This is a genomic window from Streptomyces sp. NPDC102462 (assembly GCF_044765425.1).
GTDB lineage: Bacteria > Actinomycetota > Actinomycetes > Streptomycetales > Streptomycetaceae > Streptomyces.
This window is the reverse complement of the sequence record NZ_JBIWKB010000015.1, coordinates 115343-162173: the sequence shown is the minus strand read 5'-3', so window position 1 is coordinate 162173 and position 46831 is coordinate 115343. Positions and strand designations below refer to the sequence as shown.

The 46831-nt window shown below is 70.0% G+C and carries 44 protein-coding genes and 2 pseudogenes; 16 read left to right on the top strand and 30 right to left on the bottom strand.

What is annotated here, in order from left to right:
- The first annotated feature begins 212 nt into the window (after positions 1-212).
- Together ACIRFL_RS15970 and ACIRFL_RS15965 are read left to right on the top strand one after the other, a co-directional pair.
- Positions 213-650 carry a hypothetical protein gene (locus tag ACIRFL_RS15970; RefSeq protein WP_404028652.1) on the top strand — a complete coding sequence of 146 codons (438 nt, stop codon included), beginning with the start codon at positions 213-215 and terminating at the stop codon, positions 648-650.
- Positions 647-1477 carry an alpha/beta fold hydrolase gene (locus ACIRFL_RS15965; RefSeq protein WP_404028650.1) on the top strand — a complete coding sequence of 277 codons (831 nt, stop codon included), beginning with the start codon at positions 647-649 and terminating at the stop codon, positions 1475-1477. Before ACIRFL_RS15970 ends, ACIRFL_RS15965 begins: the two co-directional genes overlap by 4 nt.
- A 337-nt stretch (positions 1478-1814) precedes the next feature.
- On the opposite strand, the gene ACIRFL_RS15960 is transcribed toward ACIRFL_RS15965, so the two are convergent.
- From ACIRFL_RS15960 to ACIRFL_RS15950, 3 genes are read right to left on the bottom strand one after another with little or no spacing between them, the layout of a single operon-like run.
- The gene (locus ACIRFL_RS15960; protein WP_404028648.1) at positions 1815-2030 is read right to left on the bottom strand and encodes a hypothetical protein; all 216 of its coding nucleotides are present in this window, start codon (positions 2028-2030) and stop codon (positions 1815-1817) included.
- A gap of 52 nt (positions 2031-2082) precedes the next feature.
- Entirely contained in the window at positions 2083-2451 is a 369-nt protein-coding gene (locus ACIRFL_RS15955; protein WP_404028645.1) for a VOC family protein, read from the bottom strand.
- A gap of 20 nt (positions 2452-2471) precedes the next feature.
- On the bottom strand, positions 2472-3245 hold the full coding sequence (locus ACIRFL_RS15950; RefSeq protein WP_404028643.1) for an oxidoreductase: 774 nt from the start codon (positions 3243-3245) through the stop codon (positions 2472-2474).
- Positions 3246-3324: 79 nt separating this feature from the next.
- Here ACIRFL_RS15950 and ACIRFL_RS15945 point away from each other — a divergent pair, with 79 nt between their 5' ends.
- Positions 3325-3903, top strand: coding sequence for a TetR/AcrR family transcriptional regulator (locus tag ACIRFL_RS15945; RefSeq protein WP_404028640.1), 579 nt, complete (start codon positions 3325-3327; stop codon positions 3901-3903).
- Positions 3904-4291: 388 nt separating this feature from the next.
- On the opposite strand, the gene ACIRFL_RS15940 is transcribed toward ACIRFL_RS15945, so the two are convergent.
- Positions 4292-5341 carry a zinc-binding dehydrogenase gene (locus ACIRFL_RS15940; protein WP_404028637.1) on the bottom strand — a complete coding sequence of 350 codons (1050 nt, stop codon included), beginning with the start codon at positions 5339-5341 and terminating at the stop codon, positions 4292-4294.
- Between the two features lie 80 nt (positions 5342-5421).
- Here ACIRFL_RS15940 and ACIRFL_RS15935 point away from each other — a divergent pair, with 80 nt between their 5' ends.
- The gene (locus tag ACIRFL_RS15935) at positions 5422-5985 is read left to right on the top strand and encodes a TetR/AcrR family transcriptional regulator (protein WP_404028678.1); all 564 of its coding nucleotides are present in this window, start codon (positions 5422-5424) and stop codon (positions 5983-5985) included.
- 9 nt (positions 5986-5994) lie between these two features.
- On the opposite strand, the pseudogene ACIRFL_RS15930 reads toward ACIRFL_RS15935, so the two are convergent.
- From ACIRFL_RS15930 to ACIRFL_RS15900, 7 genes and pseudogenes are all read right to left on the bottom strand, one after another.
- Positions 5995-6833, bottom strand: a pseudogene (locus ACIRFL_RS15930) (FAD-dependent oxidoreductase).
- 1 nt (position 6834) lies between these two features.
- Positions 6835-7395, bottom strand: coding sequence for a hypothetical protein (locus ACIRFL_RS15925; protein WP_404028634.1), 561 nt, complete (start codon positions 7393-7395; stop codon positions 6835-6837).
- A gap of 210 nt (positions 7396-7605) precedes the next feature.
- A complete protein-coding gene (locus ACIRFL_RS15920) occupies positions 7606-8475 on the bottom strand; it encodes a VOC family protein (RefSeq protein ID WP_404028631.1) in 870 nt (289 codons plus the stop codon).
- A 4-nt stretch (positions 8476-8479) separates the two neighbouring features.
- Positions 8480-9295, bottom strand: coding sequence for an alpha/beta fold hydrolase (locus ACIRFL_RS15915; protein ID WP_404028629.1), 816 nt, complete (start codon positions 9293-9295; stop codon positions 8480-8482).
- Positions 9296-9313: 18 nt separating this feature from the next.
- Positions 9314-10753 (bottom strand): aldehyde dehydrogenase, encoded by a 1440-nt coding sequence (locus ACIRFL_RS15910; protein ID WP_404028626.1) that lies wholly within the window; start codon positions 10751-10753, stop codon positions 9314-9316.
- Positions 10750-13101 (bottom strand): hydantoinase B/oxoprolinase family protein, encoded by a 2352-nt coding sequence (locus tag ACIRFL_RS15905; protein WP_404028623.1) that lies wholly within the window; start codon positions 13099-13101, stop codon positions 10750-10752. Before ACIRFL_RS15905 ends, ACIRFL_RS15910 begins: the two co-directional genes overlap by 4 nt.
- A gap of 11 nt (positions 13102-13112) precedes the next feature.
- Positions 13113-15209 (bottom strand): hydantoinase/oxoprolinase family protein, encoded by a 2097-nt coding sequence (locus ACIRFL_RS15900; RefSeq protein WP_404028621.1) that lies wholly within the window; start codon positions 15207-15209, stop codon positions 13113-13115.
- 39 nt (positions 15210-15248) lie between these two features.
- Here ACIRFL_RS15900 and ACIRFL_RS15895 point away from each other — a divergent pair, with 39 nt between their 5' ends.
- A complete protein-coding gene (locus ACIRFL_RS15895; protein ID WP_404028619.1) occupies positions 15249-15872 on the top strand; it encodes a TetR/AcrR family transcriptional regulator in 624 nt (207 codons plus the stop codon).
- 131 nt (positions 15873-16003) lie between these two features.
- Here ACIRFL_RS15895 and ACIRFL_RS15890 read toward each other — a convergent pair whose 3' ends face one another.
- Entirely contained in the window at positions 16004-16663 is a 660-nt protein-coding gene (locus ACIRFL_RS15890; RefSeq protein ID WP_404028616.1) for a TetR/AcrR family transcriptional regulator, read from the bottom strand.
- 207 nt (positions 16664-16870) lie between these two features.
- On the opposite strand from ACIRFL_RS15890, the gene ACIRFL_RS15885 reads away from it, so the two are divergent.
- Both ACIRFL_RS15885 and ACIRFL_RS15880 read left to right on the top strand, forming a co-directional pair.
- Entirely contained in the window at positions 16871-17719 is an 849-nt protein-coding gene (locus ACIRFL_RS15885; RefSeq protein WP_404028614.1) for an oxidoreductase, read from the top strand.
- Complete coding sequence (locus ACIRFL_RS15880) at positions 17719-18333, top strand: TetR/AcrR family transcriptional regulator (RefSeq protein ID WP_404028611.1); 615 nt, start codon at positions 17719-17721, stop codon at positions 18331-18333. The genes ACIRFL_RS15885 and ACIRFL_RS15880 overlap by 1 nt, the downstream gene beginning before the upstream one ends.
- 109 nt (positions 18334-18442) lie before the next feature.
- Here the strand turns inward: ACIRFL_RS15880 and ACIRFL_RS15875 are convergent, their stop codons facing one another.
- The 6 genes from ACIRFL_RS15875 to ACIRFL_RS15850 form a co-directional block, all read right to left on the bottom strand.
- The gene (locus tag ACIRFL_RS15875; protein WP_404028608.1) at positions 18443-19786 is read right to left on the bottom strand and encodes an alpha-L-fucosidase; all 1344 of its coding nucleotides are present in this window, start codon (positions 19784-19786) and stop codon (positions 18443-18445) included.
- A gap of 40 nt (positions 19787-19826) precedes the next feature.
- The gene (locus tag ACIRFL_RS15870) at positions 19827-20681 is read right to left on the bottom strand and encodes a carbohydrate ABC transporter permease (protein WP_404028606.1); all 855 of its coding nucleotides are present in this window, start codon (positions 20679-20681) and stop codon (positions 19827-19829) included.
- Positions 20674-21612, bottom strand: coding sequence for a carbohydrate ABC transporter permease (locus tag ACIRFL_RS15865; RefSeq protein ID WP_404028603.1), 939 nt, complete (start codon positions 21610-21612; stop codon positions 20674-20676). The genes ACIRFL_RS15870 and ACIRFL_RS15865 overlap by 8 nt, the downstream gene beginning before the upstream one ends.
- A gap of 12 nt (positions 21613-21624) precedes the next feature.
- On the bottom strand, positions 21625-22848 hold the full coding sequence (locus tag ACIRFL_RS15860; RefSeq protein WP_404028601.1) for an ABC transporter substrate-binding protein: 1224 nt from the start codon (positions 22846-22848) through the stop codon (positions 21625-21627).
- Positions 22849-23000: 152 nt separating this feature from the next.
- Complete coding sequence (locus tag ACIRFL_RS15855) at positions 23001-23741, bottom strand: SDR family NAD(P)-dependent oxidoreductase (protein ID WP_404028598.1); 741 nt, start codon at positions 23739-23741, stop codon at positions 23001-23003.
- Positions 23738-24574, bottom strand: coding sequence for a fumarylacetoacetate hydrolase family protein (locus tag ACIRFL_RS15850; protein ID WP_404028596.1), 837 nt, complete (start codon positions 24572-24574; stop codon positions 23738-23740). Before ACIRFL_RS15850 ends, ACIRFL_RS15855 begins: the two co-directional genes overlap by 4 nt.
- A gap of 112 nt (positions 24575-24686) precedes the next feature.
- Between ACIRFL_RS15850 and ACIRFL_RS15845 the strand changes: the two genes are divergently transcribed.
- Positions 24687-25985: an enolase C-terminal domain-like protein gene (locus ACIRFL_RS15845; protein ID WP_404028593.1), complete on the top strand. Its 1299-nt coding sequence runs from the start codon at positions 24687-24689 to the stop codon at positions 25983-25985.
- Positions 25982-26920, top strand: a complete 939-nt coding sequence (locus tag ACIRFL_RS15840) for an aldo/keto reductase (protein ID WP_404028592.1) — start codon at positions 25982-25984, stop codon at positions 26918-26920. Before ACIRFL_RS15845 ends, ACIRFL_RS15840 begins: the two co-directional genes overlap by 4 nt.
- A 116-nt stretch (positions 26921-27036) precedes the next feature.
- Here the strand turns inward: ACIRFL_RS15840 and ACIRFL_RS15835 are convergent, their stop codons facing one another.
- From ACIRFL_RS15835 to ACIRFL_RS15825, 3 genes are read right to left on the bottom strand one after another with little or no spacing between them, the layout of a single operon-like run.
- Positions 27037-27966: an amidohydrolase family protein gene (locus ACIRFL_RS15835; RefSeq protein ID WP_404028589.1), complete on the bottom strand. Its 930-nt coding sequence runs from the start codon at positions 27964-27966 to the stop codon at positions 27037-27039.
- The gene (locus ACIRFL_RS15830; protein WP_404028587.1) at positions 27963-28298 is read right to left on the bottom strand and encodes an L-rhamnose mutarotase; all 336 of its coding nucleotides are present in this window, start codon (positions 28296-28298) and stop codon (positions 27963-27965) included. The genes ACIRFL_RS15835 and ACIRFL_RS15830 overlap by 4 nt, the downstream gene beginning before the upstream one ends.
- Positions 28298-28969 (bottom strand): FadR/GntR family transcriptional regulator, encoded by a 672-nt coding sequence (locus tag ACIRFL_RS15825; RefSeq protein ID WP_404028584.1) that lies wholly within the window; start codon positions 28967-28969, stop codon positions 28298-28300. Before ACIRFL_RS15825 ends, ACIRFL_RS15830 begins: the two co-directional genes overlap by 1 nt.
- Positions 28970-29356: 387 nt before the next feature.
- Between ACIRFL_RS15825 and ACIRFL_RS15820 the strand changes: the two genes are divergently transcribed.
- The 4 genes from ACIRFL_RS15820 (at position 29357) to ACIRFL_RS15805 (ending at position 34563) form a co-directional block, all read left to right on the top strand.
- Entirely contained in the window at positions 29357-31453 is a 2097-nt protein-coding gene (locus ACIRFL_RS15820; RefSeq protein WP_404028582.1) for a sensor histidine kinase, read from the top strand.
- Positions 31450-32094, top strand: a complete 645-nt coding sequence (locus ACIRFL_RS15815; RefSeq protein ID WP_404028579.1) for a response regulator — start codon at positions 31450-31452, stop codon at positions 32092-32094. The genes ACIRFL_RS15820 and ACIRFL_RS15815 overlap by 4 nt, the downstream gene beginning before the upstream one ends.
- Positions 32095-32319: 225 nt before the next feature.
- Positions 32320-33603, top strand: a complete 1284-nt coding sequence (locus tag ACIRFL_RS15810) for an alpha/beta fold hydrolase (protein ID WP_404028578.1) — start codon at positions 32320-32322, stop codon at positions 33601-33603.
- Between the two features lie 81 nt (positions 33604-33684).
- Positions 33685-34563 carry a universal stress protein gene (locus ACIRFL_RS15805; protein WP_404028577.1) on the top strand — a complete coding sequence of 293 codons (879 nt, stop codon included), beginning with the start codon at positions 33685-33687 and terminating at the stop codon, positions 34561-34563.
- Positions 34564-34606: 43 nt separating this feature from the next.
- On the opposite strand, the gene ACIRFL_RS15800 is transcribed toward ACIRFL_RS15805, so the two are convergent.
- On the bottom strand, positions 34607-35161 hold the full coding sequence (locus ACIRFL_RS15800) for a hypothetical protein (protein WP_404028574.1): 555 nt from the start codon (positions 35159-35161) through the stop codon (positions 34607-34609).
- 260 nt (positions 35162-35421) lie between these two features.
- Between ACIRFL_RS15800 and ACIRFL_RS15795 the strand changes: the two genes are divergently transcribed.
- Together ACIRFL_RS15795 and ACIRFL_RS15790 are read left to right on the top strand one after the other, a co-directional pair.
- Positions 35422-38859: a phosphocholine-specific phospholipase C gene (locus tag ACIRFL_RS15795; protein ID WP_404028571.1), complete on the top strand. Its 3438-nt coding sequence runs from the start codon at positions 35422-35424 to the stop codon at positions 38857-38859.
- A 158-nt stretch (positions 38860-39017) separates the two neighbouring features.
- Complete coding sequence (locus tag ACIRFL_RS15790) at positions 39018-39566, top strand: putative immunity protein (protein ID WP_404028568.1); 549 nt, start codon at positions 39018-39020, stop codon at positions 39564-39566.
- Between the two features lie 64 nt (positions 39567-39630).
- On the opposite strand, the gene ACIRFL_RS15785 is transcribed toward ACIRFL_RS15790, so the two are convergent.
- Complete coding sequence (locus ACIRFL_RS15785; protein WP_404028566.1) at positions 39631-40083, bottom strand: DUF5707 domain-containing protein; 453 nt, start codon at positions 40081-40083, stop codon at positions 39631-39633.
- Positions 40084-40462: 379 nt separating this feature from the next.
- Here ACIRFL_RS15785 and ACIRFL_RS15780 point away from each other — a divergent pair, with 379 nt between their 5' ends.
- Positions 40463-40915 carry a Rid family hydrolase gene (locus ACIRFL_RS15780; RefSeq protein ID WP_404028563.1) on the top strand — a complete coding sequence of 151 codons (453 nt, stop codon included), beginning with the start codon at positions 40463-40465 and terminating at the stop codon, positions 40913-40915.
- A 94-nt stretch (positions 40916-41009) separates the two neighbouring features.
- Here ACIRFL_RS15780 and ACIRFL_RS15775 read toward each other — a convergent pair whose 3' ends face one another.
- From ACIRFL_RS15775 to ACIRFL_RS15745, 7 genes and pseudogenes are all read right to left on the bottom strand, one after another.
- Positions 41010-41390: an antibiotic biosynthesis monooxygenase family protein gene (locus ACIRFL_RS15775; RefSeq protein WP_404028560.1), complete on the bottom strand. Its 381-nt coding sequence runs from the start codon at positions 41388-41390 to the stop codon at positions 41010-41012.
- A gap of 107 nt (positions 41391-41497) precedes the next feature.
- Positions 41498-42660 (bottom strand): annotated as a pseudogene (locus tag ACIRFL_RS15770) (PP2C family protein-serine/threonine phosphatase).
- A 306-nt stretch (positions 42661-42966) separates the two neighbouring features.
- Positions 42967-43527, bottom strand: coding sequence for a GNAT family N-acetyltransferase (locus ACIRFL_RS15765; protein ID WP_404028557.1), 561 nt, complete (start codon positions 43525-43527; stop codon positions 42967-42969).
- A gap of 94 nt (positions 43528-43621) precedes the next feature.
- Positions 43622-45010: a PTS ascorbate transporter subunit IIC gene (locus ACIRFL_RS15760; RefSeq protein WP_404028554.1), complete on the bottom strand. Its 1389-nt coding sequence runs from the start codon at positions 45008-45010 to the stop codon at positions 43622-43624.
- A 260-nt stretch (positions 45011-45270) separates the two neighbouring features.
- Complete coding sequence (locus ACIRFL_RS15755; RefSeq protein ID WP_404028552.1) at positions 45271-45552, bottom strand: PTS sugar transporter subunit IIB; 282 nt, start codon at positions 45550-45552, stop codon at positions 45271-45273.
- Positions 45549-46004 (bottom strand): PTS sugar transporter subunit IIA, encoded by a 456-nt coding sequence (locus tag ACIRFL_RS15750; RefSeq protein WP_404028549.1) that lies wholly within the window; start codon positions 46002-46004, stop codon positions 45549-45551. The genes ACIRFL_RS15755 and ACIRFL_RS15750 overlap by 4 nt, the downstream gene beginning before the upstream one ends.
- Positions 46005-46047: 43 nt before the next feature.
- Entirely contained in the window at positions 46048-46776 is a 729-nt protein-coding gene (locus ACIRFL_RS15745) for a GntR family transcriptional regulator (RefSeq protein ID WP_404028546.1), read from the bottom strand.
- Positions 46777-46831: the final 55 nt, after the last annotated feature.

The window sequence follows — 46831 nt, the reverse complement described above, 5'->3', positions numbered from 1 at the left end:
CCGCAGTTCTGCCATCTGTTCAGAGGAGAGATCCATACCTGACTCAACGATCACAGAAGCCTCAGGTTCCATGAACAGGATCACGAGACACTAGAGACCGCCCGGGGCGCTCGCGTCCGCCTGCGGGCGGACATCGCATCCGCCCGCACGGGGACCCGGACGGTCCGCGACGGCGGACGCCACCGACCGGCCGACGACCGCAGCATCGCCGTATGACGACAACTCAACTCCCCTCCACAGAACACCAGATCGGGCGGCGCCACCGATGTGCCCTGCGCCTCATCGGCCGTTCCCTGCTCGTCCTGCTGGGCGTCCTCATCGCGCCCGTCGCCGCGACGGCGGCCGTATGGGCGACCGCCACGGTCACCGCCGACCTCGCGCTGCTCGCCGCGGCCGCGATCGCCGCGCTGGTCATGAGCTGCGCGCCGCTGGTGTACGCGGGTGTACGACGGCCGGCCGTCACCGCCCTGACCACGACGGCCGTCCTCGTGGCCACCTCGGCCGCGGCCTACGTGACGGTGCTCCAGCCCCTCGGTGAGACTCCCCCGCAGCCCCGCTCCCGGCCCACCGGCCACTGGAGCCTGCCGACCGGATCACGCCTGGCCTACACCCTGCTCCGCGCCCACGGCACCCACGCCCGACCCCGGTGATCGTGCTGCACGGCGGCCCCGGCACCCCCGGCGACGGACCGGCTCCGCTGGAGAAGCAACTCGCCGCCCGCGGTTACGACGTCTACTCCTACGACCAGTTGGGCTCAGGCCGCTCCGGCCGACTCGCCGATCCGACCGGCTACACGGTGGCCCGGCAGGTCGCCGATCTCGATGCCGTACGCGCCCGCATCGGCGCCGACCGCGTGGTGCTCCTTGGCGCCTCCTGGGGTGCCACGCTGGCCACGGAATACCTCGCCGCCCACCCCGCCCGGGTGGCCCGGATGGTGCTCACCTCGCCCGGGGCGCTGTGGGCTCCGGCGTGGAAGGACCGGGCCGAGGGCGACATCTGGGACCGGCTCACCGCCGATCAGCAGCGCCGTCTCGACTCGCTCCAGGCGAAGCCCCGGCTGCTGGCATGGTCCCTGCTGATGGAGGCAAGCCCGCGCGCCGCACACGCCCTGGTCTCCGACGCCGAACTCGACGCCGTCTTCGCCCGGCTCCTTGCGATCACGGCCCCGGCGGCCACCTGCCACCCCAGCCGGCCACTGCACGATCTTCCGGCATCCGTACCGGGCTTCTACGCCAACCAGCTCACCACAGCCGACCAACTCACCGTGCCCGACCCGCGCCCCGCGCTGCGCCACATCCGCGTGCCGGTGCTCATCCTGCGCGGCACCTGCGACTACAAGAACCCGGGCATCGCCGGCGAGTACGACGAAGTGCTCCCCGACTCCACGCTGGTGACCGTCGACGGTGCGGGCCACCTCATCGACGCCGAACAACCGCAACGCTACCGTCAGTCCGTCATCCGCTTCCTGGAACAGTGACGCCTCTTCCCCCTACCTCCGCCCCCTCCTACCGATGCCGGGCAGCGAAGAACAGCCCCGCCCGCGCGGCCCGCAGAATCCCTCACACCCGGACTCCCGCACGGTCGCGGGAGCCGGGTCCTTCCCCGACACCCTGCTCCGTCACGGGTGCCGGGGCGATCAGTCGTCAGCCATGGAGGGGGCAGCAGACAGCCGACGTCGTGGACGTCACGGGCGATCACGCTGAAGCGCTCGTCCGCGAGGTCTGCCATGTCCAGACCCGCAGTCGAACGCGGGGCCGGTCGATGACGAACCGCGGTCGAGGGCACCGTGCCACAACTCGACGGGAACCGTGATGTCACCCCGCCGCGAGTGCGTGGTGCATGTGCACCGCGTTGTCCGCGCCGTAGGCATCGGTGATCTCGGTGGCATCCACCTCGGGGAGCAGACTCGCCATCCCGGCGACGAGGTCGGCGGGATAGCTGTTCCGGACAACCGCGGCCATCTGCGAGACGACCGCACGCTGTTCCTGCTCTCCCTGCGATGTGGTCCCGAACAGCACAGGGTTCTGCACCGCCGTACCCGGCGCATGAGTACCTGCCACAGCGCAGGTGGGTGTCCGGTGCTCAGGCTGACCTCAGGCAGAACGGGTGTCCGGCGGGGCTGGCGTAGACCCTGCTGCCCTTCTCTGATCCCGGATGGACGTCGCCGGTGGGCCGCAGCCGGATGGCGCCGGCTTCTGTGGCCACGCGGTCAGCGGTGGCGAGCTCGTCGACAGAGAAGTCCAGATGCATCTGCTGGGGGGTGCCGTCCGGCCAGTCCGGGGCGACATGGGCTGGGGCCGACTGGATCACGAGCACCGGGAAACCGGCGGCCTGAATGAAGTGGTGGGTCGGTGTCCGAGTGATCGAACCGCCGAGCAGCCGATGCCAGAAGGCGCTCTCTTCCTCCGGTTCGGCGGCATCGATGATCACGGAACTCAGAATGATGTTCACAGGCTGACCTCTCTGGGTGCTCAGACCGCCGGGATGATGCCGCCGTCGACGCGGAACTGCGCTCCCGTAAGCCACTTGGCGCGTCCCGAAGCGAGGAAGGCGATCATCTCGGCGACGTCCTCGGGATCACCGGGGCGGCCCATGGGCACCTTGAGGTGATCCACGATCTGTTGCTTCACCTCGTCGATGCCGATGCCCTGACGATCGGCGAGGTGCTGGAGGTGCGCGGTAGCACCTTCGGTGACGACGAAACCCGGAAGGACGCACACCACGCGCACCCCATGTTCGCCCACCTCCGTCGCCAGTTCCCGGCTGTAGGCGTTGAGTGCCGCCTTCGCGGCGGCGTAGGACGCCTCTGTGCGCTGCGGCAGGCGGCTCGCGATCGAGGACACATGCACGACGACACCGGACCCCCGCTCGACCATCCCAGGCACCAGGGCCCGGTCCAGGCGCACGGCGCTGAGGAGGTTCATCTCCAGGTCCGCGCGCCAGGACTCGTCCGACCGGCTCAGGGTCGGCGCTGGGGCGCTCGCCGCGGCCGCGTTGTTCACGAGCACGTCCACCCCGCCCACACGGTCGATGACCTGTCGGCCGAGTTCGGCCACACCCTGCTCCGTGGAGAGGTCGGCGGGGATGAACGTGGCCGGCAGGTCCTCCCGCGGCGTGCCCCGCGAGGTTGTCAGCACGGTCGCACCCGCCGCGGCGAAGCGGCGGGCCGTCGCTTCGCCCAGGCCCCGGCTGCCACCGGTGACCAGCACGCGAAGCCCATCCAGTCCTTCTGCCGGAACCGTCATGAGTCTGCTCCTCAGTAAGATGAGTCTGACTCCGGAAAGAGTACACAACCGGAGTCTGACTCACCTTAAGGAGGTTCTGTTGCCGTCATCACGTCCGCTGCGCGCCGATGCCCGACGTAACCGCGAGGCGCTTCTGTCCGCAGCACGGGAGGCCTTCCTCAGCGGCGACACCGACGCGCACGTCGAGCAGATCGCCCGCAGGGCGGGGGTGGCCATCGGGACGCTCTATCGCCACTTCGAGACACGGGAAGCCCTCGTCGAGGAGGTCTACCGAAAGGAAGTCGACGAACTGTGCACCGCACCGGCAAAGCTCCTGAGCCGGCACGCCCCGGACGAGGCCCTGCGGCGCTTCCTCCTGCTGCTCGTGGACCACGCAGCCGTGGGCAAGGGAATGGCCGTCGCCCTGGAGAGCATCATGGCGACCGACTCACCGGTCTTCGAGAACGCCCGCACCCACATGGCGAACGCGCTCGACCAACTGCTCGACGCAGGCGCTGCGGCCGGCACCGTCCGCGACGGCGTCTCCGGGCCCACCCTGCTGCGCGCCCTGGGCGGCATCTGCGGAATGCGTGCCACGGAAGGCTGGCAGGCCGAGGCCCGCCAGATCACCGCCCTCCTCTTCGACGGCCTGCGCTACGGCGCCCCACGGGCAACCTGAACGCCTCTCTGGCGGTACTCGGGCCGACACACTTGAGGCAGGAAACGTACTGTCTCCGTTGACATCGTCCGCCGTCAGATCTCCCGCATACGGATCGCGCCGGTCGCGGTCAACGGCAAGGAGTCGCGGAATTCCAGATGCGGGACACCGAGCGCCGGCGACCAGCGAAACCGCCGGGTGCGTCATCAGCAGTTCCTCGATGTCGCGCGGGTAGGCGGCATCGGCGGCTGCCGCTCGAGGATCCGGCGCTACACCTGAACGGGATCCCAGGTGGAGTCCCGTTCCCGAACTGCCGCACTCGCGTCAAGAAGCACCGGTGTCCGTGACCGCTCAGGCACCTGTCGCTTCGGCGCGCCGTACTTCCCACCGTGGCGCGTCGAAGACACGGTCAGGGGTGCATGACGATCTTCCCCACGTGGCACCGGCGGGCCAGCTCCTCCTGCGCCTGAGCGGCCTGGTCGAGGGGGAACGTTGCGGCAATGACGGGCTGGATGTCGGCCCGGCGGGCCAGGTCCATGAGGAGGCGGAAGTGCGTGGGCGTGTGCATCGTGGAGCCGATCAGCTGGACGTTGTGCAGGTAGAGACGGCGTACATCGAAGGCCACGTCGTATCCGCCGAGAGCGCCGGCGATGACCCATCGGCCGCCTTCGCGCAGCAGCGGCAGGCCTTCGCTCACCAGATCTCCGGCGACGACGTCGAGCGCGACGTCGATACCGTCCGGGGCGGCGGTGCGGATCTGCTCGCCGATGTCCCGGGCACGGTCGAGGACTTCGTGCGCGCCTGCGTCGCGCACCGTGTCGAGCTTCGATCCGCTGCTGAGGGCGAGCACCCTCGCGCCGCGTGCCCGGGCGATCTGTACCAGTGCGAGGCCCACGCCGCCCGACGCTCCCGACACCAGGACGGTCTCTCCCCCGCGCAGCCGGCCCCGCTCGATCATGCCCAGCGCCGTGCCGTAGGCGGTCGGCAACGACGCGAGCTGATCGTCCGTGAGCGGGGATTCCGTCACGTCGTGCACACGTTCCGCCGGCGCGGTCACGTACTCGGCGTACCCGCCGTCGCGTTCGCTTCCCATCAGGCCCACGGGGTTCGCGTCCGGCCCATCGGTGTCGTAGACGGCGGGGTCGACGACCACACGGCGACCGACGAGGCTCCCGTCCACGTCGGCGCCGACCGCCACCACCCGGCCGGCCACGTCGGCGCCCTGGATACGCGGGAAGTCGATCGGGCCCCGCCAGCCCGACCGTGCCTCCGGGTCTCCCGGGCGGCCGTAGGCACCCTCCCGCGTCCATAGGTCGGTGTTGTTCAACGCCACCGCGGCGACCCGGACCAGCGCCTCCCCCGCCCGCGGGGCAGGCACCGTCACCTCCGCCATCTCAAGGGCCTCTGGCCCTCCGTGCTCCACGATCCGTACCGCTCGCATGGTCTCGGGTACACCCATCACCAGAACTCCCCAGAGGTATACTGATCTGTGAACATCGACCACGGTACACCGATCAGTGAAGGAGGCCGATGCGGCCCATGACACCGGCCGGCCGCCGCATCGTGGCGGCCGCCGAGGAGCTGTTCTACAACCGCGGCATCACAGCGGTCGGCGTGGATCTGATCGCCGAGCACTCGGGCGTGACCAAGCGCACTCTGTACAACCAGTTCGGGTCGAAGGACTGCCTCGTGGCGGCCTACCTGACGGAACGCGACCGGCGCTGGCGGTCGCTCGTCCGCGCCGCAGTCGACGCGTGCGACGACCCCGTCGAGGCCGTCACCTCGCCCTTCGACACGCTACGGATCTGGAGCGAGACAAACACCCGCGGATGCGCGTTCATCAACGCACTGGCCGAACTCCCCGATCCCTCGCACCCCGCGCACCAGGTCGCCGCGGAGCAGAAACTCTGGCTGTTGCAGCTGTTCCAGGAACTCGCCGCCAGGGCGGGCTGCCCGGACCCCGCCGCCCTCGCCGCCCAGCTCCTCGTGCTGCACGAGGGCGCCCTGGCCATGCGTCCGCTCCCGCTCGACGCTCTTCCGCAGAGCACCGACCTCGCACGGGCCCTCGTACGAGCGGGTGTGCCGCGCCGTCCGAGCCCGTGACCCGGGCGGTCAGCGGCCGTACGCTTCCAGCAGCCTTAGCCACACCTCGCTGACCGGGGGGTACGCCGGAACCGCGTGCCACAGCCGGTCCAGCGGAACCTCTCCGACGATCGCGATCGTCGCGGCGTACAGCCGGCCGCCGGCGCCCCGTCGTCTGCGACCACGCGCAGCGTGTCGTCCACCGTGAGCCACGTACCCGGTGTCAGGCCGACGGTGTCGAGGCCGATGTCCTGGGTGTTGGGCGTACGTCCGATGGCGACGAGAAGTTCGCCTCCGCGCCGAGGAGCACCGAGACACCGGCCTTCCGCAGCGACTCGGTGACCCGTTCACCGGTGAACGGCTCCGCAAGCGGCAGGACACGGTCACGGGCCAGCATCGTCACCGACGACCCCAGGGCGGCGAACGCCGTCGCCATCTCCGACGCCACCACGCCGCCACCGCGTGCCGCGCGGTCAGGGATGTCGTGGCGCCGTCCTCGCCAGTCACCTCGACGGCCCGGTCGGAACTGATCCGTCCCTGGCCCCGGTACAACGTGATTCCGGCCGAGTCGAGCCAGGACACCTGACCGTCGTCCTTCCAGTGCGAGGCGAAGGAGTCACGGCGGCGCAGCACGGCTGCCACGTCCAGGTCCCCGGTCACCGCCTCACGGGATCCGGGCACCTGCCGGGCCGCCCGGAGTGCGGACGTGTTCCGCAGCAGTGCCTTGGTCGGCATGCTGGCCCAGTAGGAGCACTCACCGCCGACCAGTTCCCGCTCGACCATGGCCGCGCTCAGCCCGCCCCGCACCACCCGGTCGGCGACGTTCTCACCGACCGGCCCGCGCCGATCACAATGACGTCATAACTCATGTCAGTCGCCCTTTGCGGCGTGGCCCAGGCGCAGGGCCGAGATGAGGAAGAAGATGGCGCCGGGGATGGCGTAGCCGAACGCACTGGTGAGGGTGGGCTCGTCCGCGCCGGCCGACGCGATGAACGACGCCCCGGCCAGGACCGAGATGCCACCGCTGAGGATCATCGGCCACTGGCCGCCCATCGCACGACGGGGAACAGCCACGATCAACTGGACCAGACCGGCCACGACCGCCCAGGCCCCCCACACCCGCAGCACCGCCGGGATACCGGACGCACAGGCGACACCCACACCGACGGCCGTGACCAGGCTGACGGCCACATTCACATACAGCAGCACAGGCGATCCCGTACGACGCGAAGCCCTGGCGTCGACGACGGCCGCACCCACGTCGAACAGCGGATACAGCACCAGCAGCACGGCCGCGACCGGACTGATCTCCGAGGCCATCGTGAACATCACAAGGGCCCAGACGATGGCGAACGCGAACCGGACGAAGTACAGCCGCCGCAGAGCAGAGGCGGTGCCGGCGATGCCGGACGGAGCAGCAAGAGTGCTCACGGTGATCCTTTCGATGGACAAGGAGGGATGCGCCCGGCACGTCCCGCCGAGCCCCGGGGACGGGGGGTCCGCACGGGGCGGTGGCACCGGCCTCGCATCAGGTCCCGGTCGGCTTGGACGGCCGGAAGAACGACCGTTCTGTCACAACAGCATGGCGGCAGCGCGCCCGACTGTCAAGACAGAACGTTCTCCCTCCCATAGGAGCGCTCGTCACGGCCTCGGGGAGGCGAACGGGTTCGCGCCGGCGTGATGGTGTCCCCACACGTCCGAGACACCGAAGTCGTGCGGCACCCAGTCTTCGCCGACCTCGATTCCGCCGCAGCCGATCTCCAGGTGGAACCCACTGGGGTTCCGCACATAGAACGAGATCGCCTTGTCGTTCATGTGCCGGCCGAGGCTGATCGAGATCGGCGCTCCGTTGACCCGGGCCCGGTCGTACGCTCGTCCGACGTCGTCGAGCGAGCCGTACTCGAACTCAAGGTGGTGAATCGACGGCGTGTCCGCGTTCGCGAGCGCGATGCTGTGGTGGGTCGTATTGCAGCGGAAGAAGAACAGCCCGGGAGCGCGGTAGTCGGTCAGCCTGAACTCCAGTACCGACTCGTAGAGTTCGCGCAGTTCGGCGAGGTTGGGACTGGCCAGCACGACGTGGCCGAGGCCGGTGGCACCAGGATTCGTCCCGTCCGGCCGAGTGACGCTGGTGCGCGTCCTGGCTTCGCCGACCGCCAACTCGACCCGGTACCCGACCGGGTCGGTGAACCAGCGCAGGCGGGTGGCTCCGCGCAGCCGCATCTCCTCCGCCGTACCGTCCTTGACGGTGAAACCCGCGTCGGTGAGCCGCTGGGTGAGCCGGTCGAGTTCGCCCGGCGTGTCGACGATCCAGCCCATCTCTCGCGGGCTGTCCTCAGTGGAGGGGTAGAGGGCCAGGCGGTACTTGAACTCGTCGAGTTCGGCCAGAGCGACGTCGTCGGTGCCGGACTTCGCCGTGGTGACTCCGATTCCCAGCGTACGACCGAGCAGTTCGGTCCAGGCGTCGAGGTCGGTGACGTGGAGTCCGACGTAACCCAGTTTGCGGATACCCACGGTTTCATCCCTCCGCCACGGCGGCTGCTCCGCCCTGCAGAAACTCGCGAACGATGTGATTGAACTCGGGTGCACGCTCGTACTGCACCCAGTGCCGGCAGTGCGGCAGCACGCGGAGTTCCGCATGGGGGATGCCCTCAAGGATCTTCGGTGCCCAGGCCAGCGGAACGGTCTGGTCCTCCCGCCCCCAGACGAGCAGGGTGGGTGCGGCGACAAGCGGCAGGTCGGGAGTCAGGTCGCCGAAGTTCGGGGGGATCGGCAATTCCGGGTGAGCCCTCAGACTCGCCTCATATCGCTCATCGATGAGGGACTCGGTGGCCAGGCCCTCGTCGAACACCATCAGCCGTACGAACTCGGCCATGGCTTCACGCGAAGGTTCCTCGGCCGCCATATAGGAGAAGAGGCGGTCGAGGCCGACGGGCCACGGCGGTGCGTCCGCCGGGAGAACCCCGCCGGGAGCCATCAGGACGAGCCGGTCCACCCGGTCGGGGTGGCGCATCGCGATGCGCATCGCGACCGCTCCACCGTAGGAGTTGCCCACCAGGTGGGCGCGCTCGATTCCCAGCGCTGTCATCGCGCGGCAGACACGTTCCGCGGCGTGAAAGATCAGGGGCTCGTCCGTCGCGGGCCGCGGGGAGCTCCCCCAGCCGGGGAGGTCCACCACGATGTTCCGGTAGTCCTCGAAGGCCGCCAGGTTGCCGCCGAAGTTGCTCATGCCCGTGGCCCCCGGGCCCGAGCCGTGCAGCCACACGACCGGGCTGCCCGAACCGACGTCGGTGTACGACAACCGCGCGTCTCCGGCGTCCAGCGTACTCGTCACTGCGAACCACCTTCTCCTCTATGTGTAAATCGACTTGACCTGCTGGTAGTTGAGCAGCGCCTCCGGCCCGAACTCCCGGCCCAGCCCACTGGACTTGACCCCGCCGAACGGCGCCGCCGGATCGACCGTGTAGTGGTTCAGTCCGACTGTTCCGGTGTGCATTCGCCGTGCAACTCGCATGCCGCGCTCGTCGTCGTTCGTCCACACGGTGCCGCCGAGGCCGTATTCCGAGTCGTTGGCGATGCGTACGGCATCGTCCTCGTCGGTGTAGGGGATGACCGACAGCACCGGGCCGAAGATCTCCTCACGGGCGATGGTCTGTGCGTTGTCGACGTCGGCGAACACGGTCGGCGTGACGTAGTAGCCCTTCTCCGCATCCGGACGGGAGCCGCCCACGACCAGCCGGGCGCCTTCGGCCCTGCCCTTCTCGATGTATCCCTCGACCCGTTCACGCTGACGCGCGCTCGCCATCGGGCCGATCTGCGTCGTGGGGTCCAGGGGGTCTCCGACCGTCAGATCACCGACCAAGGACGACACCGCGTCGACGACCTCGTCGTACCGGCTGCGCGGAGCCAGGATGCGGGTGCTGGCGAAGCATGCCTGGCCGTTCGCCAGCAGCGTCGCCTGGACGAACGGCTCGCCGATCGCCGTACCGAGGTCGACGTCGTCGAGGATGACGGCCGCCGACTTGCCACCGAGCTCCAGTGTGACCGGGCGCAGGAGGGTGCCGCAGGTCGCGGCGATCTGCCGACCCGCCGCGGTGGAACCGGTGAAGGCCACCTTGTCGATGTGGGGATGGGAGACCAGGTAGGCGCCGACCTCGCGGCCCGCCGGGACGACGTTGACGACGCCGGGCGGCAGGCCTGCTTCCTCGACGGCCTCCGCGAAGAGAACCGAGTCGAGCACGGTCTCCGGGGACGGCTTCAGCACAAAGGTGCACCCCGCTGCCAGGCCGGGCGCGTACTTCGTCGCGGACAGCAGCTGCGGAGCGTTCCAGGGCACGATTGCCGCCACCACGCCCAGCGGTTCCCGCCGGACGTGGACGGGCGCTCCGAGCATGCCTTCGCGCACCGCCTCTCCCGGGTCGTTGCGGATCAGATCCGCGTAGTAGCGCAGCAGGATGGCCGGCAGAGCGCCCTCGACCTGCTGTGCCAGACCGATCGTCATGCCGTTCTGGGCGCTCACGACACGCGTGATGTCCTCGACCCGCCGCTCAAGCGCCTCGGCGAGACAGTAGAGGGCGTCCGCCCGTCGCGCCGGCTCCCAGGCGGCCCAGCCGTCGGGGTCGTCGAAGGCGGCTCGGGCAGCGGCCACGGCCGCGTCCATGTCCTTTTCACTGCCGTCCGGCACGCTGCCGAGTACCGCCTCGGTGCTCGCGCCGAGGACCGTGATCCTCCCGTCGGACGCGGGTGCCACCCACCGGCCCCCGATGAAAAGCGCGTGATGGTGCGGGTTCACATGGTCTCCTTCGGTTGCTGAGCTGACGCCCAGCTCCGGTAGTCGCCGTAGGGCAGAGGGTGATCGACCGGCACGACACGGGAATTGACCGCGGTCAGGCACCCCGGGCAGAACAGCTGCCGGAAGACGACTTCGGTGTCGACGTAGACGGACGGGCCGTGCCAGATGTGCGGGCCCGCCTCGGTCGGTGCCGCGTCGCGGCGGGCCAGGTGCTCGACGAAGGTGCCCCCGGCGAGCGGCCCGATCTCGGTGCCGCAGTGGACACACACCACCGTCCCGCCCTCGGACGACTCCATGAGCGCGAGGTTGTCGTCGAGACGGCGCGCCCCGCCCGGGCTCGGCATGCCGATCGGCGCGAGCCGGGTGCCGGACAGTCCGGCGTCTGCGGCGCGGCGCTGCCGCAGCTTCGTGCGCATCTCGTCCGTGGCGGTCACGTCCACGTCACCGTCCTCGGCGAGCACGACGCCATAGACATCGCGCGCGGCGTCTGCCGACACGCGTATCTGGAGTACGTCGTCGCGCACGCTGTCGGCCCGGCGGAGCAGGGGGTCGCCGTAGCCGCCGCCCGCCTGCCAGTGCAGGTAGAGCGCGTCACCGGAGCCGAGGTGCGACTCGCCCTCGCAGGGCAGCACCTCGCTGTCGCCACCGAGTTCGTGCAGGTCGGCAGGTATCGCCGTCGCACCGGCGAGCTGGGGCGCGTCGATGCCCCGCACGACCAGGTCGAGCTGGGAGTTGCCCGGGTGTCCCCCGGCCAGGCCGACGTTCTGGTTCGCGACCTTGCCCGTGCCGGAGACGACCAGGGACAGCGTCCCGGTCTGGTCCGGGTGCTGCACGTAGCAGACGGATCCGCTCATCCCGCCACGCTGCCGGCCCGGTCCGCCGGAGTCGGTCTGCTCCCGTCGCCACAGGGCGACCAGAGGGTAGAGGTATTCGGTCATCTCCACGTCAGGTGCCCGGGCAGAGGGGATGATGAGCCGGCCGCCGGTGTCGACGCCGTCGTGATGCACCTGGGCCCCGTAGCCGCCGGCCATGACGTCGAACACAGGTGAGACGAAGCCCTTGTGGCCGCCCCCTCGGACATCGACGCCGGACACCACGCACAGGTCCGTGGTGCCGTTGCAGATCGACTGCACGTCGGTGCGGTGGTCGGGCTCGGCGTCCAGCATCCTGGCGATGACCTCGGCGACCAGGTTGCCCGACCCCCACGCCGGGCCGAAGGGCCCCTTGCCCACGGCCGCCGGGAAAGAGGCGTTGGTGATGGTGTCCTCGTCGGTGACGATCTCGAAGCAGCGCATCAGTCCGCCCGCCGCCCAGGGGATGGTCCCGGCCAGCAGGGGGAGCATCGTGAAGACGATCCCGGCCCGCAGTCCGGGGTAGGGGCAGTTGATGACGCCGGTCTGCGTGGCCGTTCCCCGGAAGTCGAAGATCAGCCGGTCGTCCTCCTTGGTCATCGCGACCTTGATGGCGTGCAGGTCGCGGTCACCGGTCCGTGACTGCTCCTGGTAGCCGACCGCGCTCCACGTTCCGTCGGGGAGGGTCTTCAGCTTGGCCCGCAGCCGGCGTTCGGCGTCGTCCATCATGCGGCGCATCACGGCCTTGACGGTGTCGGCGCCGTACTTGGTGATGAGCCGGATGACCTGCTCCGCCGCGTTCTTGTTCGCGGCGATCTTGGCACGCAGGTCGAGGCCGACCAAGTGGGGAAGGCGTGATCTGCGGACCCAGGCGTCGGCGACGTCGCGCTGCAGCACCCCGCCCCGGACCACCTTCATCGGCGGCGTGGGCACCGCCTCACCGAACACGTCCTGCGCCGACGGGCTGAAGGAGCCCGGCCGCGGCCCGCCGAGGTCGATCTGGTGGGCGATGGCCGTGGTCCAGCCGAACAGCTTGCCCTCGTGGAAGATCGGGGCGAGGACGGCCGCGTCGTTCTGGTGCAGCCCGCCGCCGATCCACGGGTCGTTGCAGAGGAACATGTCGCCCTCTTCGATGCCCGGGTTGTCGCTGCGGTTGCGCAGTGTCCAGACGATCGCCAGGTCCATGGACCCGATGAGGCCGATGTTGTAGGCGCCCACCTGGACCTGCTCGCCGAGCTCGTCGCAGATGGAGAAGTTGAAGTCGTTGGACTCGGTGACGACGTGCGAACCTGACATCCGCCGCAGTGTCTCCCCCATCTCCTGGGTGATGGCCCACAGCCGGTGCCGAACGACTTCGTAGGTCAGGGCGTCGACCCGGTCGGCCTGCTCGTCGTCGACCTGGTGCAGCCGGAGGGAGGGTGAAATCTGCCGCAGCAGGTCCTCGCGCGGAACGGGCCGGCTGGTGAACTCGTCCGCCCCGGGGATCTTCGATGTCATGGGAGCTGTCCTCACTGGTAACTCAGTACGAGGTTGCCGAGACGGTCGACACGGCCGGTCACGCCGGCGGGAACCACGACCACGGTGGTCGGCACATCGACGATCGCCGGTCCGGTGATCTCGTGGCCCGCACGCAGCCGGGCGTAGTCGTAGACGGGGGTGGGTACGAAACCGATCTGCGAGTCGAGGCAGACGTGGCGTTTCTCAAGGAGTGCGTCGCCGGGGTCGGCGCCGGTGGCCAGCGCGATGTCCGGCAGGACGACGGGGAAGCCGAGGCCGGCCTTGGCCCGGGCACGGTAGGTGATCGCCTGCACGCCGGCTTCGCGGTAGCCGGCCCCCGACCCGTTGATGCGCTCGTACTGTTCCTCGAAACGCTCCAGGATCTCGTGCCCGGTGCGGTCGGTGAACTCCCCGTCCGGGACGGTGGTCGCGAGCTCGTTGACCTGCATCGAATAGCGCAGGTCGACCTCACGCTGCATGGTCACGTCCTTGAACTTCACCTTCTGCCGGTCGAGCGCGCGCCGCAGGTCGGCTTCCAGCCGGGCGTAGTGGGACTCCAGCACCGTGTGCTCGACCGGGAAGGAGGAGGGATCGGAGAGTTCGGCGCTCAGGACGATGTCCGAGGCCGCGAGCCCGTAGGCCGAGAACGCGGAGGCGACGGGGCCGAGGGGAACAACGACCTCCCTCACGCCGAGGTCCTGGCAGTAGCCGGCGCAGTGGGCGGGTCCGGCGCCGCCGAAGGCGTAGGCGACGAAGTCACGGGGGTCGTAGCCGGCCTGTACCACGGCCCGGCGCAGCAGGTCTCCCGCCTGCGCGTTCTGCACCTCGTGGATGGCGATGGCGGCCTCTTCGACGGTGAGGCCGAGTGGTTCGGCCACGTGTTCGCGGATCGCCTGGCGCGCCAGGTCCATGCGCAGGGGCTTTCTGCCGCCGAGCAGTCCGTGCGGGCTGAGGATGCCGAGGACGAGGTTGGCGTCGGTGTTGGTGGGACGAGTGCCGCCGTTGCCGTAGCAGGCGGGACCGGGGACGGCCTCAGCGCTCTGCGGGCCCAGCCGCAGATTGCCGCCGGCGTCGACGGAGGCGAGCGCCCCGCCCCCGGAACCAATGGTGTGCACACGGATGGTCGCCGCGTTGATCGGGAACTGGTTCACGATGGAACCCGGTGCCATCACCGGTTCCCCGTCGACGATGAGCCCCGCCAGGAAGGTCGTTCCGCCGACATCGGTGGTGATGACGTTGCGGTGGCCCAGCTGCTCGGCCATGCGCATTCCGCCGATGACGCCACCGGAGAGGACGGAACCGACGGTGGTGATGGCCTGCTCCGGTGCCCGGTCGGCCGTGATGGTCCCGCCCTCGCTCTGCATGACCAGCAGCGGGCCCTTGAGCCCGTTGTCCTCCAACTGCTTCTGCAACGGGGTCAGGTACATGCGCAGCCGCGGCCCGATCTGCGCGTTCATGATCGTCGTGGAGGTCCGTGAGAACTCGCGAATGCGCGGGCTGACGTCCGAGGAGAGCGTGACATACATGTCCGGGGCGATCTCGTGGATCAGTTCCCGGACGCGCTTTTCATGCGCGGCGTTCTTGAACGACCACAGCAGGCAGACGGCGATGGCCTCGACGCCCTGGTCCACGAGGGACTGCGCGACGCTGCGCACCTCGTCCTCGTCGAGGGGGATCAGCACCTTGCCGGCGTGGTCGATCCGCTCGGTGACCTCAAGCGCCCGGTGCTTCGGGATCAGCGGCGTGGGTTTGCGCTGTCTGAGGGTGTCCTGTATCTCGTGGGCCGCCCGGCCCAGGGTGCGCCCTTCGGCGTTCATGATGTAGATCGCGTCCCGATGGCCCTTGGTGGCGATGAGTCCGACGTCGGCCACCGTCCCCTGGACCAGGGCGTTGATCGACGCGGTCGTGCCGTGGGCGATGTAGTCGGTCCGCGAGAGCAGTTCGCCGACGCCGATGCCCAGTTCGCCGGCGATCTCCTCGATCGCGCGCATGACGCCGGCCTCGCGGTGCGGCGGGGTCGTCGGTGTCTTGGCCGAGACGATACGGCCGGCACCGTCCGAGGCCACGGCGTCGGTGAACGTGCCGCCCACGTCGGTACTCTTTGTCAATACCGAACGTTCTACCTTCCGGTTGTGTACCCTGTCGGCATGAGTCCGAGTACAGCAGGCGGCAGCACCTCCGAAGCGCGAGCGCGGCTGCTCAACACGGCAACCAGGATCTTCTACGCAGAGGGGATCCACTCCGTGGGTATCGACCGGATCGTCCTGGAGGCGAAGGTGACCCGGGCCACGTTGTACCGGCACTTCGCGGGCAAGGAAGACCTTGTCCTCGCGTATCTCGACCAGGCCGACAAGGGGATCCGAGAACAGGTGGCCGCCGCTCAGGCGAGCAGCCAGTCGGCCGTCGACAAGGTCAGAGCCGTCGCCAGATCCATCACCGAGGGCATCCTGTCCCCCGGTTTCCGCGGCTGCGCCTTCCTCAATGCGGTGGCCGAGTATCCCGATGCCGGCCACCCGGTCCACCAGGCCGTCCTGGCCCACCGCGCATGGTTTCTGAACACGGTCACGGAGCTGCTGGCACACATCAGCGACGCACCCGCCGACCCAGCCGCCCGGCACTTCGTCATGCTCAGGGACGGCGCCATGGCGGCCGGCTGCCTCTTCGACCCCGAACTGGTCTGCGAAACCTTCCTACGAGGCGTCGACGGACTTCTCCAGGCACGCGTCGACTCGGCGCCCGCGCCGGACGCAGCCGACACCAAGACCGTCTGAGCCGCCGCGCGTCGCTGATGGGCAGCGCGCCACTGCTCGAACGGCCTGGCGACAGCACGGGGTTGGAATGAGCCGGTCAGCCCCGGAAAGCCCGGGGCCACTGCCGCCTCGCCGAGTCCGCTCCCGGATCGTCACGCTCCGCCGACGTCGGACGTCACTCCCACCGCACGGCCGCCCTGGTCCGCGAGACCGCGAACCAGAGAGACGAACGGTGCGACGTGTGCGCTGTAGCTCATGCCGTCGAAGCTGTTGGCGACCGCGAGCCCGTCGGTCATGGCCCGCCCGAGGACAGCCAACTGCTGGACGAACGCCTCGTTCTCTTCGCCGCCGTGCGGAGCGAAGACCGGGGTGAGTGCGTCCACCCATGAAGCATGGGCGTAGTCGCGGATACGGCGCACGGTGTTCCGCACCACCTCGGTGTCCTTGTGCGGGCCGACACTGATGGCCAGCAGGAGCCGAAGGTAGTCGGGCCGCCGGTCGAGGGATGCGCACGCCGTCGTGAGCCATGTCTCGAAGCGCTCAAGCGGTTCGAGACCACGGAACGAGGACGGATTCGGGAATTGAGCGTGCAGTTCCTGGAAGGTGCGCTCGAGCAGTGCCGCGAGGACACCGAGCTTGTTGCCGAAGTGGTAGTAGATGGAGCTGGCCGGAAGCCCCGACTGCGCGCACAGGTCCGAAATGGCCATGCCGTCGTAGCCCTGGCTTGTGACAAGGCTACGCGCCGCATCGAGGATGACATCGCGGCTGCCCGAGCCGGCACCGGACAATGCGGAGTCGTTTCCCTTCACCATGGGCCCATGATAGGTCCGGCGCAGGCCGGACGAGGCGGCCTCGACCCCGCGGAGGCACCCGCGGGCCCCGACCGCGCCGAGGGCCGGACCGAACCACGGCCGTGCCGCGTGACGACAGAATCAACGTGGCGACGGTAAAAATCGACACTGTGTAGACTCTTCGGTGAGGAGCTGTCCAGCTCCATGAGAGACCTTCCTGGAGGAGCAGTGCAGAAGCGGAACTGGCTCATCACCGGCGTCAGCACGGGCCTTGGACGCGCCTTCGCCCAAGCCGCCCTGACCGCCGGGCACACCGTCGTGGGCACCACCCGCTCGGAGGAGGATCTGCGGGCCTTCGAAGCGCTCGAACCCGGATACGCCCACGGCCGCATCCTGGACGTGACCGACAGCGACGCCGTCTCCGGCGTGGTCGCAGAGGTGGAACGCAGCGTCGGCCCTCTGGACGTCGTCGTGGCCAACGCCGGCTACGGACTGGAGGGCACCTTCGAGGAGACCCCGCTGGCCGAAGTGCGCAAGCAGTTCGAGGTGAACGTGTTCGGGGCGGTGGCCACCCTGCAGGCGGCGCTGCCCCACATGCGCCGACGCCGCCGCGGTCACCTGATGGCCGTCACCTCCATGGGCGGGCTCATGGCCGTGCCCGGCATGTCCGCCTACTGCGGCAGCAAGTTCGCCCTGGAGGGCATCCTTGAGGCGCTGGGCAAGGAGGTCGCACAGTTCGGGATCCACGTGACGGCGATCGAGCCCGGCTCCTTCCGCACCGACTGGGCCGGTCGGTCCATGACACGCGCCGCGCGGACCATCGACGACTACGACGCGTTGTTCGCCCCCATCCGCGAAGCGCGGCAAAAGGCCAGCGGCAATCAGCTGGGCAATCCGGCCAAGGCCGGGGAGGCGGTCCTGCACATCACTTCGGTCGAGCAGCCGCCCGCCCACCTCGTCCTGGGCTCGGACGCGCTGCGACTGGTCACCGCCGCGCGCACGGCCGTGGACGAGGACATCCGCGCATGGGACACACTCTCCCGTACGACCGACTTCGCCGAGGGTGCTCAGCTCTGATGCCCGGCCGACAGCCTGCGCGGAGCCGGCGCACCACCGAACGCAAGGGCGATGTCCGGGAGCGGGCCATCCTCGACATCTGCGAGACTCTTCTGGCGGACAAAGGCTACGAGGCCATGACCGTCGGCGACATCGCCCGGGGCGCCGGCATCACACGCGGTGCCCTGTACTTCTACTTCGGCTCCAAGCAAGAAGTGGTCACGGCACTCGTGGCCCGGACCGTCGAGCACCTGTGGGAGCGGTCCCGGGCCACTGCGCAGTCGGAGGAGCCGCGCCAGGCCATCGCGGCGGCCATGCGGCGCACGGTCGAGCTCTGGAACGAGCACGGCCTGGTCATGCGGACGGCGATCGACCTCTCGTTGACCGTCCCGGAGATCGGCGAACTGTGGAACCACACAGCGGACCTGTTCATCACGGCCATCACCGCCGTCCTGGAACGAGCCGGCGTTCAGCCCGGCACCGAACCAGCACAAGCATCGGCGATGGCGCGCGCCCTGTGCTGGATGATCGAGCGGACCTTCTATCACGCTTCGCAGGAGTCCCGCGAGAAGCTGCAAGAGGCATCCATGACCTGCGAACACATCTGGCTGACCAGCGCCGGTCTGGCCGCCTGAACACCCTCGGCACCTCCGTCGAGGCCCAGCGGCTCCACGATTCGCGCAGCACGGCATAACCGGTGGGCACCCTGCGGCAGTTGAGTTGGTGTGACGGGGATGTCGTGGATCAGCGTAGTGGGACATCCACTCGGGCGGGCCCGGCGAGGGCGCGGTCGCCGATCGTCACGACGAGCGCGCCGTCGACGACCTCGGTGAAGGCGCCGGCGCCAGTCGCCGCAGACAGGTCCAGGGCGTCGGCGTTGGCGTCGAGGGTCACACGGGTGCCTGTCGGTGCGTCGACAAACGCGTGGACGGTCTGCCCGGTGCGGGTCCAGCGGACCCAGGGCTCGTCCAAGGGCCGTGCGAGGTCCGCGCCGAGGGGACGCGAGCCGAAGACCGCCTCCGCGTTCGCGTGGTTCCAGGCGCCGAGTTCCTCAAGGGTGCGGCGCTGCAGCGGTGTGACCTCGCCGGAGGCGGTCAGGCCGATGTTCAGCAGCAGGTTGCCGCCCCGCGAGACAACGTCGAGGAAGTGGCGGATGGCGCCTTGCCCGCTCAGTGAGTTGGTCTCGTCCTCCAGCCGGTTGTGGCCGAAGGAGAAACCGACGCCACGGCAGTTCTCCCAGGCCGCGTCGCCCTCGCTGTCGCGGCCCTGCTCGTACTCGCTGGTGCGGAAGTCCCAGTGCGTTTCGCCCCAGCGGTCGTTGGCCACGCCGTCGGGGCGGGCGGCGTAGAAGCGGCGGAAGAGTTCGACGAGGCTCTTGTCGCCCTCGGGCTTGCCGGCGTCGGGGTACTCGATGTCGCCCCACAGGACTTCCGGCCGGTACTTCTCGATGAGGTCGGCGACATGGTCGAAGGCATAGTCGGCGTAGGCCTTGTCCCGGGGACGCAGGGCGTCGTCGATGTGCCGGACGATGGGCGGGGTCTGGGTGAAGTGCCAGTCGAGGCCGCCGGAGTAGTACACGCCGAAGCGGATGCCCTTGCGTTCCGCGGCGTCGCGGAACTCGCCGATCAGGTCGCGCTGGGGGCCGCGGCGGACGGTGTTGCGGTCGCCGGTGCCGGGGGCGTCCCACAGGGTGACACCGTCGTGGTGCTTGGTGGTGGGGACGAAGTAGCGGGCGCCGGTGGCGGCGACGAGGTCCATGACGGAGTCGGCGTCGAAGGCCTCCGCCTTCCACAGGTCGAGGAATGTGTCGTAGTCGGCGCCGCCGTAGACCTCCTCGTGGTGCCGGCGGGCAGGGCTGCCTTCGATGCGGATGGTGTTGTAGTACCACTCGGCGTACGGGTTGTGCTTGAACCATTCCTCTTCGTCGATGGTGCCCAGCGCTCCGATGGGCTCGCCCCAGGCCGGGACGGAGTAGGGGCCCCAGTGAACGAAGATGCCGAGCTTGGCGTCCCGGAACCAGGCCGGCGTCTCACGCTCGAACTGCTGGTACTGCTGCGGGCGCTCAGGGGCGTTCTTGAACATGGCCATGCGGGGATGGTCCTTTCCGGGGTCGAGCGTTGCCGTGGATTCAGCGGCCGCCGAGGCCTGAGGTGACGATGCCGCGCACGAGGTAACGCTGGAGGGCGATGAGCAGGACGGTGGACGGCAGCATGGAGATCACCGAGGCGGCCATGATGAGGTGCCACTGGGTTCCCTGCTGGCCGAAGAACTGCTGGAGGCCGAGGGGGATGGTGCCGAGCGTGGTGACGTCGTTGACGATCACCAGGGGCCACAGGAAGGAGTTCCAGTAGGTGATGAAGGTGAACACGGCGAGCACGGCGAGAGAGGGCCGCGCCAGCGGGAGCATGATGCGGAAGAAGGTGCCGAGTTGGCCCAGGCCGTCGATGCGGGAGGCGTCCTCCAACTCCTGTGGGACGGTCATGAAGAACTGGCGCAGCAGGAACGCACCGAGCGCGGTGAACGCCCAGGGCACGATGAGCGCCTGGTAGGTGTTGACCCAGCCCAGTTCCCGCATGAGGACGAAGGCGGGCACGATGATGACTTCCTGGGGGAGCATCATCGTGGCGAGGAAGACCATGAAGGTCGCGGTCCGTCCACGCCAGCGCAGCCGGGAGAAGGCGTATCCGGAGAGTGCGGACACCGCGAGGGTGATGAGGGTGCCGCCGGCCGCGACGACGACGCCGTTGACGAGGTAGCGGGCGAACGGCGCGTAGGAGAAGACTTCGGCGTAGTTGCCCCATTGGAGGGTCGAGCCGAACAGGGACGGCGGCGTCGAGAAGATCTCCGAGGGTGCCTTCAACGAGGTGCCGACCATGAAGATCAGCGGGGACATGAAGAGCAGCGCGACGAGGATGAGCAGTGTGTAGCCGATCGCCGTGCGGAGGTTCCGGACGCCGCGTCCGCGGGAGACGACGTCACTCATAGTGCACCCACTTCTTCTGTCCGAGGAACTGCACGGCGGTGACGCCGAGGATGATGACGAACAGCACCCAGGCCGCGGCGGAGGCCAGTCCCAGCTTCTGGAACGTGAAGCCCTGGTTGTAGATGAACTGCACGAGGGTGACCGTGGAGTCGCCGGGGCCGCCGCGCGTCATGATGTACGGCTGGATGAACACCTGGAAGGAGGTGATGAGGGTCATCGTGGTGGCGAAGAACAGCGACGGCGAGATCAGCGGGAGCTTGATCCTCCAGAACGCCGTCCAGGCGTTCGCGCCGTCCAGCGAGGCGGCTTCGAGCTGGCTCTCCGGCACGGAGTCCAGCGCGGACGAGAAGACGATCATGTTGTAGCCGAAGCCCTGCCAGACGCTCATGATGACGATCGCGATCATCGCCCAGTGCGGGTCGGCGAGGAAGTCCGGCAGTTCGATGCCGAAGAACGACTGAGCCGTCGCGTCGATCGCGCCGCCCGGCTGGTAGAGCATGCGCCACACGACCGCGTTGGCGACGATCGGGGTGACCGTGGGCAGGAAGAAGATGACACGGAAGATCTGCCGGTGCCGGATCTTCGGGGACAGCCAGGCCGCCATGCCCAGGGACACGGCGAGGTTGAGCGGCACGTAGAGGACGACGAACAGGAACGTGTTGGTCAGCGCCGTGCGGAAGGTCGGATCACTGATCAGCTGCTGGTAGTTGCCGAGGCCGATCCACGACGGACTGCCGATCATGGGCCAGTCGTGCAGGCTCATGGCCAGGGCGATGCCGATGGGGACGAGGGTGAACAGGGCGAGTCCGAGGGCGTGGGGCGCGGCGAATCCGACGCCCCACGCTCCCGACCAGCCGCGCCGGCGGCCACCGCGGTGGTGGTCCTTCGACGCCGCTGCGGCCGTCACCTCGCGTGCGGGGACATGTGCCATGCTGGGTTCCGGCTACTTTCCGATGTGGCGGGAGATCTCCGCGAGCACGTCCGCGGCCGGCTTCTCCCCGTTCACCATCTGCGGGCCGTACTGGCTGAGCATCTGGTTGAGCTTGTCGCCGTCGGCGCTCCCCGGCAGCGGGACGGCGCTCGCGAGCGCACTGTCCAGGGCTTCCTTCGCGCCGTCGATACCGGCGCTCTCGTACCAGGCCGCCTGCGCTGCCGTGCGGGCGGGGAAGGCCCGGCCGTCCTTGGCGAGTGAGGTCAGGGTCTTTTCCGACGTCATCGCCGTGATGGCCTTGAAAGCGGCCGTCGGGTCGGAGCAGTTCTTGGAGATGCCGAACCCGCTGCCCGCCGAGTAGGTCTTCTGCTCTCCCGCGGGCGACGGGACCGTCGTGACGCCCACGTCGAACTTGGCCTTCGCCTTGAAGTCGAGGGAGTTCCAGGGGCCGCCGACCACTGCGGCGGCCGTGCCGTTGATGAAGGCGTTGTCGTCGGCGCTGGCGTCGGCGCCATCGGCCTTGGTCGCGGATCCGTCCTTGACGAGGCCGGCGATCCACTCGACCGCTTGCGCGGTCTTCGGGTCATCGAGGGAGACCTTGCCGGAGTCGTCGATCATCTTGGCGCCACCGGTGGAGAGAATCGTTCCTTCAAGGAAGATGTCCTCGACGGTGGTCGCGAGAGCGACCTGGCCGTTCTTCTTCAGGGCAGTGGCGGCGGCCTCGAAGTCGTCGAGGGTCCATCCCGGCTTCGGGGCGTCGACGCCGGCCTTGGCGAAGGCGTCCTTGTTGTAGAAGAGGAGGAGCGGGCCGGTGTCGTAGGGGATGGCGTACTGCTTGCCGTCCACGGCCAGGGCCTTCATGGCCCCTTCGTCGAACGCGTCGGCGTCGAAGCCGGTCGACTTGATGAGGTCGTCCAGCGGCAGCAGGCCCTCGGAGAACTGGTTCACGCGCAGGCTCTGCATCGTGACGATGCAGGGCGCGCCGGACGTCCCGAGCTGTGTCGAAATCTTGGTCCAGTAGTCGTTGAACGGCGAGCCCTGCAGGGACACCTTCTTGCCGGATGCCTCGGCGCCCGTGTCCCCGACACCCGCCCAGACCTTCTGATCCTCCGACGAGCCGATCCACATCGACCACGTGAGGGTGTCGCTGCTGCCCGAACTCTGGCCGCCGGAACAGCCTGTGAGGAACAGAGCCCCCACAGCCGTGGTGGCGACAGCCGCAGTCCGTACTCTCATGTCATCACCTTTGATTTCATTCGGCCTGGTGGCTGGGGTGGTACTCCGCGGTCAGGTACGAGCGATCTAATCATCCGATGTTTATCGTGTCAACGGAGGTGCAATCCTTGGATATCTCCTCGTAACCTGACGCATACATCGGATAAGTGCCGTCAGTTACGCAGTCTGAGACCCGACATCCCGCCATCGACCTCGACGACCGTCCCCGTCGTCGAGCCCGCACGGGGACTGGCCAGATAGGCGACGGCGTCGGCGACCTCCGCAGCCTCGACCAGGCGCCCGTGCGGCTGCCGGGCATCCAGCGCCGCCCGCTCGGCCACCGGGTCCTGCGCGGAGTCCAGGAGCCGGGTCACCCAGGGGGTCGCCGCAGTGCCGGGGCTGACCGCGTTGACCCTGATCCCCTCGCGCACATGGTCGGCCGCCATCTGGAGCGTCAGCGAGTACAACGCCCCCTTGCTGGCCCCGTACAGGGCGCGCTGCGGGAGCCCCGCGCTCGCCGCGATGGAGCACATGTTCACGATCGCGGCGCAGGAGGACAGGCGCAGCCACGGCAACGCGGCACGGCTGACGCGCACGGCGCCGAGCACGTTGATGTCCAGGACGCGGTGCCATTCCTCGTCGGAGTTGTCGGCCACCGTGCCCTGGGCACCGATCCCCGCGTTGTTGACGACGACGTCGATCCCGCCGAACGTCTCGGCGATGTGCGCCACCGCCGTGCGCACCTCCTCGTCCCGTCCGACGTCCACCCGGTAGGCGTCCGGCTCCCCGGCAGGCGGGTTCAGATCCAGTACAGCGACCCGTGCACCCTCCGCGCGCAGCCTGCGGACGATCGCCGCACCGATGCCCGACGCACCGCCGGTGACCAGGGCCCTGACATTCTCGAAGCCGGTCATCGGATCACCTGCCGCTGCCGGCCGAGCCCGTCGATCTCGACCTCGACGACATCTCCGGGGCTCAGATAGGGGAAGCGTCCCGACAGGGCGACGCCCTCGGGCGTGCCGGTCATGATCAGATCGCCGGGTTCGAGCGTCAGGAACTGGCTGAGCCGCCAGACGATCTGGGCGACGTCGAAGATCATGTCGGAGGTGCTGGAGTCCTGGCGCGGCGCGGCGTTCACCCAGCTGCGCAGCCGCAGCGCGCGCGGATCGATCTCGTCGGCAGTGACGAGCCAGGGGCCGACGGGGGAGAAACCGGGGAACGACTTGCCCTTGCTCCACTGACCGCCGGATCGTTCGATCTGCCACTCGCGCTCGGAGAGATCGTTGACCAGCGTGTATCCGGCGACGTGCCCGATGGCCTCCTCCGGCGAGCCGAGGTAGCTCGCCCTGCGCCCGATCACCACGCCGAGCTCCACCTCCCAGTCGGTCTTCACGCTGCCCGGCGGGATGGTGACGTCGTCGTCGGGGCCGACCACGGTGTTGGGGGTCTTGAGAAACACCACCAGGTCCTCGGGGGGCTCGGCCCCGGACTCGGCGGCGTGGGCTGCGTAGTTCATCCCCACGCAGATGACCGCGGACGGCCGGGCGATCGGTGCGCCGATCCGCTGCCCGTCGCGTTCGATGCGCGAGAGTTCACCCGCGCGCACCGCGGCGGCGACGCGGTCCAGGGACCGCGACAGGAAGGTCCCGTCGATGTCATCCGTGAGGGCCGACAGGTCGAGGTAGTGGTCTTCGGCGACGACGACCGGTGTCTCCCGGCCGGCCTCCCCGATCCGCGCGAGTTTCATGAGATCCCCTCCAGAACATCGGAACTCTAAGCACACCTGTAAGGCGGAGCGACGGCACCATACCATTTGACCCTTCGATTGATCCGATGTTTAGATCCTCTCGGGAGGACCCATGACCACGATCACATCCGTCTCCACGGCGGACGTCCGCTTCCGAACCTCCGCGTCGCTGGACGGCTCGGACGCCATGAACGCGGACCCCGACTACTCGGCGGCCTACGTCGTCATCCACACCGACGCACCCGACGGCCACGAAGGGCACGCCTTCGCCTTCACCATCGGCCGCGGCAACGACGTGCAGGTGGCCGCCATCCAGATGCTGGAGGGCCATCTGCTCGGACGCGAGGTGGAACCGCTGCTCGACGACATGGGTGAGGCGTGGCGGATCCTCGCGCACGACTCCCAACTACGCTGGCTGGGCCCCGAAAAGGGCATCATGCACATGGCCGTCGGCGCGGTCGTCAACGCGCTGTGGGACCTCAAGGCCAAGCGGGCCGGCCTGCCACTGTGGCAGCTGCTGGCCCGGATGTCCCCCGAACAGCTCGCCGACCTCGTCGACTACCGCTACCTCACCGACGCCCTGACCCGTGAGGAGGCCATCGGCATCCTGCGCCGCGCCGAGCCCGGCCGGGCCGAGCGCGAGCAGATCCTGCTGGCCGACGGATACCCCGCCTACACGACAAGTCCCGGTTGGCTCGGCTACTCCGACGACAAACTCGCCCGCCTGTGCCGCGAGGCCGTCGACGCCGGATTCCCGCAGATCAAGCTCAAGGTCGGCGCCAACCTCGACGACGACATCCGACGTATGCGCATCGCCCGTGAGATCTGCGGCGACGGCTTCCCCATCGCGGTCGACGCGAACCAGCGCTGGGACGTGGCCGCCGCAATCGAGTGGGTCCGCGCCCTTGCACCCTTCGACGTGGCCTGGGTGGAGGAACCGACCAGCCCCGACGACATCCTGGGGCACGCCGCCATCGCCCGCGGTATCGCTCCCGTGCCGGTGGCCACCGGTGAGCACGTGCACAACCGCGTCATGGTCAAGCAGTTCCTTCAGGCCGAGGCACTTCAAGTCCTCCAGATCGACGCGGCCCGGGTCGGCGGAGTCAACGAGAACATCGCCCACCTGCTGCTGGCCGCGAAGTTCAACACCCGCGTCTGCCCCCATGCCGGGGGCGTGGGCCTGTGCGAGGCCGTCCAGCACCTGTCGATGTTCGACTTCATCGCCGTCTCCGGCACGACCGAGGGACGCATGATCGAATTCGTCGACCATCTGCATGAGCACTTCGTCACCCCGACGGTCATCCGGGACGGCCGGTACCGCGCACCGACCGCCCCGGGCGCCGGAACCGAGATGCACGCGGCCTCGATCACCGCACACCGCTGGACCGCAGAGACGGGAATCGCCGCATGACCGACCGGCTGGGATTCGGAGCCGCATCCATCGGCAACCTGTACCGCGAGGTGTCCGACGAAGACGCCCGCACGGTACTGGAGGAAGCCTGGGCGGGCGGCATCCGCAGCTACGACACCGCGCCCCACTACGGACTTGGGCTCAGCGAGCGGCGCCTCGGCGCTTTCCTGCGTAAGCAGCCCCGCGACACCTACCGTCTGTCGACCAAGGTCGGCCGCCTGATCGTGCCGAACACCGGCCGCCGCCACGGCACCGACGAAGCGAACGGGTTCGTTGTGCCTGACGATCACGTACGGCACTGGGATCCCAGTCCGGCCGGTGTCCGGCGAAGCCTGGACGCCTCGCTGGAACGGCTCGGCATCGACCGCGTCGACACCCTGTTCCTCCACGACCCCGACGTCTACGACCTCGACGAGGGACTACGGCTGGGACTGCCCGCCCTCATACGCCTGCGAGAAGCCGGGCTGGTCGACGAGATCGGCGTCGGCGTCAACAGCGTGGAGGCAGCCGTCCGCGCGGTCCGCGAGGGCGACCTCGACGTCGTCATGATCGCCGGCCGCTACACCCTGCTCGAACAGCCCGCCGCCGAGGAACTTCTCCCCCTGTGCCAAGAACGCGGAGTACGGGTGCTCGCGGCCGCGGTGTTCAACTCGGGACTGCTCGCCTCCGACACCCCCGCCGCAGCGCACTACAACTACGGGGCCGTACCGCCCGAGTTGGTCGAACGCACCGAGCGGCTGCGAGAAGTCTGTGCCCGCTTCGACGTCTCGCTGCCCACCGCTGCCATCCAGTACCCACTGCGCCACCCGGCGGTGAACCAAGTGGTCGTCGGTACCGCACGCACCAGCTCGCTGCGCGCCAATCTCCAGCACATGAAGACGGAGATCCCCGAGGAACTGTGGGAGACGTTGCGCGACGAGCAGCTGATCCCCTGACACGACTCCCACAGACCGCGTAGGGCCCGGACAGTGCTGCGTGCATGGTCCGGGCCCTGTGTCTGCGGGCCGCCACGATGATCCCCCGGCTCCGACAAGCGGGGGGCGTCGTCGTCTCAGCCGCCGATCCCGTAGACCCTGCGGGCGGTGCCCGCGGCGACCTGCGGCCAGTCGTGCAGGCCGACGACGTCGCGCACGAGGGCGAACAACGCGCCTGTCGTCGTCCCGGCGTCGGTCCCGGTACTCACCGGCCAGTCACCGCCCAGCAGACAGCGCTCCGGGCCGAACACGTCGAGGGCCGCACGAAGCAGATCCGGACCGTGCCGGCGCAGGGTCTCCGCGTCGGAGGCTTCGGCGGGGAGTCCGGAGAGCTTCACCGTCAGCCGCTCATGACGGGCGAGCCGACGCAGTGCTGTCAGCCAGGCCTGTCCGGCTTCCGAGTGCAAGCCCTCGTCCACCGGCGGCTTGCCCAGGTGGTCGAGGACGGTGATGCCGTCGCAGGAGTCGGCCAGGAGACGGTCGAGGTCGTCGAGTTGGGTCCAGCGCACGCAGGCGTCGAAAACGAGACCGGCGCGGGCGACTTCAGCGAGTCCCTTGCGCAGTGCGGGCGCCGCAAGCCGCTCGGGAGGCAGGTCCTGGAGCAGATGGCGGACCCCGCGCACCAGCGGCAGTCCGGCCACCCGGTCGATCCGTTCGCCGGCGTCGGGCGCCCCCAGATCCGCCGCGACGACCATCGCCGCCAGTCCGGGCCAGTCCAGTCCAGCGGCCCAGCGGGCCTCGTCCAGGGCCGAGTCCGGGGCGACATCGGCCTCGACGAACACCCACTGCGTCACCGCTCCGTCGGCGTCGTCGATGTCGCCCGGCAGCCTCGGCCTGTCCAGCGCCGTGCCTGCGAGCCAGTCGTAACGCAGCCGGCGCGGGTCCCAGACGTGCACATGTGCGTCGACCAGATCCGCACCGATCCCGTCGGCGCGGCCACTCTCGCCGCCGTCGCCCGCGATGACGGCCTGCTCTGCCCGCCCGTCCCCGGCCCGCGGCCCGGTCACCGTCCGCCGTCCCGCTGCGCCGCAAGGTCCCAGATCAGTTCGAGCGGGCCGGCACCCTCCTCGCCGTCGGCGTCACGGAACAGTTCCACGAACCGCCCGATATCACGCTGCCACGCCTGGTCAGCGGGCTCTTGAGGAAGCGCTGCGCTCGCCGCGTCCCAGTCGTCGCAGTCGACCAGGTGGAACAGCCGCCGACCCGAGCGCCAGATGGTCCAGTCATGGATGCCGAGCCGACCGAACACGGCGACCAGGTCGTCAGGGATCCGCAGGTGCCGTTCCCGGTAGAGATCGACGGCGCCCTCTCGGATCTCGGAGTGCAACGCGACACGCATCAGCGGGCCTTTCTGAGCCAGTGCTCCACGCCGGAGACGTGGGCGATCATCAGTGCCTGGGCGAGTTCCGCGTCCCTGTGCCGCACGGCTTCCAGGATGCTGCGGTGCTCGTCGATCGTGCGGGCGACCGAGCCGCCCTCGGTGATGCCGCGCCAGACACGGGCGCGAACGGTGTGGCTCGACAGAGAGTCGAGGAGACTCGTCAGATAGGCGTTGCCTGTCGCCTCGGCGATCGCATGGTGAAACGCGATGTCGTGGGCGACCAGGCTCTCGACGTCGGCGTCCTCGCCGACGCCCGCGAGCTGCTTGTCGATCTCGTCCAGCTGGGCATCGGTGATGGAGCGGCACGCCAGGGCGGCCACCTGGGGCTCCAGCATCCGCCGTACCGCGAAGACCTCCAGGATCGAGTCGTCCCGGTGGAGATCGACCACGAACGACATGGCCTCCAGCAGCAGCCTCGGTTCGAGGCTGGTGACATAGGTGCCGTCGCCGCGCCGCACGTCCAGGACGCGGATGACCTCCAGCGCCTTCACGGCCTCGCGCAGGGAGTTGCGCGAGAGCCCGAGCGACTCGCTCAGCTCCTTCTCGGTGGGAAGCCGGGATCCGGGCGAGAGCTCGCCCGAAACGATCATTTCTTTGATCTTGAGGATCGCTGTATCGGTGACCGCCATGCGCCCCACTCTAAACGAAGTCATCGGATGTCTGATCGACCGAGGTTGACCTGCGCCGCGGTACCCCTGACCGATCCCAGGGAGAGGTGTGAACAGCTGTCTCGTCCGCCGGCGACCACGGCAACCACCGCAGCATGCCAGACGTCCGATGTCCGGTGGGGCATGCACCGACTCTGCCCGCCGGTCCGTGATGTGCGGGATCCGCTCGGTCGTACCGGAGGCCGGAGGTGGGTTGGTTATCCTGCCGGGCATGCGGTGGGGCATGCGGGATCCGGTGCCGCGGGCGGGGCCCGGACGGTTCCGGCGGGCGGCTCAGCCGCCTCGCGGGAGCGCATACCCGTACGCCCGCACGAGCGGGTGCCCGCACGCCACCACCCGCAGGAGCGCGTGGCCGTACGCCCGCCGGGCGCGGTCGTGAGCCCGCCCGTGGCCGCCACCGTCGCCGCTGTGGTGGCGTTCGTCGTTCTGTACGCCCTCGCGCTGCGGCGCACCGCCGGGCTCGCCGTCGCGGGATCGGCCGTCGCCGTCGCGGCGGCCGCCCTGACGGGCATCGCTGCCGGACTGCGTCCGTGGAACGTCGTGGGCACGGCCCTGGTCGCGGCCGGCGCCGCGGCCGTGGCCTGGGTACTGGGCAGATCGCGGCGGCGGCGCCGGGCCGAACGGTCCGCCCTGGCCGCGTACCGCGCCGGCGCGGCGGCCATGGCGCGGTACGCCGCGCTCGCCGAGCGGGACCGGCTCGCCGCCGAACTGCACGACGTGGCCGCGCACCGGCTCACCGCGATCGTCGTCTCCGCCGCGGCGGCCCGGCATCTCACCGATCCGGACCTGATCGCCGGCGCCCTGCGCCACGCGGCGGACACCGGCCGCAAGGCCGTGGCGGAACTGGACCGCCTGGCGGACCGGGGCGACGCCGCCGGCGGCTCACTCGCCGATGTCGCCGGCCTGGCCGCCGAGTGCGGCGCTCAACTGGACGACACCACCGGTACCGGGCCGGCCGTTCCCGCCGCGACGGGCGCGGTCGCCTACCGGGTGGTCCGTGAGGCGCTGACCAACACGGCCCGTTACGCCCGCGGCGCGGCCGTACGCGTCACCCTGGGCAGCCGTCCCGGGCTCCTCACGGTCACCGTCTCGGACGACGGCGGCACCGCCGCGGAACCGGGCCTCGGCACCGGCCGCGGCCTGACCGGCCTGCGCGGCACGGTCGGCGCGGCGGGCGGCACGCTCTGCTGCGGGCCGACGCCCGACGGCTGGACCGTCCACGCCGAACTCCCCCTGCCCGAGGAGCCGCCCGCCGGGCCGGTACCCGGCAGGCGGCGGAGCGTGGGCGTCGCGAAACCGCTGAGCCAGGCGGGGTGGTTCGACCTCGCCTTCACTCCGCGCCGCCGCCCGCTCTGGCGCGGACCCACCGCCCTCGACTGGGCCCTGGTCGTGCTCGCCGTCGCGCTGTCGCTCGGCGCGGGCCTGCTCTCCGACGACGTACCCGACTCGTTCCGCAGCGCGCTGTCCGGCCTGCCCATCGTCCTGCTGTCCGCCCTGCACGCCGTGCCGCTCGGCTGGCGGTCGCGCGCGCCCGGGGCGGGGCTGACCGCCGTGCTGTCGGCGCTCGTGCTGTGGTGGGCCTGCGACCAGGCCGGCTGGACGCGGCCGCCGGTCAGCGACATCTTCCTCGTGTACTGGTGGGTGGAGTTGACCTTCGTGTACAGCGCGGGCGCGTATCTGCCGGTACGGCGTGGTGTCCTGGCCCCCGTCGCGGTGGCCGCGACCGGCGGTCTGGCACTCGCAAGCGGCAGCGGTATCACCGGCCCCCGGGTGGCGGCCTGGGCAGCGCTGACCGCCCTGCTCGCCGTCCCCGCCTTCGCACTGTGGGGGCTGGGAGTACGCACCGCCGTGCGGCGTGAGCAGCGCAGGGCCGCGGCGGCCCGCAGCCGGGAAGTGCTCGAACGGGACGCGGACGCCGCCGTACGCGACCAGCGCCGTGTGATCGCCGCGGGCCTGCTGCGCACCGCGCACCGGCACGCGTGCGATGTGGTCACCGCCGCCGACGCCGGACGGCTCGACACCGTTCTCGCCGAAGCACGAGCCGGCCTCGCCGCACTCCGGGAACTGCTCACCGACCTGCAGCACGGCCGGGTCGACGACGGCTCGGGCCAGGGCGCCGCCGCGCCGCCGCCCACACTCGCCGGCATCTCCGCGCTGGCCACCCGCTACGGCGCCACCGTCAGCTACCGGGGACCGCGCGCCGCCGAGCCCGTCGTCGTGGGTGTGGCCGCGTACCGGGTCGCCGCGATGATGCTGGCCGAGGGGGTCATTTTGACCGTGCTGCGCGGTGCCGCGGGCATCGAGGTGTCGGGACCGCTGCCCGCCGCGCCCGGTACCCGACGGCACATACGGGCCGTGGCCGACGCCGTGGGCGGTACGCTCACCCAGACCGAGAACGCGGTGCACGTGTGGCTGCCGGAGGTGTTCCCATCGCGACCAGGGTGACCGTCGCCGACGACCAGACGGTCGTACGCGCCGGAATCGCAGCGATCCTCGACGCCGAACCCGATCTGTCCGTCGTCGGACAGGCAGCCGACGGCGAGGCGGCTGTCGCGCGCGTGCTCGAACTGCGGCCGGACGTCGCCCTGATGGACATCAGGATGCCGGGCGGCGGGGGGCTGGCCGCCGCCGCCCGGATCACCGCGGAGGCTCCCTGCACCCGTGTCGTCGTCCTGACCACCTTCGACCTCGACGAGTACGTGTTCGCCGCGCTGCGGGCCGGGGCGGTCGGCTTCCTGCTCAAGGACGCGGAGCCGGAGCGGGTGGTCGACGCCGTGCGGGTCGCCGCCCGCGGTGGCGCGCTGCTCGACCCCGTGGTGACGCGGCGGCTGGTCGAGCGGTACGCCACCGGTGACGCCCCCGCCGACGCCGACCTGCTGCGGCGGCTCACCCCGCGCGAGACCGACGTCCTGCGGCACGTGGCCCGCGGGCTGGCCAACGCCGAGATCGCCGCCGAACTCGGCATCAGCCCGGCCACCGTCAAGGACCACGTGGCGGTGGTCCTCGCCAAACTCGGCGTCCGCAACCGCGTCCAGGCGACGATCGCCGCGTACGAGACCGGCCTCGTACGCCCCGGAGTCCGCTGAGACACCGGCCCGCGGCGCGAGCGCGGTGCACCACGGCGTGGCCGGCCAGGACGCGGCGCACCCCACAGTGGCCCTCGCACACCCCGGTGTCCGCCGCAGCGAGTGTGAGTGGTGACCCCCGCCGTGCGGCGGGGGTCACCACCCCCTCCACCAGCGGATTTCACCGCCGGACCCTCACCCGGCAGCCTGACGACCGAGCCCCGTGCCCCCGCCTAGCCTCACGGCATGGCACTCAGGATTCCCCGGTTCGGTCCGTTTCCCCCGCTCGTCCGCCGCATATGCGGCGGCCTACTGCTCGCCGTCACGGTGGTACTGACACCGGCCGCCGCGGCGGCCGGTTTCGTCGCGGCGGCGTTCGCGACCGCGAGCGTCTGGCTGCTCGCGGCCGCGGGTCTCGTCGTCGCCGCGGTGGTCGCCCACCTGCTCGGCGGCGCGGCCTTCCGGCTGCTCGGCAGGGGCGGCCTGCGGGCCACGGCCACCCTCACCGCCGTGCTGCTCCTCGGCACCACGGCCCTGGCCGCCGCCACCGTCTTCCGCCCGATGCCGGCCCCGGCCGCGGGCCCCGTCCCCTCCGGCGTCCGCTTCTGGGACCTGCCGACCGGCTCCCGGATCGCCTACGTCCACACACCCGCCGCCGGCACGCCCCGGCCCACCCCCGTCATCTTCCTGCACGGCGGCCCCGGCACCCCAGGGGAGGGCACCCCCACCGCCGGCCGGGAGCTGGCCGCGGACGGATTCCAGGTCTACTCCTACGACCAGGTCGGCGCGGGCCGTTCCACCCGGCTGTCCGACATCACCGGCTACACCGTCGCCCGCCAGGTCGCCGACCTCGACGCGATCCGCCGGCTCCTCGGCGCGGACCGCATCGTCCTCGTCGGCCAGTCATGGGGCGGCTCCCTGGCCGCCCAGTATCTGCGGGCGCACCCCACACACGTGGCCAAGGCGGTCTTCACCTCGCCGGGCGCCCTGTGGGGCCGGGAGTATCCCGGGTCCAAGGTCGGCGAGCCCTGGGACGACCTGACACCGGCCCAACGCTCCCGGCGCGACGACCTGGACAGCAGACCACGCCTGATCGCCGCGAGCCTGCTCCTCGGCGTCAACCCGCGCGCCGCACACGCCCTGGCCGGGGACCGCGAAGTCGACCACTGGATGCACGAAGTGGCTCTTGTCGGCAAGGACACCACGTCGTGCGCGGGGGCGGCACCCACCGAGGCACACAACAACCCGCAGGGCTTCTACAGCAACCAGATGACCGTCAAGGACTTCGAACAACTCCCCGACCCACGCCCCGCACTGCGCAGCGTGCATGTGCCGTCGCTGATCCTGCGCGGCCAGTGCGACTTCGTGAAACCCGAAGTCACCCAGGAATACCGCACGACCCTGCCCAACTCGCGACTGGTTCACATCCAAGGCGCGGGACACGCCCTCACACATGCGCAACCCCGCCTGTACACCGCGCTTCTACGGGCCTTCCTGCTGAACAGGCCCCTCCCGGCACCGGCGTCCTGACCGACGTTCCGATGCGTTGCCCGGCGCGGTGGCGGAGGATGGAGGAGAACCGGGCAGGCCGGCCCGGCGAGGAGGCACGGCATGGGGAAACCGGTCGTAGTGGGAGTCGACGGCTCGCCGTCCAGCCTGGACGCGGTGGAGACGGCGGCACACGAGGCGGCAGTGCGCGGGACCGGCCTCAGGCTGGTGCATGCCTTCGGGTGGCCGTCGGTCCGTCCACCGCTGGGTGGGCCGCCGTGGAGTCCTGCCGTGGCGGGGGTGCGCGAGCTGGTGGACGGCACGCTGGCCGATGCCGAGCAGCGGGCACGCGAGATCGCGCCGGGTGTGGACATCGCCCGAGAGGTCACCGTCGGCGAGCCGCTGATGGTGCTGGAGATCGAGTCGCGCACCGCGTCGCTCGTCGTCGTGGGCAGCCGCGGGCTGGGCTCGTTCGGCAGCCTGCTGCTCGGTTCCACCGCGGTGCATCTGGCTGCCCACGGCCGCTGCCCGGTGCTGGTGGCCAGAGGCAGGCCGAACCCAGCCGGTCCTGTGCTGCTGGCGGTGGACGGGTCCCCGGCGGGCGAACGCGCCGTCGAGTTCGCGTTCGCCGAAGCGTCGATGCGCGGTGCGGGCCTGCTGGCCCTCCACGTGTGGAACACATGGGGCGAGGGGCCCGGCGCGGAGCCGGCCGCTCCGGTGAACGTGGTGGTCGGCATCGAACGACTCCGCGAAGAGGAGCAGCGGCTGCTGGACGAGACCCTGTCTGAGCATCTGCCGCGCTACCCGCAGATCCCGGTGGAGCGGCGCCTCGTGCGCTCCCGGATCCGCCCGGCCCTGATCGAGGCGAGTCGCGATGCGCAGTTGGTCGTCGCCGGAGCTCGTGGCCGGGGCGGGTTCACGGGGCTGCTGCTCGGCTCGGTCAGCCAGGCCCTGCTGCACCACGCCCACTGCCCCGTCGCCGTGATCCGCGGCACGGAGTGATCAGCGCTTCGGGGGCAGGGGTCGCTGGGGGATTCGCTTCCCCTCACCCATGCCTGCGGTCGCGCAGTGTGTATCCGCCGTCGATGACCTTCGCGTCGGCGGCGGGTGCCATGCACTTCGTGAGAAGCGGTTCGCTCTTCTCGGTGGCTCCGGAGAGCCCGATACGGGCCTGGCCCTTCTCCGGGACGAAGAAGCTCACGCCCATGCGGGTGTGCGGGTCGAGCGTGGTGAGCCAGGGGTGGCCGGGGCTGGTGCGGACCAGGCGGCCGGTGACGGTGGCGGTGGGACCGCCCGTGGTGAGGCAGTCGACCGCGAACTCGCCCCAGTAGAGCGTGCCGTCCTGGGCGTGGGAGATGCGGAAGGTGCCCCAGGAGCGCTGCGGGACACTCCCGACGGTGTAGGTCGAGTGTGCGTCGACGGACACCCGTACCTCCTGGTCCGCGACCGGGTAGTCCATGCGCGCGTCGCCTTTGAGCGAGGAGACGGCGGCGGTCTCCGGCGCGGGCGGGGAGGACGAGGCGGGTGCCGCGGCGGCGGGCGCGGCGACGGCGGCCACGACGGCGACAAGGGCGGTGGCGCGCAGGGTCCTGTTCAGCATGCGGGACTCCCATCGGAGAGCGTTGGGATACTCACTGATCGTCGTCAATCCCCGCGCCTCCAGGCGTCGTTCGCAGGTAGGTCCCCTCCCCGTCGCACGGCGGAGACGGAGGTCCACCGGAGCGCCGACCACTCCTGTTGCCCGGTGATTCCTAAGCAGTCCGTACCGGCAAGGGAACGTTCGGGGCCACTGGGTGAACGGTCGACGAAGATCCGTCACGTAGGGTTACGATCGTGAGAGTGACGACCTAACCTCCCGTCATGTCTGACATCTCCCGCCGTAAGGTTCTCGGCACCCTCGCCGGTGGAACCGCCCTCTCCCTCCTGCCTCCGTCGCTGCACCAGGCGATGGCCGCGCCCATGCCACGCGGTGGCCTGCGGGCGATCGAGCATGTGATCATCCTGATGCAGGAGAACCGTTCCTTCGACAACTACTTCGGAACCCTCAAGGGTGTGCGCGGCTTCGGCGACCGTACGCCGCTGCGTCTGCCCACCGGTGGGAGCGTCTTCGCGCAGCCGCGGACCGGCGGTGCCGAGGTGCTGCCGTTCTCGGCCCGGCAGGCGGCTCTCGACGCGGGCCGCCCCGAGAGCGACATCCAGTACCTGGGTTCACTCGCGCACGGCTTCTCCGACGCCGTCCAGGCCCGGGCGAACGGCTGGTGGGACGACTGGATCGCCGCCAAGAGCCAGAGCACCATGGCCTTCTACGACCGGCGCGACATTCCGTTGCAGTACGAACTGGCCGACCGCTTCACCATCTGCGACGCGTACTTCTGCTCCGTCTACGGCTCGACCAACCCCAACCGCAACTATCTGTGGACCGGCACGACCGGTTACGAGCCGGACGGCGTCAACCGGGCCGTCACCAACGCCGCGTACTCCTACACGCATCGGGGCTACGACTGGACGACGTACCCGGAGCGCCTGGAGGCCGCCGGCGTCTCCTGGCAGATCTATCAGGAATGGGACAACTTCACCGACAACGCGGTGGAATACTTCCGGCCCTGGAAGGAGATCGGCAGGAAGATCCTGGCCAAGGTCAGCGGCCAGTACTCCACCACCGAGCAGTTCTACGACAGCCTGTGGGGCAAGACCGCCGATCAGCGCAAGGCCGCGCTGGCAGAGTTCCAGCGGGGCGTCGACGCGCTGACCCCGGCCGAGCGTCGGCTGTTCATGCGGGGCGCCTACCGCTCCGAGCCTGACACCCTCATCCAGCGGCTCACTTCTGACATCAAGAAGGGCACGCTGCCTCAGGTCAGTTGGATCGTTCCGACGGCGGCGCTGTCCGAACACCCCAGCAGCTCCACCCCCGTCGGCAGCGCCAACCTCGTCTACGACCTCCTCGACGCCATCGCCGGCGACCCGAAGACCTGGTCGAAGACGGCGCTGTTCATCAACTTCGACGAGAATGACGGCTACTTCGACCACGTGCCCGCCCCGGTCGCGCCGAAGCCGGACACCGGCAACAGCGACGACTGGTTCAACGGCAGTCCGGTCGGTCCCGGCCCGCGCGTGCCGATGACGGTCGTGTCGCCGTGGACGGTGGGCGGTTTCGTCAGCTCGGAGGCGTTCGACCACACCTCGGTCATCCGGTTCCTGGAGAAGTGGACCGGCGTCCGCGAGCCCAACATCAGCGACTGGCGCCGTAGCGTCTTCGGCGACCTGACCTCCGCCTTCGACTTCGACCGCGCCCACCGGCAGCCCGAGGTGGAGCAGCCGGGGCAGGTGCCGGCACCCGTCGGACGGTGGACCCCCGTACCGCCCAAGGAGCAGGCGCTGCCGGAGCAGGAGCCCGGCACCCGTCGCACGCGCCGCTCCCCGTACCGGCTGTCCCTGCGCGCGGACGTCACCCGTTCCGCCGTGCGCCTCCGGCTCGGCAACGAGGGCCGCACCGGCGCCGCGTTCACCGCCTACCCCGGCGACGGCACCGCTCCGCGCGCCTGGACCGTCCCCGTCGGCAGGAGCGCCACCGAAACGGTGGAGTACGGCGCCGACGGCTACGACCTGCAGATCCACGGTCCCGGATGGTCGGTGTGGGAGCTGCGCGGCAGAGGTGTGGGCGCCGAGGCACACCTCGTCGAGCACCCCGCCGCCGACCGGGTCACAGTGGTGTGCTCCAACCCCTCCCCCAGCACCCGTACGCTGCTCGTCGGTGAGTCGGTCTACTCACGCAAGCACGGTGACCACGTGCGGACCGTCACCCTCAAGCCCGGCCAGTCCCGCACGGTGCAGCTCCGCGTGCCGGATCACGGCTGGTACGACGTGGTGGTCGTCGACCGCGGTGACCCGTCCTTCCTGCGGCGCGCCACCGGTCGCCTGGCCGACGGCAAGCCCGGCGTCACCGACCCGGCGACCGGCACGGCCCCGGCGCTGGCCGCGACGATCGGCCTGCCGGCGGCGCTGCCGTCCCTGGGCACGCCTTTCGCGCAGGGCAACCCGACCGATGTCGTGGTCACCGTGCAAAACCAGGGCACCCACCGGCTCGACGCTCTGTCCGTCGCCCTGCTCGCCCCGTCCGGCTGGACGGTACGGCGTACCGGTGGGGCGCCGGCCGTGCTGCGGACCGGCGACTCGGCCGACGTGCGCTTCGTGGTCACGCCCGCTCCCGACGCCACCGCCGGGCGGCTGGTCGTCGCCGCGCACGCCGACGGCGACGCTCTGCTCAGACTCGCGGACGCGCGCGTGCGGACCAAGGTCGCCCCGGCCATGAGCGTCGCACTGACCGGTCCGGCCAGTTCCCCCGGGACCGACGGCACCGTGCTCTCACCGGGCAAGCCGGTCACCGTGACGGCCACCGTCACCAACGCCGGCAGCGCACCGCTCACCGGCCTGACCGCCGGGTTGTCCCTCCCGGAGGGCTGGACCGCCACCGGCAAGGGCAGCGCGCCCACGTCCGTTGCGGCCCGCTCCTCCGCGTCCGTGGCCTGGGACGTCGTCGCGCCCGCCGACGCGGCACGCGTCCTTGGCAGCCTCAAGGCGACCGTCGCGGCGAAGCTGGGCGGCAGCGAGGCGCAGGCGTCCGCGTCCCTGTCCGCCAAGACGGGGCCCGTCATGACCGGCTACCTCCTCGCGGAGGACTTCGAGTCCGTCGCCCCCGCGCTCGCCGCGGCGGCCGACCTCAGCCGCCCCGGCCTGCTCGGCTGGACCCGGACCACTCCCGAGGGCTGGACGATCACCAACGCACCGGCCATGCCGCAGGGCACGCGAGAGCTGCAGGGCTGGACCTTCCTGTCCAAGCAGTTCTGGTTCCCCGCCGGGCAGGACCGCCCCAACTTCGGCCGGGCTCTCGGCGTGGTGGCCGTGGCCGACCCCGACGACTGGGACGACACCGGCAGCCCGTCGGGGCGGGGCCGGTTCGACTCGACCCTGAGCACCCCGGCCGTGGCCATTCCCCCGGGCACCTCCACCCTCCATCTGGGCTTCGACTCCCACTACCGGCAGGAGAGCCCGCAGGAGGCCGAGGTCACCGTCGTGTTCGACACCGGCGAACCGGTCCGGCTGCTCCACTACAGCAGCGCGACGTCCGGGAACACCAACCTGGGCCAGGACCAGCAGAACCGGCTCGTCCGGCTCTCCTGTCCCGTCCCCGCCGGGGCGACGTCGGCGAAGGTCGGCTTCCGGATCTTCAACGCGGGCAACAACTGGTTCTGGGCGATCGACAACGTCCGTCTGGGCACCACCCCGATCGCCGACGCCTGACCGGCCGTAGACGGACCACCTCCGGCGGGGCGACGGCCCGACGGCCCACCGCCCCGCCGATCAACTCGGCCCTTCGGCAGCCGGGGTGTGCGGTGACGTCGGCGGTCGTTCTGCTCGTTCCTTCGTCAAAAGCACTGCGCCGGGCGGAGGATGGGACCATGGCAGGGGAAGCGAGTGAGGTCGTTCTGAGCAAGCAGGACCTTCAGGAGGTCACCGCGTTCGCCGCGGCATGCGCGGAGGCCGTGCTGGAGACATTCGAGGCCGATCAGCCGCACGACTCACGGCCCAGAGACGCTGTCCGTGCCGCGTGGGAGTTCGCGCAGGGTGGTGAGCGCGGGAAGTCTCTGCGCGTCACAGCGTCGGCGGCCCTCAAGGCGGCCAGGAGCGCGGACAGTGCGGCTGCGCGCGAGGCGGCGTGGGCAGCGATGTCCGCGGCAGCCGCCGCCTACCTGCATCCGCTGGCCAAGGCCACTCAGGTCAAGCACATTCTCGGCGCCGGCGCCTACGCGGCCAGAGCGGTCGAACTCGTCGCCGGCGACGATCGGAGCATTGGCGTGGCACACCTCAAGGGGACGGTGCATCGTGCGACTCCGGTCGTCGTTGACGTACTGAAACGCTTCCCGGCAGCGCCGGCCGGCGGCGGACGTGTCGGTGAGTTGATCCGCACACTGGACGCTGAACTTCGTTCACTCACCCGCGCCGAGTAGCGTTCGGTGCGCCCTGGACGGCGCGGCCTCGCAACGAGGGGCTTGCCCCAGCCGGGCGTCCGGGTCACCGGACGGAGAAGTCGGCCGCTTCGGTGTCCAAGGTCGTGGTGCCGTCCTGCGCGGTGGCCAGGACGGCGACATGCCAGACACCGCGCGGGGACGACTCGGCGTCGGCGGTGGTGACCTCGGCGGTGTAGGTGCAGCGCACGGTGTCCCGTCCGGAGGGCGTGCAGACGGCCTGCTGCGCGGCGGCCATGTCCTCGGCGGTCAGACCCTTCTCGGCGAGGGACGACTTCTGCGGCCAGGCCAGCACCTTCACGCTCCTGACTCCGGAGGATGCCGTGACATCGGTGGCGAAGACCAGTGAGCCGTCGCGGTCCCCGTCGGGGGCGGTGTAGCGGGCAGTGCTGTGTGCCAGTGCCGGAGTCTGCTCCCCTGCGTGCGCGAGAGCGAAAGCACCCGCACCGCTGAGGGTGACGACACCGGCGCCTACGGCCAGAGCAATACGTCGGGACATGGGATCCTCCGAAACTGTCTCAGCACTGGACGGGGTCGGCGCCACTCGACCGGCGCCGCCGGACCCATACTCGCCGCGCGAGGACTCGCCGGGCATGAGCGCGCCTACTCAGCCCGACCTGAGTAAGCCGACCGGATCGGACCCTCTTCTCACCACACCGACACCACGCCAAGCCCCCCAGGCGTCACCCACCACCACGGCTCCCAACTCGCATGGTGTCGTCCTGGGTCGGCGCGCCGAGTCGTGTGGTCACCTTTCGGTTCCTTCGTTACGGAAAAGTGCCCTCTTCCCCGAAGAAGAGAAGTCTCTTATGGTTCCTAAGTAACCGCCGGTGACCAAGCGGTCGGATCGCCGACCGCCGCTACGGAGGAGTCTCACCATGACCACCCGGCCCAACGATGTTCCGACCGAGGCTCCCGACGCTCGGCCGGTGTTCTTCGCGACCCCTGGATACGGCGAGACCCAGCTGGAGCGCATGCACTACTCCCAGGCCGTCCGGATCGGAAACCGTGTCGAGATCTCGGGGCAGGGCGGCTGGGACGACAACTGGGCCTTCCCCGACTCGTTGGAGGACGAGATCGTCCGGGCGTTCGACAACGTCGAGCGCACGCTCGCGACGGCCGGTGCCACCTGGCGCGACGTGATTCACGTCAACTCCTATCACCTGCCGGAGGCACCCGGTTTCATCGGCGACACCCACAACCGTGTCATGGTCGAGCAGTTCCGCAAGAGGATGGGAGACCGCGCGCCGATCTGGACGGAAACCGGCGTCCCCGCGCTCGGGGCGGCGGGGATGCGCGTCGAGATCCGCGTCACCGCGATCGTCGAGTAGCCGCCCGGCGGGGACAATCCCGGGCAGCGGAGCGGGACTTGGCCGGTTCGATGCGAGCGTGCGGTGGGATGGTCGCTGAGGTGACTTCGGTCGGTCAGCCTGCTGCCGGGCTCCGCGGGACCCGCGCTCGCGTGAACCCGTGGCTCCGCTCCACCTTCGCCACATGCAGCGTGTAGCTCTGGTACCACTCGGCTCGCCCGCGCTGCTGCGCCGCGCGGTGCTCGGCATTGTTCCGCCACTCAGTGAGGGCGTCGGCGTCACGGAAGTACCCTACGGTGATGCCCAGCCCGCCGGGAGTCTGCGCGTGGTCCATCCCCAGGAACCCCGGGATGTCCTTCACCAGCTCTTCCATGCGTGCGTTGGTCTCGCTGTAGCCGCTCTGGTCCTGGCTGCGCACCGTGGTGAAGACAGCCACCCAGTACGGGGGGTCAAAGGCCTCGACGGGCGCGACAGGCGCTTCCGGGTGATCGCTCATCGCGCCACCGTAAGGCCGGGTGTGCCCGACGATCCAGCGTCCTGCTCGAACGCTCCCTGAGCACCGAGAGCGTGCCAGGGCCACACGCTCGACCGCCCTGTCCCGGCTCAGTGGGTGCGGGGTGTGCGGACGGCGAGGATGGCCATGTCGTCGTGACCATCGCTGGGATGCTGGTCGGCCAGGGCTTCGACGAAGTCCTGAAGGGGCAGAGCCGCGTGCTCCGAGGCGAGGGCCGCCAGGCGCTCCAGTCCTGCCTCGACCGGGTGTACCGGGTGTTCGATGAGCCCGTCGGTGAACAGGATCACCGCGGAGCCGGCCGGTATGGGGCAGGTGTGGTCGGAGCGTGACCGGGTGGTGTCGACGCCCAGGGGAAGGTCGGGGTCGGCTTCCAGGTAGCGGGGCGGCTGGCCGGGGCTGAGCAGCAGGGTGGGGGGTGCCCCGCCGTACTCCAGCACAGCGTCCACCCGCCGGGCGTGGCGGGTTCGAGGCGGGCGAGGCAGACGGTGGTGACCGGCTGGTCATCGATCGCCTGGAGTGCTTGGTCGAGGTGGGCCAGGACGGCGCTGGGTGGGGTGCGCTGGTGGATGAGCAGAGCGCGCAGCATGTTACGGATCTGGGCCATGGCGGCTGCGGCCGGCACATCGTGGCCGACGACGTCGCCGACAACGGCTGCGCAGGCGCGGTCGGGCACCAGAAGGGCGTCGTACCAGTCTCCGCCTATGTGGCCTGGTGTTCTGGCCGCGCGGTAGACCGCGGCGGCCCCGAAGGGATGCAGGTCGGGCAGGCGTGGCAGCAGGAGTCGTTGGAACTGTTCGGCGTCGAAGCGGGTTTGCTCGTAGAGGCGGGTGTCGTCGATGGCCAGGCCCGCCGCGCCGGCCAGTGCCACGATGAGTGCCTGGTCGTGGGCGTCGAAGGGCCGGCCGTCGAGGCGTTCGGCGACGTAGAGATCGCCGTAGATCCTGCCGCGGGTGCTGATCGCGGCCCCGAGGAGCGTGCGCATCGGCGGATGACCGGGCGGGAATCCGGCCGAGTCCGGGTGAGCGGCGATGTCATCGACGCGCAGCTGGGTGATCAGGTGTCCCAGCAGGCCGCGGCCGCGCGGGAAGTCCACATCGCCGAGATCGGCCCGCTCCTGATCCGACAGGCCCTTCGGGATGAACTCGGCGAGCTGTGCGCCGTGCTCATCGAGCACGCCGAGTGCGCCGTAGCGGGCGCCCACCAGTTCCCTCGCGGTATCCACGATCAGCTGCAGGATCACGGACAGGTCCATGTTCCGGCCGAGCACGGCCTCGTACAGGTCGTGCAACCTGTCCTGGGCCCGCGCCAGCGATCTGAGCTGCTCGGCGATCAGCTCGAGCTCGGCCCCCAGACGCAGACGCCGGAACGGGTCCGACTGCCCGCAGTCGTTCTGTTCCCTTGGCATCATCGGCGCCTGCTCGCCTGCCGTTCGGTCGTTGTGCTCGTGCGCCGGACCGTCGGATCCGGCCGGCGATCCCGGCGGGTCCCATCGAACAACTAAGACCGATAATTTCACCAAAATCAGCATGTCACACGTGGATCACCGCATTGGAGAACGTCAATGCGCGTGAGTGGGGCCGCGCCCGGCGACACGTTGCATGGAGTACAGCGTCTGTGGAGCGTCCCACTCCACGAAGGTGCTGATCAGACGCATGCCGATGGCTTCGAGGAGGCGACGTGAGCGCTCGTTGGCCTCCTGGGTGACAGCGATGACCGAGGGATCGTCCGAGGGGACGTGGTCGAAGGCCCAGCTGACTACAGCCGTCACGGCCTCACGGGCGTATCCCTGCCCCCAGTGCTCCGGCAGAAAGGAATAGGACACCTCCCGTCGGCCGTCGAACCGTGATGTCGGATCGATCGACGCAGAGCCGAGCACGGTTCCTTCGTGCCGTGTGACCACGGTGAACAGATGCGCACGGCCCACGAAGTGCTGCTGATAGGCACTGAGTCGGTCTTCGGCGACCGGGCCGCCGAGATGACGCCGGACGTCGACGTCGGTCCACAGGCGGGTGAAGTCAGACGTGTCGGCGGGTTCGGCGGGGCGTAGCAGCAGCCGGGATGTCGTCAAGACGCACGGCCAAGGTTGCGTGGCGGACGGCGAAGACATGGCAGTGATCATCGCATCAGCCGAGCAGGCCGCGCGGAGGGCCGGGGGTTGCGTCGGGTCGGCGTTGCCCGGCGAGCCGTGTGGGTCGCCGGGCGGGCCGGGGGGCTCAGTGGGTGGGCTGGGCCTCCTGCTGGGTCGTCGCCTCCGTGACGGCGCGGCGCCGGGTGATGAGGGCGCTGCTGACGAAGACCGCGGCCAGGGCGACGACGACGAGGCCGATGACGGCCGCGTGGCCGATCCGGACCGAGCCGCCGATCAGCAGGCCGGAGACGCCGAAGTCGGCGTCCGAGAACGTGGAGTTCTCCAGGCCGACGTCGCCGAGGAACGGCAGGACGAGCAGCGGAAGGAACGTGATCAGCAGGCCGTTGGCCATGGCGCCGAGGATCGCGCCGCGCCGGCCGCCGGTCGCGTTGCCGATGACGCCGGACGCGGCGCCGGTCATGAAGTGGGCGACGATGCCGGGGATGATGATGGTGCCGCCCACGGCGACGAGGACGCCCATGCCGATCAGGCCGCCCACGAAGCTGGCGAGGAAGCCGATGAGGACGGCGTTCGGGGCGAAGGTGAAGACGATCGGGACGTCGAGAGCGGGCCGGGCGTTGGGCACCAGCTTCTCCGAGATGCCCTTGAAGGCGGGGATGATCTCGGCGAGGACGACGCGGACACCGGCGAGGATGATGAAGACGCCCGCGGCGAACTTGCCGGCCTGCATGACGGCCCACAGCAGGTACCACTGGCCGTCGCTCAGCTCGCGCTCGACGTAGCCGGGTCCGGCGACGAGGGTGACCAGCAGGTAGATGATGCCCATGGAGGTCGCGATGACGACGGTGGTGTCGCGCAGGAACCCCAGCCCCTTGGGGATCTTGAGGTCTTCGGTGGACTTCGAGGAGTCGCCCACCAGACGGCCCACGAGTCCGCTGGTGGCGATGCCGAAGTTGCCGGTGTGGCCGAGCGCGACGTTGTCGTTCTTGGTGACCTTGCGCATCCAGGGCTGGACGAGCGCGGGCGACAGCGTGGTGATGAGGCCCTGGGCGAGGGAGCCCCAGAGGACGGCCTGCCAGCTGCTGAAGCCGTTCGCGATGAGGATGACGGCGATCATGGCCGCCAGGTACAGGGCGACATGCCCCGACATGTAGATGAACTTGAACGTGGTGAAGCGGGCGAGCAGCACGTTCACGACCATGCCGAAGAAGAAGATCAGCGCGGCCTGGGAGCCGTAGTCGGTGAGCACCTTGCCGACGATGGCCTCGTTGTTGGGCACGACGCCCTGCACCCCGAAGGCGTGCTGGAACATGTCGCCGAACGGGGTGAGCGCGTCGGAGACCACACCGGCCCCGGCCGCGAGCACCAGGAAGCCGACGAACGCCTTGATCGTGCCCTTGACGGTGTCGGAGGCCGACTTGCGCTGGAGGAGCAGGCCGAGCAGGGCTATCAGGCCGACGATGACGGATGGCTCACGGAAGACATCCAGGAAGTTCTGCAGAACGCTGTTCACGGACAACGCCTCTCTTCGGGCACGACGGGGCCGCGTGCGGGGGTGGTGGGTGCCGGGTTCCTGGCGGTGTTGGCGCACGGGAGCATCGGCCGGCGGAGTGCAGCTCCACAGCGGGCGGGATGAGGCGTCGGGCGCTGCGGGCGGGCGGCGGCCGGGGTGGGTGTCCGCCCGGCGCCGTCGAGATGGGCGGCGCCGCGTCCACGGTCGCCGCACTCAGCAGAATTAACGTTTCTTTGTGTTCGCTGTATTCGCTCGGAGAATCAGAGCAGGCCGTGGCGTGCGGCGGCGGACTTGACCGCCTCGCGCAGCTCGTCCATGTCGATGATGCTGTTCAGCACGACCACGTCGCCCAGTCCCTGGGCGGTGTCCTCCAGGTCCTTCGCGACGAAGAACACGTCCGCGCTGTCGGGGCCGGCGGAGCTGATGTCGGAGTGCTCGACCGTGACGTCCGCCAGACCGAGTTCGCGGACGATGGTCTCGATGTTCATGCGCACCATGAAGCTGCTGCCCAGTCCGGTGCTGCACATCGCCAGGAACTTCATTCGGATTCCTCGAATTCGGTGATCAACTTGACTACCTCGGGGGCCGAGGCCGCCTCGCGCAGGGCCTGGCGGGTCTGGGCGTCCGAGAGAATGCGTGCGAGGGAGGCCATGGCGCGCAGGTGCGCGTCGGCGTCCGCCGCGGCGAAGCAGAAGTAGAGGTCGACCGCGTGCTCGGGGTCATCGAGCAGCGGGGCGGGCTCGCTCAGGCGGAGCATCGCGATGCCGGTGCGGACGACACCGTACTCGGGGCGGGCGTGCGCCAGCGCGATGCCGTGGCCGAGGTCGATGTAGGTGCCGCCGGCCGCGATCGAGTCCAGCATGGCCTGGACGTACTCGGGGGTGACGTCTCCGGCCTCCACCAGCGGACGGGCGACCCGGGTGACGGCTTCCCGCCAGGTCAGTTTGTCGTCGGTGAAGTGGATGTTCCGCTCGGGCAGAAGACGACTGAGCATACGTGCTCCACGGGGGTGCGGGTAGGGGACGGGCGCGGCGCGGCTAGTCGGCGTCGGCCACGATGTCGAAGGACAGTTCCGCCGTGTCCGGCAGGAACTTCGAGGTGCCGAAGATGACGGGTTTGCGGCCCGGCTCGAAGACACGTGAGGTGGCCAGCAGCAGCGGGGTGTCCTCGGCCACGCCGAGCAGCCCGGCCTCGCGTGCGTCGCACCGGTGGAGTCCGACGACGATCTCGTTGCGCACCAGCAGCACGTCGTGACGGGCCCTCAGGTGGGCGTAGAGGGAGCTGTCGGTGAAGTCCGTGGTCAGGACGTCGGGGAACCGGGCCTCCTCGACGTAGGACTCGGCGAGGTGGTGCAGGACGCCGTTCACGCTGCGCAGCCTCTCCAGCCGTACGACCGGGGCGGCGGGGCTGACTTCGAGCGCGGCGGCGATCCGGGCGCCGGCCCGTTCGCCGCGCTGCACGGTCACCTGCGAGGTGACCGTGTGCCCCTGCCGGGTGAGCTGGGTGTGAAAGCCGGTCACCTCGTTGACGAAGCGTTCGCGGTGCTTGAGGTTGTAGCGCGGGTGGCTCACGAAGGTGCCGCGGCCGTGCTCGCGCACGAGGTAACCGTCCTGGACGAGTTCGTCGACCGCGCGGCGCAACGTGATGCGGCTCACATCGTATTCGCCGCACAGGACACCTTCAGCGGGCAGACGCTCCCCCACGGGGAGACTCCGTACGCGCTCCAGCAGATGGTCGCGCACCTGTGCGTATTTGTGCCCGGCCATCCACGACCTCCTCGTCGGGCTTACATGTCATCGAGACATCATGATGACTACGGAG

Bases quoted from the DNA above. Each gene is read 5' to 3' on its own strand.
- ACIRFL_RS15860 (WP_404028601.1), bottom strand. From the start codon at position 22,848: ATGAGAGTACGGACTGCGGCTGTCGCCACCACGGCTGTGGGGGCTCTG.
- ACIRFL_RS15970 (WP_404028652.1), top strand. From the start codon at position 213: ATGACGACAACTCAACTCCCCTCCACAGAACACCAGATCGGGCGGCGC.
- ACIRFL_RS15840 (WP_404028592.1), top strand. From the start codon at position 25,982: ATGACCGACCGGCTGGGATTCGGAGCCGCATCCATCGGCAACCTGTAC.
- ACIRFL_RS15810 (WP_404028578.1), top strand. From the start codon at position 32,320: ATGGCACTCAGGATTCCCCGGTTCGGTCCGTTTCCCCCGCTCGTCCGC.
- ACIRFL_RS15780 (WP_404028563.1), top strand. From the start codon at position 40,463: ATGACCACCCGGCCCAACGATGTTCCGACCGAGGCTCCCGACGCTCGG.
- ACIRFL_RS15785 (WP_404028566.1), bottom strand. From the start codon at position 40,083: ATGTCCCGACGTATTGCTCTGGCCGTAGGCGCCGGTGTCGTCACCCTC.
- ACIRFL_RS15935 (WP_404028678.1), top strand. From the start codon at position 5,422: ATGACACCGGCCGGCCGCCGCATCGTGGCGGCCGCCGAGGAGCTGTTC.
- ACIRFL_RS15745 (WP_404028546.1), bottom strand. From the start codon at position 46,776: ATGGCCGGGCACAAATACGCACAGGTGCGCGACCATCTGCTGGAGCGC.
- ACIRFL_RS15750 (WP_404028549.1), bottom strand. From the start codon at position 46,004: ATGCTCAGTCGTCTTCTGCCCGAGCGGAACATCCACTTCACCGACGAC.
- ACIRFL_RS15775 (WP_404028560.1), bottom strand. From the start codon at position 41,390: ATGAGCGATCACCCGGAAGCGCCTGTCGCGCCCGTCGAGGCCTTTGAC.
- ACIRFL_RS15850 (WP_404028596.1), bottom strand. From the start codon at position 24,574: ATGAAACTCGCGCGGATCGGGGAGGCCGGCCGGGAGACACCGGTCGTC.
- ACIRFL_RS15870 (WP_404028606.1), bottom strand. From the start codon at position 20,681: ATGAGTGACGTCGTCTCCCGCGGACGCGGCGTCCGGAACCTCCGCACG.
- ACIRFL_RS15950 (WP_404028643.1), bottom strand. From the start codon at position 3,245: ATGACGGTTCCGGCAGAAGGACTGGATGGGCTTCGCGTGCTGGTCACC.
- ACIRFL_RS15805 (WP_404028577.1), top strand. From the start codon at position 33,685: ATGGGGAAACCGGTCGTAGTGGGAGTCGACGGCTCGCCGTCCAGCCTG.
- ACIRFL_RS15765 (WP_404028557.1), bottom strand. From the start codon at position 43,527: ATGATCACTGCCATGTCTTCGCCGTCCGCCACGCAACCTTGGCCGTGC.
- ACIRFL_RS15845 (WP_404028593.1), top strand. From the start codon at position 24,687: ATGACCACGATCACATCCGTCTCCACGGCGGACGTCCGCTTCCGAACC.
- ACIRFL_RS15825 (WP_404028584.1), bottom strand. From the start codon at position 28,969: ATGGCGGTCACCGATACAGCGATCCTCAAGATCAAAGAAATGATCGTT.
- ACIRFL_RS15895 (WP_404028619.1), top strand. From the start codon at position 15,249: ATGAGTCCGAGTACAGCAGGCGGCAGCACCTCCGAAGCGCGAGCGCGG.
- ACIRFL_RS15795 (WP_404028571.1), top strand. From the start codon at position 35,422: ATGTCTGACATCTCCCGCCGTAAGGTTCTCGGCACCCTCGCCGGTGGA.
- ACIRFL_RS15830 (WP_404028587.1), bottom strand. From the start codon at position 28,298: ATGCGTGTCGCGTTGCACTCCGAGATCCGAGAGGGCGCCGTCGATCTC.
- ACIRFL_RS15905 (WP_404028623.1), bottom strand. From the start codon at position 13,101: ATGACATCGAAGATCCCCGGGGCGGACGAGTTCACCAGCCGGCCCGTT.
- ACIRFL_RS15755 (WP_404028552.1), bottom strand. From the start codon at position 45,552: ATGAAGTTCCTGGCGATGTGCAGCACCGGACTGGGCAGCAGCTTCATG.
- ACIRFL_RS15890 (WP_404028616.1), bottom strand. From the start codon at position 16,663: ATGGTGAAGGGAAACGACTCCGCATTGTCCGGTGCCGGCTCGGGCAGC.
- ACIRFL_RS15855 (WP_404028598.1), bottom strand. From the start codon at position 23,741: ATGACCGGCTTCGAGAATGTCAGGGCCCTGGTCACCGGCGGTGCGTCG.
- ACIRFL_RS15865 (WP_404028603.1), bottom strand. From the start codon at position 21,612: ATGGCACATGTCCCCGCACGCGAGGTGACGGCCGCAGCGGCGTCGAAG.
- ACIRFL_RS15800 (WP_404028574.1), bottom strand. From the start codon at position 35,161: ATGCTGAACAGGACCCTGCGCGCCACCGCCCTTGTCGCCGTCGTGGCC.
- ACIRFL_RS15940 (WP_404028637.1), bottom strand. From the start codon at position 5,341: ATGGGTGTACCCGAGACCATGCGAGCGGTACGGATCGTGGAGCACGGA.
- ACIRFL_RS15880 (WP_404028611.1), top strand. From the start codon at position 17,719: ATGCCCGGCCGACAGCCTGCGCGGAGCCGGCGCACCACCGAACGCAAG.
- ACIRFL_RS15875 (WP_404028608.1), bottom strand. From the start codon at position 19,786: ATGGCCATGTTCAAGAACGCCCCTGAGCGCCCGCAGCAGTACCAGCAG.
- ACIRFL_RS15790 (WP_404028568.1), top strand. From the start codon at position 39,018: ATGGCAGGGGAAGCGAGTGAGGTCGTTCTGAGCAAGCAGGACCTTCAG.